This window comes from uncultured Mailhella sp., from assembly GCF_963931295.1.
In the GTDB taxonomy this organism is placed as follows: domain Bacteria; phylum Desulfobacterota; class Desulfovibrionia; order Desulfovibrionales; family Desulfovibrionaceae; genus Mailhella.
The window spans coordinates 1-54,914 of sequence record NZ_OZ007001.1; the positions used below are offsets into that span (position 1 = coordinate 1).

The following is a 54,914-nucleotide window of genomic DNA, read 5'->3' on the forward strand; positions in this document are numbered from 1 at the left end:
ACGGCGCCCCGCTCAAATCCCGTTCCGTGCTTTCCGTTCTGGTCTGGGTGTGGGCTGGAGCCTGTCATCTCATGTACGGAGCACTGCAGTGGTATTTTTCCCAGTTCTGGATAAGGACGGCGGAACAGGAGTTTCTGGAGCTCAAGGCGTCCACCTGGGGCATGACCCGCAAGACCGGCGCGCGGGCCGTGGGGCAGGTTTCCTTTTCCGGGGCCGGTCTCGTTCCCGCCGGCGCCGTGCTCAAAAGTGACGGCGGACTTCTCTTTACCGTGGACGCCGACGTGGTCGTGCCCGGTTCCGGCATGATCACGGCTTCGGAAAGCGGCAGTTCCGGCAATCTGGACGCGGGCGAAACGCTCACGCTGGTGCAGGCTGTGGCCGGTGTTTCCGGTTCGGCAACTGTGCTTTCTCTCAGCGGCGGCGTGGATGCCGAAACGGATGACGAACTCCGGGCCCGTCTTCTGGCCACCTTGCAGGCGCCGCCCATGGGCGGCACGGCGACTGACTATGTGACCTGGGCTCTGGAAGTGCCCGGCGTCACCCGTGCGTGGTGTTATCCGCTTTACCTGGGGCTCGGTACCGTGGGCCTGTCCTTTGTCTGCGACGGACAGGAAGAATCTCCGCTGCCGGATGAGGAAATGGTGCAGCGCGTGCAGGACTACATCGACGCACGCAGACCTGTGACGGCCGATTTTCTGGCCTTCGCGCCGCAGGCGCTGAAAGTGGATGTCTCCTTGAAGATTTCCCCCAATACGGAAGCCGTGCGCAGCGCCGTCAAACAGGAGCTTGCGGACCTCTTTGTCCGCGAAGGGGCGCCCGGCGTGACCATCCCCCTTTCGCACATCAATGAGGCCGTGAGCATTTCCGCCGGAGAAGAAGACCATGTGCTGGTGTCGCCCGCGGCAAACATTGTGCCGGACGAAAACGTCATGCCCATGCTCGGCAATGTATCCTTTGCGGGGGTGGACTGATGGCCGCCCATACCGCAGCTGACTACGCCGCCATGCTGAGAAAACTGCTGCCGCGTGGCGTCATCTGGACGGCGTCCCCGGAATCCAACCTTGCCCGTCTGCTTGCAGCCTTCGGTGCGGAACTGGCCAGACTGGAAGGCGATGCACAGCGCCTCCTCCGTGAGCTCGATCCGCAGCAGACTCTGGAAGCTCTGGAAGACTGGGAAGAGGAACTCGGTCTGCCGGATGAATGTTCACCGGAAGGCGCAGGCGTGGCGGCCAGGCGTGAAGCCGTGGTCAAAAAGCTTCAGCGCGGCGGCCTCATGAATGAGGCCTATTATGGGGAACTGGCCCACGCTCAGGGTTATGAAAATGCCGTTGTCTCCTGTGTACGCGAGTTTCGCGCGGGCGTATCGCGCATGGGAGACAGGCTGAACGATATCCTTTTTCATCATGTGTTTTTCGTCTCCGTGCCGTCTGGCGGTCGGATTCGGGCTTTCCGTATGGGAGAGTCCGTCATGGGCGAACGCCTGCGCGCATGGGGCGACAATTCCCTAGAATGTATTTTAAACCGGCAGAAGCCTGCCCACAGCAAGGTTTTTGTCACCTATCAAGGAGTGGAAGATGCAGAGAATTAAAGCTTCCGGTGTCGTGTCGGTCATGCCTCCTGCTCAGGAAAATTCCTATGACCCCGGCTACTTTTCCAACGGCAATCCCGCAACCGGCGAGCTGGCCACCATGATGACCGCTGAGTGGTGCAACGGCGTGCAGGAAGAACTCCTTGCGGTGATTCAAGACGCGAAGCTCACACCTTCAGGAACGGACTTGAAGCAGCTTCTGCAAGCACTGAAATATTTTTTCTCTACTTCTGAAGCTGAGAAGTGGCGCAAGGCCATGATTGGAAGCCTTGTGCCTATGGCTGTATCCTCGCTGCCCGGGGGATTCGGAATGCCGGACGGCTCTCTCTTTCTTTTTGAAGATTATCCCGAGCTCAAAGAGAAATACGACGCTGGCGGCTTCAACGGTATGTTGCTGGAGGCGAACGCTTCCGCAGAGGATAAAGCTGCCTGGGCCGGCAAATGGGTAAAACACTCGGAAGGTATTGGATTATATGCACCTAGGCTGAGTGGACTGTTTTTGCGGGGCGCGGGGACTATGGGTCGATATAATGCCCCAGGTCTGCCTAACGCCACGGGATATAGCAATGGCTCAACGGACAATCGTAAATCGACTTCCGCTACGGGTGTTTTTTACGACGCCTATCTCGTCGCCGATAATCTTGCTTATGCTACATATGACAATTTGCAAAACAAGCTATCGGTCCCCGGCATAGATCTATCCAAAGCAAATAGTATATTTGGAGCCTCGAACACGGTCATGCCCGCCAGCGTAGACATAACTGTGGGGCTATACCTCGGAAGATCGGCCTAGATATATCCCGCAGAGTATATCAGCAGACTCTGGCATGACAGTGCCATACCGTCCATAACAGCTATTCACATACGACGCGTCCATGCCAATAATTTTTCCACTTGCTGTCCCTGTAGCAGAATTAACTTGCAACGACCATCCCCATGTTCCCATCCCCTGAAATAGGGGAGTGGGCATGGAAGAAGGGTCCCAAAAACCAGCGACTTGTGAATTTCCGTAGATGTTCGGCATGCCCGCAGCATTGTACTTCCCTGGAATCTCCCCGTTCCGCAAAGGCCGGGCTTCCTTACTTTTTTCAAGAAGAACAAGTCTTTGCGGAACGCGGGGGAACCGGATTCTCAGATTGGAGCTTATCAACAGGATGCAGTGCAGACCGGTATCACAAAAATACACTCGCGTCTTCTAGGCAATCTTTCCTCTAGTGCTGGGCCATCAGGTGTGTATGGAAATGTATTGAATGGAAGAGAGTTTGATAGCACATCTAATGTACCATCAGAAACTTCTGGAAGTGGATATATTTTTTGGGAAAATTTGCAACGTACAGCATCAGAGACACGTCCAAGTAATGTGACTATATGTTATGGTATTTATCTAGGCAGGACGGCCTAGATAGATGCCCATGGGCACATCGGTGGATGCTGGCATAACGGTGTTGGATGCTCCGTATTCGCTATTTGACCGAGATGCATCAAGGATAATACTCCCTAAACAGCTTCCTCCTGCCCATGGCGCGCTATTGATGCTCTGGTTGATTTTATACTGTGTTGATGTGAGAGCACCACTTTCTGATGTCTCTAGCCATTCACCACCAAAATTGAAATCATCCGCAAGTTGTGCAGGCCGTTGGATTTTACCAGTGAGACCAGGCATTCCAGGAGTGTTATATTTACCGATTGTTCCCCCGTTCCGCAAAAGCCGAAAAGACTATAAATTTTTAAGTATTCCTGATAGTTGGTCGAAAAAACTCATCAGGAGTAGTAGCTATGATTAAAAATTTTCCCTGGAGGCGTAAACCGTGGAAGGTTGAATGGAAGAATCCGTGGACAAAAGCCCCTCGTACCCGATGGTTTGAATCTGAGGCGCAGGCGGTCGCGTTTGAGGAGGCGCAGCGGGCGATTTATGAGCGGGAAAAGGTGCTCATGACACGGGCGAGAAAACGCAGCAGGGCGAATGCGCCGGCAATCACCATAGCTGAGCTTTTCCGGGAGTTTCTGGCGCGTCCTGATATCAGGGAGTCCACAAGATCATCGAGCGGCTATCATATCAAGCCCATCTTGGAGCTTTTCAGCGCCCGAAGGGCGGCCAGCCTTACGCTCGATGACGTGCGCGTATTTTCGGAAATTCAGCGGGGGCGGAATGTCGGCCAGAGTACCATAAATCGCCGTCTGTCCGTCCTCCGGGCTGCCTGCAACTGGGCTGTGGCCAAAGGTTTTCTGAAGGAGTCTCCCATACGGAACATGAAGCTGCCGCACGCGCCTTCCCGGCGCATAGAGCCGCCCACAATACCGGAGATTGATCGTCTCCTGAAGCATGCACCTGAGCATATCCAGAGAATCATTCTTCTTGGGCTTTACACCGGGGCGCGTCCCGGCCCCTGTGAGCTTTTCCGGCTGCGGTGGGATGACATTCTGCTCGATGAGGGGGTTATCTATATGCCGTGCGCCTACAAATCAAAAACGATTTCCGCGCGCTATGTCCCTATTCATGAAGCCCTGCTTCCCAAGGTCAGGGAATGGCGGAAGCGGGACGGGAATGCCTGTTCAAGCGTCATTCACTACCGGGGCAAGCCGGTAAAGCGTATCAGCGAAACATGGCGAAGACTGAGGGAGAAGGCCGGCATTGCCCGAAAAATACGGCCGTATGACCTGCGCCACGCTTTCGCCACTCTGAGCATGGCGGAAAGCGGCGATATAAAAAGCATTGCCGAACTTATGGGACACAGCACCTACACCATGCTGCTGTCCGTCTATCAGCATGTGAGCAACGCTTTGAAAATCAAGGCAGTCAACGCCATACCGGCAGTGGCCAGCCTGAAAATCTGACCTTCCGGCAAAAAAGCCTGTCGGCACCACGGCATCCGCCGGAAGGTGGTCTTGCCGTGCGCCTGAAATCGTTTGCTCAGGAGTGCCCTAGGCTTTACGCTTGCGGTTTAGAGGGGAATACAGCCGAAACGTAGAAAAAAAGGAGAAGTGTCATGAAGCTGTATAGGTATGACCTGAAAACCGGCGAGCTCACCGGGGAAATGGAAGCCCAGAAACGGCCTAACGGGCAGGACATTGTTGACGTGATAGGGGCGACGGTTCAGCAGCCGCCGCAGACCGGAGAAAAGCAGGCCGCACGTTGGACGGGCGACGCCTGGGAACTGGTGGAGGATCACCGCCAGACCAGGGACAAGGGCGGCGTTATCGTGGAAGGCTCCGGAACGGCTTACTGGCTGCCCGGCGATACTTGGCAGACTCCGGCACGGTATCTCACCGAACTGGGGCCGCTGCCTGAAGGTGCGTTGCTGGAACGGCCGGCTAAGACGCCAGAGGATATTGAAAAGGAAGAGCTTGCCGCGGCACAGATGCAGGCAAACAGCATCATCAATGCTCGTATGCGCACGGCTACGCTCCAAACGTCTGCGTTTTCTGCGTCTGAGTTCGCAGTCATGGCTAAGGCTCATGTATTCGAGTCCTGGCAGGCCGGGCAGACCTATAACGCAGGATACCGTCTGGAACATGAAGGCGTGGTCTATGAAGTTGTGCAGGAGGTCACTGCCCAGGAACACCAGCCGCCGAACGCCGAGGGGATGCTTGCCGTGTACAGGCCTCTTTCTGTGGACGCGGGTACCGGCGACGAGCCGGACGGTACGAAGGAGAGCCCCTATACATATCTGCATGGCATGGACGTGAAGAATGGAAGCTACTACACCTTTGACGGCAAGCTCTGGCTGGCCAAGGCTGATATGCCCGCATGTGTATGGGATCCTGGTACCGAAGGCCTCTGGCAGTGGGAGGAGGTGACAGAGTAATGGAAAAGCTTATAGGGCAGGGCGTCCGTTTCGAGCGTATCCGCCGAATCACCGGCTACCTGGTGGGCGGACTGGAGCGCTTCAACGATGGTAAGCGGGCCGAAGAACGCGACCGCGTGAAGCACATGGATATGAAGCCGTTGAAACATCGTGCCGCTTGACGAAATCAGGAAAAATGCTCATTAAGAAGGGGAGGAAAGCGCGTCAACACTTTCCTCCCCAGTGATGGGCCAGCTTCCGCATTTAGTAGTTCTAAACGCTTTTTGCCAGCCCCCGGAAGTAGCAGCTTCCGGGGGCCAACTCGTTAAAGGTCTATTCGACGGATAACAAGGGCCGCGATGACCGCCGCCAGAATCTGGACAAGCAGGTCAATGAGAAGCTGCTCCATTTGAGCCTTCGCCTCCTTTGCGGAAGCAGGCCCATGCCCGGCACCATACGAAAGCACCTCATAAAAAGCAAGGCCCGGTTTATGCCGGGCCTTTTGCAGTTTTTAAAGTGAGAATTTCTCTTGTTTTTCGTACAAGAATCATTCTGACCAATTTTCCCAGACGGGAGACTATCCTTTTTTTTTCAATATTGAACGAATAAAGCCGAATACCACGGGAGAAATGGAAATAATAATTATACTATAAATAACGATACTGAAATTTTCTTGCACTATCGGAATATTCCCAAGGAAAAATCCCATAAAAACAAGGCCTGTTACCCACGCTGTAGCGCCAATAATGTTAAAGAAAAAAAATTGAGCAGGATTCATTAAGGCTATTCCTGCAACAAAAGGAGCAAAGGTGCGTATAACAGGAATAAACCTTGCAAGAATGATAGCTTTTCCTCCATGACGCTCATAAAATAGATGAGCTTTAATAAGATGCTTTTTATTGAGAAACCTTGTTTCTTTTTTGAAAATAGCAGGACCTGCATGACGTCCTATTTCATAATTTACGGCATCTCCAATGACTGCTGCACATAAAAGAACTGCTATACATAGAAAAACATTAATAAAGCCTGCTCCCGCAACGGTGCCGACCGCAAAGAGGAGAGAATCTCCCGGAAGAAATGGAGTAATTACCAGGCCTGTTTCACAGAAAACGATAATAAAAAGTATAACCAATAACCAATATCCATATGATTCAACAAGTGAAAAGAGATATGTATCTATATGTATGGCAAAAGAAAAAAAGCTTTCTATAATTGAAAGAATCATACAAGACTCCATTATGTGCCGACGGCTCATGCGCAGTCCGGCCCGTCGTCCTCTGGGGAAGGGGACTCCCACAACCGGAATCCGTGTCTTTTCAGACGCTGTTCTTCTTGGATTTCCCGGCAGAGTCTTCTGTGCTGTCTCCCAGAAGGAGCTTGGCCGTGAGGTTTCGGTTCAAGCGGCGCTCTTCATCCAGCTCGGAGCGCAGACGCTCGTTTTCTGCCTGCTGGGCATCAAGCATGGCTTGGACGGCATCAAGTTCCGCCTTCAGCGCGGCGTATTCTTCGGCGCTGTGCTGTTCTGCCTGATAGGGTTCTCCTTCACCGGTCTCCAGCCATTTGCGGGACACGTCCGGCCAGAGTTCGCAGATTCGTCCGGTAAGGGCCGCCAACGCCTTTCCACGGGGTGAGTGGAAGTAGCCGTTAAAAGTTGGCTGGGAGACACCGAAAAGAGCCGCAAGCTTCGTGCGGCTTGATTTTTTTTCTTTGATAAGAAAATCAATGCGTTCTGGCAGTGTTTTCATATTTCAAACAGAAATACCTATTGACTTCAATAGGAAATACCTATTACAAGTCAATCAATAGATGCACATCAAATAATCAGACCAAACAAGACAACCTTTTCCCTATCAGGTTAAGAAAGGGGAATCAAGAATGACTCGGTATGAACTTCTTAAACAATGGATGAAGGAACGTAATGTCTCTTTTGTCTGGCTGGCTGCACAGTTAGGTATCAAGGAAACTCCGTTGCGCCGTATGCTCATGCAGGACCGCATACCTACAAAACGCCATGCTCAACTGGTACGTATTGGAATTCCTGAAGATATGCTTCCTCCGGGTATAGACCTTACCAGTCGCAGACCTGTCATGGTTCCCATGCTCGATGCCGAGGGGCGGATATTGCAGGTGTTGCCCGAGGGGCACGACTCCACAATGGAATAAGGAGGGCAGGGTATGCAGTTTGAGCCGCTTTCTCTTGTGGTGCATAGGGCGGTGCTCAATGCGCCTTCCGGACTCAAGGCTTCGCAGATTGCGGAACAGGTGGGCCGTCCGTACCGGGTGATGATTGCCGAGCTTCTGCACGACGGCACGCGCAAGCCGGACATGGATCTGCTTGTGCCGTACCTCCATGCCACGGGCAGCGATGAGCCTTTAAAGCATCTTGCCAGAGTGACGGGTACGGTGTTCCTTCGCCTCCCCGATGCCGAGTCCGGCATGGAGCCGATAACGCAGGAAATGGCCGACAGCGTGAAGCGCTTCGGAGAAATGCTGTCCGTACTGGGCAAGTCCATAGAGGACGGCGTGATCACCCCCAGAGAGGCGCTTGCCATCAACAAGGAAGGGCATGAAGTCATTGCGGCGGTGCTGCGTGTGCTGAAGCGCACCGAAGCCGCGGCGGACTATTGAAAAAAACGGCCCGCCGTGTGCTTTCCGGCGGGCTGCGCTTTTTAAGGAGGCGTTATGGACAAGCAGATGGAAAACCGTGGGGAACTTCTTCAGGATGCGGTCATCAGCGTGCTGTTTGCCGTGCGTGACGCTGTGGAAGGAGCATCCCGGCTGGCCATGCTCAAGGAAAAGGAGTGCCTTACCCCGGCCGAAGTGGAAGAACTTTACAGCGTTCCCGCTTCCACGCTGGCCACGCGGCGATGCCGCGGCGGCGGCCCGGACTACACGCAGCTTGCCGACGACGGAGGCAAGATTCTGTACCGGCATGAGGATGTCAAGCACTGGCTGGCTAATCGTCATCGGAGGGGCTGAGATGGAGAGAAATCTTTTCGGCTGCGGCCCGCTCGTAATGGGGGGCCAGGTGGGCATAACGCTGGGTCATGAGAATGTTGGCATGGCCGAGCAGCTTCTGCACCGTGTAGAGCGGCACGCCCTGCATGACCAGCCAGGAAGCGAAGGTATGCCGCAGGGTATGGAAAACCACGCGCCGGTGATTCGGGGTGCCCTTGGGGTTCAGCCCCAGCCGTCTGACCGTGTCGGTGAAGACCGGGTGCGTTTCGCTCATGTGGCCGCCCTTGGTGCCGGGGAAAAGGAATTCCGTGGATACCCGGCCTTCCGTGCGGGCCTTCAGAATGTCCACGGCGGAGCTGTTCAGATAGATGATGCGGCGGCCTGTCTTGCCCATGACCTCGGCCGTGCCGTTCTGAAAGTCTATCTGGCCGGCGGTGAGTGTGAGAAGTTCGCCGAGCCTGGCGCCGGTAAGCAGGCTCAGGGCCGCCATGTCGTGCCAGGGCAGGCTGCGCTTCTTCAGGGCGTCCAGCAGAAGACGGGCTTCATCGTGAGAAAGGTAACGGATCCGCTTTTCGTAATTGGCGGGGAGAGATATATCCTGAACAGGGGAGGAGAGATTATGCAGTCGGGCCTTGCGCGTCACATTGAACATGATGCCTACCAGCGTAAGCATGTGCCGGACGGTTCCGGGATCGAGTCCTGCGGCCGTGCGGCTGCGGATGAACTCCGTGAGCAGCTCCGGAGTGATGGAATTCAGCCTGAGGCCGCCGAAGGCCGGGAACAGGTGCTGCCGGGCATAGCTCTGCGCCGTGCTTCGCGTGGCCTTGGAAAGCGGGTGCTGCGTCATGTACCAGTTCCAGGCGTCCGCAAAGAGCGGCGCCACGCGGGGAATGGCGGGGTTCAGCTGTGCCAGGGCGTTTCTTCTCATTTCTGCGGCCAGACGGGCGTTCATGCCCTCGCTGCGCCAGCCGCACTTCACCCAGCGGCTCACGCCGGCAACCTTGATGCGGTAGTAGAACACGATGTCCGGCTTGCCGTCGTGCCGGCGCTTGCTGCTTTCTCTGGTGTATATTCCCGGGAAACGAGTGGTGCTTGTCTTGACGGTCATAACGTTGTCCTCCTGCCGTTTTACGCGCTCTCAGGAAGCCCGGTTTTATCTCCCCGTTTATCTCCCCAACGGCGTAAAAATCTCCCCAAATGTCTCCCCAGCGGCGCAAACAGCTGTAAAAAGACGCAGAGCCTTTTGCGTAAAATAGCAGTAAAAATAATACGTTGCAATGAAAGACAGCAAAATGGAACTTTCCACCCTTCAAGTTTCACTGGAAGGAAAAGCTTGCCCCTCCTGCGGCCAGCTGTTACTATGCTTCCATCCCTCTTTTCCTCAACTCCCTCTCTGCCATGATTGTCAAAAATCCCGTAGAATCCATACTTGCTCTTGCCGCCAGCGTCTTTGACGCCTATTCCGTCGTTCTTTTTGAAGCCCCCCGCAATGGTCAGGGCGCGCAGATCATGGCGGCCTACAGTCAGGGCGATCACATCAATCAAAATGCGGTCATTCAGCCGGGAAAAGGACTCGCTGGCTGGATATTGCGGAACCGTTCCCCCATTGTCGTGGGCTCCATTGATGAAAATCAGGCCTATCTGGGCTACTACAAGGAAGACTGGGAGCCGGAAATCTGTTCCTTCCTCGGCTGTCCGTTGCCGGACGGCGGCATACTTTGCATAGACAGCTGTCAGCGACATGCCTTTTCCCCGGAAAAACAGAAGCTGATTGCCGTATTTGCCGACATGCTTTCTCAGGTGCAGAGCATGGAGAGCCGTTCAGACGGCGGCGTTTCTGCCGAATATCTCCATGCGCTTGATCACCTGGTCGAGCTGCGTCATAACTATCCTGGCTGGAAGAATTACCTGAACAAAATTTTTCCTGTGCTTCTGGATGCTACGGGTTTTACCTACGTCGCCTTTGCCTCTCGGGTGGATGGCAGCTCCACCTACATTATGGAAGGGGAATATCCGCCTCTGCTGCTTTCAGGACAGGAAAATAAGGAATTCTCCATTCACAACGATATCATAGGATGGGTGTTCCGCAACGAGGAGGCCGTGTACAGCGACGGCTTTTCCGGTTCCACGCCCGTATTCGGCAAACGCGAAGGCGTGCCTGCGTTCGGCTGCACAGTATGTATTCCCGTAACCGTGAGCAAGAGTACCTGCGGAGTGTTGTGTCTTGCCATGGAAGAGGCGCGCTCCATCTCAGAAGAACTTAAAATTTTCCTCAGGCTCGCCGCCGATGATCTGGCGCGGCTTTTGGAAGTTCTGTCGCTGCGTTACCGTCTTCGCATGGCGGAAAAGAACGCAAGCAGCAAATAGGATAGTTATGGACACCATGCAGCTTTCTGAACGTGCAGGGCGACTTCTTTCGGTTCTGGATGAAAGCGACGCCCTGTTTATGCGCAACTGGGATCGTCCTCGGACCATCCGGCACAAAGGCACGCGCGATCTCGTGACGGATACGGACGTGGCCATTGAGGCCTTTCTCAAGGAACATCTACGCGATGTCGTGCCCGGGGCCTCGTACATGGCGGAGGAAAGCGCGCTGTCGCTTTCTCCCGAGGGAACGTGCTGGATTATTGATCCCGTTGACGGAACAACGAATTTTGCGCATCACTTCGGCGATACGGCCACGTCCGTGGCGCTTTGGGAAAACGGTCGCGTCGTGCTCGGCGCGGTTTCAGCGCCGGTAAGGGGCGAGCGCTATGTCGCCGAACGCGGAAAGGGCGCGTGGCTGAACGGAAAGCGTCTGCATGTCAGCGACACGGCGTCGTGTGCCGACGCGCTCGTCGCCACGGGCTTTCCCTACAGCGTGCATGAAGATATGGATCAGGTGCTCCGGGACATGCGCATTCTGCTGGATTCCACGGTGGGGGTCAGGCGCTGCGGTTCTGCGGCCCTCGACATGTGCTTTGTTGCATGCGGCAGTTTTGACGCCTATTTTGAGGGCTGGATAAAGCCCTGGGACATCGCTGCGGGCTGGCTGCTGGTGGAAGAGGCCGGAGGCATGGTGACGGGCCGCGAAGGCAATCCCTATGTCTTCAACTCGCCCATACTGGCCAGCAACGGACTGGTGCATGGGGAAATGGTGGGGAATCTTTCTTTGGGCTGAAATCATCCGGCAAGAAACTGCCCGCCGTGTCTGGGGAATATCCATCCGGAACGCACGGCCCAGACAAGTTCCGGGGTCAGCATTTCCTGCTGATGCAGGGCCAGCCCTTCCAGTTCATACTGATCGACGAACATGACGTCGGCCGATCTGTCCGGCGTAGGAATGGCGGGACTCGGACCGGCCAGAAAGAAGGATGCGGAAAGACTGGTTCCGCGATTGTCGGTATAAGGCAGGGATCCAATGAGGCGCAGTCTTGTTCCGGCGACGCCGAGCTGTTCGGAAAGTTCTCTGGCTGCGGCGTCGAGGGGAGATTCTCCGGCAAAAACGCTCCCGATGGCGGAAACGTCCCACAAGCCGGCGTAAAGCGGAGCCGAGGCGGCGTGTTTTTGCAGATAGACCTGCCCCCGGGTATTTTTCAGACAGACAAGCACGATGCGCCGCAGAAGCCCCAGTCGGGAAGCCGTTTTCGGCGAGGTGAGCATCAAAGGTCTGCCGTAGCCTTCCAGAAGTTCGACAAGTTTCTGCAGGCGGGCGGCGGGAAGATCATAAGGGGCGTCGGGCAGGCGTTTCAAAAGAGGACGGAAAGGCATTGACGGTTTCTCGCAGGGAAAAGGTTCGCTGGCTTGAACTTGAGGATATGCCGGAAACGGCGGCGTTGGAAGCGTGTTGTTTTCCTTCCAGCTGGACGGCGGGACAGTTCGCCGAGGCATGGAAACAGCGCTGGTTTGCCGGATACGGCATTTTCCGGGACTCTCGACTGCTGGGATACATTGCGCTGTCGGTGCTGGCCGGGGAACTTGAGGTGCTGAACATTGCCGTGCGCCCGGAAGAGCGGGGCAAGGGATTCTCCCGACCTTTGATGTCCTTTGCTCTTCTGGATACGCTGAACGGGAAGCATCTGGCAAGAAGGGGCGAGACTCCGGAGGGCTGGGAAAGCGGCGTGCTTGAAGTGCGCGTCGGCAACGTTCCGGCAAGGACGCTGTACGTCGGACTGGGATTTGCGCCCGCAGGCATGCGCCGGCGCTACTATGCCGACGGCGAAGATGCGCTGGTCATGACGCTGACGGCAGAGAATTTCCGTAACAGTCTTCAGGAGAGAAGCGGACGATGAGAAGAAAGGACAGGGAAATCACGGAATTTGCACGGATCATTGAGGTCATGCGTCGGTGCAGAGTGTGTCATGTGGCTTTTTTTGATGAAGAATATCCGTATGTGGTGCCCCTGAATTTTGGGCTGAGGGAAGAGAACGGCCGGGTCGAGCTGTACTTTCACGGAGCTGTAACCGGACACAAGCACGACCTTCTGCAGAAAAACGGGCATGTGGCTTTTTCCATGGAAGTGGCGGGCGACATCGTCACGGGGCCGCAGGTGGGGGCGTGCGAGAGTACCATGGAGTTTGAAAGCGTGTGCGGCACGGGTGTGATGGAATACGTCTCGGAAGAGGAAAAGATTCCTGCTCTGCGCGCCATCCTCGAACAGTATCATGTTGAGGAGGGCGATTCGTATCATTTCCACGAGGAAATCGTGCCGTCTCTGGCCGTGTTGAAACTTTCCGTGCTTTCCATGACGGGAAAGAGACGTGTCGTGACTCGATGACGGCGCGACGGACGACTTCTCTAGACGCGCTGTCGAAAATCAACGGGCATATCCGTGACCGGTCCGTCCCCACGGGGAAGAAAGACTGAGAGTACGCCGTTGTGCAGCGATGTTTTGACCGGAGCGGAACAGGACTCGTCCACCACGATGTCAAGAGCAAAATCTACGTTGCCGAACTCCAGGGCGCGGACGTCCTTCTCTTCGGCAGGCACGGGACAACGCGAGCTTGCGGTGATGTGAAGCAGGTTTCCTTCAAGTATTACCTGAAGATTTTGTTCGTTCACGCCGGGCATGTTGGCCGTGATCTGGATGCCGTCCTCAAGAGCCACGACGTCCGTGGCGGGGCGCACCTGCGGATAGCGGTATTTTTGAATCATCGTGTCATGTCCTTCTTTTGAGTTCAATCTGGAGAATGCCGTTGCGGAGTGAAACTTCGGCCTGCGGCAGTACGGGTGTTCCCAGGACAACGGATCGCCGGAAGCGCCCGCTGTAGCGCTCCTCGTGGAGATAGTGCCCCTTGCGGCGCAGCACGCAGCCTTCCAAGATAAGGGAGTCATTGCCCAGAGTTATGTGAACAGCGTCCAGATTTATGCCCGGAAGCAGCGCCTGCACCAGCACCTTGTCCCGGCAGCAGTAGATGTTCACGGGCGGAAAGGGCGCCTGTTCCCGTCGGTCGTACAGCATGGCCGTGGTGTAGAACAGATGGCCGAAGACGGTAGGACCGTCGGCAAGAGGAAATTTTTTCATGCGAGGCACCTTGCTGTCGTCATGGACGTTATCGAAAATCCGGCCGGACGCCGGATCTGACGGAGAAGAGCGTCTGCGTCGGGACAGTAATATGTTTCTCGGCAGGCGCGCCGGCAACGTTTCCACGACGAAACGTCTTATGGTCGGACATGAGTTCTCTCCGTCAATGCGAATCAGGCCTTAGCGTACCGCATCGTCGCGTTCCGTCAATGGCATGATTGACACAAGCTTGAAGAGTGATAGCTTCGGAATATGAATATCATCCGCATAGATCTCCACACGCACAGCACGGCGTCCGACGGCACGGACAGTCCGACAGAGCTGATTCGGAAAGCCGTACAGGCAAAGCTTGCCGTGCTGGCGCTTACGGATCACGACACGCTTGACGGCCTTGCCGAAGCCGAACAGGAGGCGGCAAAGCATGAGATCATCTTTGTGCGCGGCTGTGAACTCAGCACGGCGACGGAATGGGGAGAGGCGCATTTTCTGGGGCTGTGGATTCCCCAGAACGGGGCGAAAACGGCTCCTTTGGAAACGGCGTTGACAAAAGTGCGCGAAAAACGCCGGGAGAGGAATCTGCGCATTGCAGAACGCCTGAGAGCGCTCGGCATTGACGTGACGTATGAAGAAGCCGCGGCGCTGGCCGGAGGCCGTGTGGTCGGACGACCTCATTTTGCCGAACTTCTCTGTCGGCTGGGCGTAGTAGAGGATCGAAAGGAGGCATTTCGGCGCTATCTGGGCAGAAACGGCGAGGCTTTCGTGCCCCGTGAACTGATGAGCCCGGAAACGGCCGTCGCCCTGCTGAAGTCTGCCGGAGCTCTGGTGTCCATGGCGCATCCGCGTCTGCTTCGCGCTCCGGCAGAAGAGCTGGAACGCCTGGTGGTTCGACTCAAAGATGTCGGCCTGGACGCGCTCGAAGCGTATCACAGTGAACACGATGCCGGAGACGTGCGTCTTTGCGTGGACATCGCCGCCCGGCATGAGCTTCAGCTCACCGGAGGTTCCGATTATCACGGGGAGGCCAAGCCGAAAATTGATCTCGGCAGTGGAAGAGGCAATCTTCGCGTCGGCATGAGCGTGTACGAAGAGCTTATGGCCTATCGGCTGAAAACGGGCATGGCTCAGGCCTGACGTGACGGCGTTTTTTAATCATGCACAGGCTGGGCGACTCCCCCTTTTTGAATGGCAATTTCGACAACTCTTCGTCGGAATCTGCCTCATTTAGGTCTGGATGTGCGGTCTTGCTGACGGCAGAAAACGTCGGACACAGTGCCATGATGACTTGTTCTGGCCTGAGGCGACGCAAATCGTGCATCTGAAAAATGAAAGAGAAAACGTTCGGACGGCCGAGGCATGCGCGTTCCCCTCAATTATGATAATTATTAATTAAAGGATGGCTGAGCGTTCCGCACAACCTTTCGGCGACTATCCCATGCAGAGGGGAGGAGAGCGATGCCTCGTCATCAGGACGTATTCCGCTCTGGCTGCTGCCAACGCCATTGCTGCGGCCGGACTAAATTTTTGCGCGGGCGATTCCCGCACACAAAAAAGGGGAGGATGATTCCTCCCCTCAATAGTTATTCTTCCCAGGCCTTTCCCAGATCTTCGGCAATGACTGTGGGCTGAATGGCTTCCGCCCTGGCTTCTTCCAGCGTAGCTTCTCCGCTCAGAACAAGAATGAAGTCGATGCCTGCATTTTCTGCCAGCTTCTTGTCCGTGCTGAGGCGGTCGCCTGCCATGACCATGTCTTCCCGCCGGTATTTTTTCAGAAGAGGCTGCAGCACCGTGGGGTCGGGCTTGCCGAAAATATGCTGAGGCTCGCGGCCTGTCGCTACCTTGTAAAGCGCAAGCATGCTGCCCACGTCGGGCAGAGGGCCCTCCGGAGAGGGGCAGACCTTGTCGGGATGAGTGGCCAGAAAGAGCACTTCCGGATGATTTTCCAGAAGCAGGGCGGAGCGGGACAGCTTTTCGTAGGTCAGCTCCGTATCATAGGCCAGTATGACGGCCTGCGCGCCTTCTTCCTGCTGCTTCAGTTCCGGCATGCGGGAAGCAAGATCGCGGCAGAAGTCACGGTTGCCCACAATATACGCCGTATGTATGTTGTTTTCCTTCAGAAAATCCACCAGCGGCGTGGTGGGGGAAAGTATGAGATCGAGCGTAGCGGGAATGCCCATGCCGTTCAGCTTCTTTACGTATGTGTCCGGAGCCTTGGACGTGTTGTTGCTCAGAAAATGAAAATCCAGCTTTCCCCAGTTGTTCTTGATGAAATCCACTGCTCCGGGAATGGGAATATTCCCGAGATAGACGGTGCCGTCCATGTCCAGAACGACGCAGCGCTTTTCCGATATCTTCATAATGTCTTGTACTCCTGCGAAAATATTGTCGCTGCCTCACGATATACTTTTTCCAGACCTCACGGCAAGGGAAAACACGTTGCGGAATTCATTTTTCAACCCTTTGGGCTCATTGACTTTTTTATACGTCTTGACGCCGTTGATTTAAGAGGTTAAATCAGAAATAATTTTCGTATTATGGTAATTTGTCTCGGATCTTTTTTCGGAAATGAAAATTTTTCTCAGGCAAAAGGGCAAGGGAGGCTGTGTGAAACACACGACTGTAGTCATCATCGGCGGCGGCGCTACGGGCATAGGCATTCTGCGAGACCTCAGTATGCGCGGAGTCAAGGCAGTGCTGCTGGAACAGGGCGGTATTGCTTCTGGTGCAAGTTCCCGCTTCCACGGCCTGCTGCACAGCGGCGGCCGTTATGCGGTAAAGGACAATGAGGCGGCCAAGGAATGCATTGAAGAAAACATGATTCTGCGCCGCATCGGTCGCGAATGCGTGGAAGAGTCCGAAGGTTTCTTCGTCCTCAGCCAGCAGGATGATCCCGCGTATGAAAAGCCCTGGGTCGAAGCCTGCGCCAAGGCCGGCATCAAGGCCGACCCCGTGGACGTCAAGGAAGCGCTCAGACTCGAACCGAATCTCGATCCCGGCATCAAGGCCGTGTACCGCGTGCCCGATTCCAGCGTGGACGGATTCCGCCTGGTGTGGCACAACGCCATGTCCGCCAGACGCTACGGCGGCGAAATGCTGACACATCATGAGGTCTTCGCCATTGACCAGGAAGGCGGCAAAGTGAAGGGCGTGCGCGCCAGAAACCTCGTCACCGGCGAAGAGATCTGCATTTCCTGCGACATCGTGGTCAACGCCGCCGGCTCCTGGGCTGGCAAGATCGCGGAACTCGTGGGACTGGAAGTAGGCGTGCAGCCCGACCGCGGCACGCTGGTGGCGTTCAACCACCGCTTTACGTCCCGCGTGGTCAACCGTCTGCATATGAGCTCCGACGGCGACATCTTCGTGCCGCACGGTTCCATCACCATTCTCGGCACGACGTCATTCCATGCCGATCGCCCCGATGCTCATGAAGCTCCCACCGCCGACGTGCTCAAGCTCCTTGACATCGGCGAAGTGCTCATTCCCAATCTGCGCAGCTATCGCATTCTGCGAGCCTTTGCCGGAACGCGTCCTCTCTACGTAGCCAAGGGCAGCGCGGAAGGTCGCGCCGCAAGCCGCGGCTTCCATATTTCCGATCATTCGGAAGATGGACTGGACGGCATGTTCTCCATCTTCGGCGGCAAGTTCACCACGTATCGTCTGATGGCCGAAAAGCTCTGCGATCTGGTCTGCGCCAAGCTCGGCGTGAATGCCGAGTGCCGCACCGCCATCGAGCCTCTTATCGCCGATCCTTCTCCCGCCATGCTGAACAAGGCCGCCAAGTACTTCCCCGTTCACAGCGTCCCGCTGGTGGCGAACCGTCTGGGCGACGCCTTCCCCATTGTTGTGGAAAAGGCCGCCGCCATGAAGAGCAATCCCTTGCTCTGCGAATGCGAAATGGTCACCCGTGCGGAAATCGAATACGTGGCGTCAGATCCTTCCAGTCAGTCCATGACGGACGTGCGTCTGCGCACCCGTCTGGGCATGGGCACCTGCCAGGGCACGTACTGCTCGCTGCGCACCATCGGAGCGCTGACCGAATGTCGGGTTCCTTTCCCGCTGTCGCCTTCCGACAACCTGCGCGAATTCCTCCAGGAGCGCTGGAAGGGCCTCCGGCCTGCCCTTTGGGGACTGCAGGCCAGAGAAATGGAACTCGGGCGCGCCGTGTACGCCGCCACGCTGAACATCGACGGAGCGAAAGATGAACAGAAAATCTGACATTGTTGTAGTCGGTTCCGGCATTGCCGGCATGACCGCGGCCCTTACCGCGGCTCAGAGCGGCAAGAGCGTGACGTTGCTCACCTACGGTGCAGGAACCCTGGCCATAAGCAGCGGATGCATTGATGTCCTCGGCTATCAGAACGGTGTGCGCGTGACCGATCCCTTTGAAGCCATGGCCTCGCTGCCTGCCGAGCATCCGTACAGTCTGATCGGCGGAGCCGAGACGGTGCGCGAAGCGCTCGACTGGCTGAAGGGCGTGTGCCGGAAGGGCGGCATCGACATGGCTCATGCGGCGGAGGAGGGCAATCATCGCCTCGTTACCGTCATGGGAACCCTGAAGCCCAGCTACCTCTGCCCCGACAGCTTCAATCCCGACTGCCTCAAGGACGTGCATCGCGCCGCCGTGGTGACGGTGGAAAACATGAAGGACGTGCATCCCGGCCTGATTATCGAGCAGCTCCATCGATATAAGGAATTCGCCGGTAAGGAATTCATGGAAGCCGTGCTTCCCTGTCCCATCGAGCATGCGCACCGCAACATCACGCCTCTCGACATCGCCCGTCATGTGGAAACGCCGGAAGGCATGAAATGGCTCGAAAAAAGTCTGGCTCCGTATGCCAAGCTGTATCCTGTGCTGCTGCTGCCTCCGATTTGCGGCATGAAGCACAGTCAGCAGATATGGAATCAGCTCTGCTCGGCCCTGAAGGTCAAAATTGTGGAAATGGTGTCCATTCCTCCCGGCGTGGCCGGACTCCGCATGCGCGAGGTGTTCAAAAAAGCGCTGAATGCAGCCGGCGTCTATATGGTGGAGAGCGCCGAAGTCGTTCGGGCCGAAGTGGAGGAGGGCGTCTGCAAGGCGGTGTACTCTCTGACGGCCAATGGAGAATGCGGCTGGGATGCCGACGAATTCATCATCGCCACGGGCGGTCTTTTGAGCGGCGGCATTGAAACGGCTCCGGGCAAGGCCTGGGAAAGCATTTTCCGTCTGCCTCTGGAGGCCCCGGCCGACACCGAGGCCTGGTCGTCTCCCGATATCTTTGGTTCAAGCTTTTTCGCCAGCATGGGCGTCAAGGTCAACAGCGATCTGAAACCCCTGGATGCCGAAGGCAATGTGGCGCTTTCCAATGTGCGCTTTGCCGGACGCGTTCTGGGCGGCTATGATTTTGCCGCTGAAAAATGCGGTCAGGGTGTGGCGCTCGCCACAGGCAGGTACGCTGGTATGCTGGCAGGAAAGGAGTAGGACATGAAGCGCCATATCAATCCCGATAAATGCGTTGCCTGCTCCACCTGTGTGGTGCAGTGCCCTGTTGCCGAAGTGACGTCGAAGTTTCTTGGTCCCCGCATGCTGGGACCGGCTTCGGAACGCTTCCGTATGTTGAACAATGGTGAAGATGATTCGCTCAGTTACTGCGCGAACTGCAAGAACTGCGATATTTCCTGTCCGCAGGGCGTGGAGGTTTCCAATATCAATATGCTTGCCCGCGCGGAATACTGCAGGGAACATCGTCCCTCGTTCCGCGACTGGATTCTGGCTCACGGTGAGCTGGAAGCCAAACTCGTCAGCTATTTTCCCACGTTTCTTGTGAACTTCGGCATGGCCAACCCCATCAGCAAGCAGATTCTCGACATGGTCGGCGTAAGCAAAAAGGCCGATCTGCCTAAATTTGCGTCCAAGCAGTTCCCGGCCATGTTCAAGGAATACAAGCAGCCCGACAACCTCACCAAGCGTGTGGTATTCTATCCGGGATGCTTCATCAAGGCCTATGCTCCTCAGACGGGCATGGATCTTGTTTGGCTTCTCAATCAGGCTGGCTACCGTGTTGAGTCTCCAGAAGTGTTCTGCTGCTGCGGAACGCCTCTGTACACCAACGGTTTTGAGGCCGACGCCAGAAAAAACGCCATCAAGAACCTTGAGGAACTCGCGGCCTGGCGCAAGGCCGGCATTCCCGTGCTGTCTCTCTGCCCGAGCTGTCAGCTTATGTTCAAGTCCGAAATTCCTGCATTCTTCCCGGATCTTGCCGAAAAGATGGAATCCACGGCGCTCGACGACGCCATGGAATTCATTCTTGGCTGCATCGAACGCGGAGAGCTGGACCTTTCGGGAGCGGACACCACGCCGCTTGACGTCATCTATCATGCTCCCTGTCACCTGCGGGCGCAAGGCATCGGCTTCCCGGGGCTCGACATTCTGCGTCTGCTTCCCGGCGTTCATGCCGTCAACGCTGATGCAGGCTGCTGCGGCATCTCCGGCAGCTATGGTTTCAAAAAGGAAAAGTACGACATCGGCATGGCCATCGGCTCCAAACTTTTTGAAACCATCAAGGACAGCGGCATTCGCCAGGTCGCAACGGAATGTGGCACCTGCAAAGTGCAGATCATACATGGCACGGGCAATCCCTGCGACCATCCATTGACCATCCTGCGCCGTCGACTGGAAAAAAAAGTCAAGTAATGATTAAAAAATGACGATCAAAATCCGTCCTTCGCGACCCGAGGGACGGATTTTTTATTTTCGGGCCGCAAATAGCCTCCTGCGCGTTTTTTAATTTTTTCATGCCTGAAATGTCAGGCTCAAACTTTTTTTTAAAGATTTTTCACAGCAAAAATCTCCAATTGCAGATATATTTACGATAATCGTTCAAAATTTTGTATTTAGTATAGTCTTTTCGCTCAGCATGGTTGTATGGAAAGGGCCTTATCGTGATGTGTCCAGCTTGAGGTGGACTTTCTGCCATCCTTAATAAATCCAACTTTCGCGCTTGAGTCTTCCTTCGATATATCCATTTCAAAACTTCAATCAGCGCACCGTTAAAATTCCAAAAAACATCTGAGGGAATAACGTCAAAATCAGAAGAGAAGGGGAGGGCAGTAGGAATTTTCCATTCCTGGTGAGGAAGGGCAACGAGAGCTGAGGAGTCCATGACTTTTCTACAGGCTTTCCAGCATGGAAGTGACAGGCGACCTCGTCATGGGATTGCAGGCAGGGGCGATACTCTAGAAGGGAGTCCTTGAACTTTAGCCTGACGGAAAAGGCTAGGTCGTCGAGCGATTTTTTACGGAGCTACAACTGGGGGCTGGAGAGCTATTTCAAAACAGGGAGACGAGCTGTACGGTCCACCATGGGCGGTCGATCTGGTGGTGCGTTGCCTTTGGGGGTCGGGCAAAATGCCTTTATCGGGAATCTAAGCGTCGGTACACTTTGAAATCACTTCCGAATGGGAGCATTCAAGGCTAGGCAACAGACTTTCTGGTTGAAGAATCAGGCTTCGGGGAAAGGCGAGAAGAGGGGCCCTTTTGGTTTGATATTTTTTGTGCGTTGATATATTTATATTTTGTGTTTGAAAAGTTTACATAATTTACATTATGAGACAAATAAAATAATTAATTATCCGCATTGAGATAATTCCTATTAGGAAACATTCTCATTTTTCTATAGGAACTCTTTAAAAAGAAAGTCTTCATAGGAGCCCATTTCCGCCTCGAAAATAAAAAAAACGACTTCCAATTATCAGGAAAGCCGGTTTTTACTCCCTAAGCTCGTTGTTTGTTGGACCTGAGTTCGACATCGAAAATTTGGACTTTAGTTTCCGATTCTGCCTGCCTTGCTTTGACCTGATAAGCTTTTGACTCAGACCTGTTGTCCTAATCTCTCGTCGTTCACAATGCGCAGCACCCTCCAGCCGTAGGATGTAGGTCTCCGCCAGCAGATCTTCATTTTCTCCCTCCGCCTTCGCTGTAGAGCCTCCCTGCCCGGCACTCCCCTACTCTCTCGGAAAATTCCTGCTGTGAATTCCGCTGCCTTTGTCTGACGGCTTTCAATCGACGCCGTCGGACTGTCCGTGCGGTGTGTGGAGAAATCTGTGCGGATGGTATTCATTAAATTTCAAAGATCCCGCACAGGCTTCACCATTTTTGATTTTGGAAACCTATCCGGGGCGGTGGTAAGCCGGATGTCGAGATGATACAGATTCTAACCAGCCTCGATTTATAACATTTTTCACTTTACGACCGCTCTATTGATTACTGGACGAACCAGAATAGTTCCGCGGAGATATTTGCCCGTGATCCAAGCGGCGTCCACAGCCCGGCACCGACGGACGGCATTTTCTCGTCTGGAGCGAACCATCCGCTGCATTCTGAAAAAGGGAGCCTGCGACGAGAAACGCCCCGCTTCCAGATCAATAACTTTGAAATCCTCGCGAACAATCTTGGCTTTCACTTGTACTATCGACGTATGTTTAATTTTAAAGTGATACTTCAGATGAATTCCTAAAATAAACGTATCCTTATGTAATTACTTATCATTATGATCATTATAAAAATCTTTCGTTGCAGAGACTGCCGAGGGAATGACTCTCATGATGAGACTCCCCCGTTCCAGACACCTTCAAACAGACTCCTGTATCTTCGTCAAAATTCATGAACTGCGTATGCCTTCAAAAAATCATGCCGCCCTGCCCTCTTTGCTCGATTAAAAAATGAACGCCCTGCATTTCCACAGGGCGTTCAGCATAAAAGGATGATGCCGTTTTGCTAGGCTTCGTAAGGATACTTCTTATAGCGGAATTCACCACCGCGAGGTCCAGGGTACTGGCCCTCCTCGTGCAGCTTCCTGACGGCAGCGGACTTATCCGTCCACGTCGTATGCAGAAGGTGATGAGACTTTTCGCTCAGAGGCTTGTTCAGAAACTTCTTGTAAAGTTCCTGAACTTGTACGTTGTCCTGAGAGGCGCGATGAACAAAGGACTTGTCTTCGCGGTACACGCTTGCAATACGATCCTGCATATAGTCTTTGATGCTGCGCACACCGGCAATGGCACGACCGGTCCAATGAGCGCCAATAGCCAAACCGCCGGTGAGGATGCAACAGCCACGCAGGAAACCACGGCGGGTAATGCTCTTAATAGACATGGTATCTCCTTATGCCTGCTGATTTTCTTCAAGACGCTGTCTGTAGCTGGCAAAAAGCTGACCGGTCTTGCGTTCAAACACATCCCACACAGTAGGCATGATGGGCTGACCGCCGCCACAGACACATCCGCCGGGGCAGGCCATGAATTCAATAAACTGATAGGGGCATTCACCCGCACGAACCTTATTGAGCACGGCGGGGAAATTCTTGGCGCCATGAACCACGGCCACCTTGATTTCCGTGCCTGCGATATTGATGGTCGCTTCACGGAATCCCTGCATGCCACGCACGGGATAGAAGTCCATCTTGCCGGGCTTTTCGCCGGTCACGGCCTGATAGGCAAAGCGCAGAGCCGCTTCCATGACGCCGCCGGTCACACCGAAGATGGTAGCGCCGCCGGTGGATTCACCCATAAGGGAGTCCACGCCGCTTTCCGGCAGATGCGCAAGATCAATGCCCGCCTTCTTTATCATATAGGCGAGTTCGCGGGTATTGATGGTGGCATCGATGTCTCGGGTGCCGCTGGAGTTCAGCTCAGGACGCAGACCTTCATACTTCTTAGCCACGCAGGGCATGATGGATACCGTATAGATCTTTTCCTTGTCATAGCCTTTCTGCTCGGCGCCGTACGTCTTGGACAACGCGCCGTTCATGCCGACCGGAGACTTGCAGGAGGAAAAATGCGGAAGAAGATCGGGATAATAGGTTTCGCAGTATTTCTGCCAGCCAGGGCAGCAGGACGTGAACTGAGGCAGATCCTTCTGAGCCTTGAGACGTTCCACGAATTCGGAAGCCTCTTCCCAGATGGTGACGTCGGCAGTGAATTCGGTGTCCCAGCAGTGGGCAAAGCCAAGCATCTTGAGGGCGGTAAGCATGCGACCGGTGGTCACGGACCCCACAGGCATGCCGAACGCTTCGCCGAGCGCATAGCGCACGGCAGGCGCGGGCATGGCGATGCACTTCACGCTCTTGTCGGCAAGCTTCTTTTCCAGTTCGGGCACCCAGGTCTGTTCTTCATAAATAGCGCCTTGGGGGCAATGAACAAGGCACTGGCCGCAGTTGATGCAAACTTCGGGATGAGGAATGCTATGCACCTTGCCGGACGCGCCGTAAATGGCGTCCACAGGGCAGTAGCGCTGGCAGGAATCGCAGCCGATGCACTTTTTAGGATCGATCTGCACAAAAGAAAGCTGGTCCGGGTTGCTCCCAACCGCGGGGACATGCGCTTCGTACTGCACATGCTCCATAGTAATACGAGCCATTCAACTCTCCACAGGTAAAATGTTCGGCCATGAATCCCCCGCATGACATGCGGACAGGTCGGGATACATTGCGTTGTAATACCCTACCCCATTAAACGGCTCTTGTAAATAATCCGACTGATTTTTCCTTTTGTCAGTGCAGCTTTCTTGATGATTTCACACAATATTTTTCCGATGTCTGAGGATTTTCTCCTCCGTCCGGGCAAGCTTCGGGAAGGATTCTCCACTGTTTCGACATCGGCGTCGACACATATTCTTCAAATGAGCAACAGTATATTGTTTTTACTCCGGGCAAGGAGACAATTGTTCAAAAGGAGTTATCCACAATATTTCCACATCTCACAGCAGAATAAAAAAAGGCGTCGCAAAAACACGACGCCTTGCATGAATCGGAAGTCAAAAATTTTTACTTAGCGGGCACTACTGCGCCTTCATACTTGTCGTTCATGAACTTCTTGATGTCGTCGCTCTTCAGAACTTCCGCCAGATCCTTCAGCTCAGGACGCTGCTCGTCGCCTTCGCGCACGGCCAGGATGTTGGCGTAGGTGGTGGCGGCAATGGAATCCGCCGTTTCCGCAGCCAGAGCGTCCTTCACCTTGAGGCCGCCGAGAATCGCATAGTTGCCGTTGATGGTGGCAAAGTCAACGTCGGGCAGAGAACGCACCAGCTGAGCGGCTTCGAGTTCCTCGATTTTCAGCTTTTTGGGATTCTCCACAATATCGCGACGGGTGGCGGTCAGTCCTGCGCCATCCTTCAGCTTGATGAGACCATTGGACTGCAGAAGCAGCAGCGCGCGGGCTTCGTTGGTGGTGTCGTTGGGCACGGCCACCACGGCGCCTTTCTTGAGATCCTTCAACGACTTGGTTCGTCCGGCGTAAATGCCGAAGGGCTCATAATGCACGGAGGCAATGGAAACCAGCTTTGTGCCCTTTTCCTTATTGAAGTCGGAAAGGTAGGGCTGATGCTGGAAGTAGTTTGCATCGAGCTCTCCGGCGTCGAGAGCCATGTTGGGCTGCACGTAGTCGGCATACTCGACAATCTTAAGTTCGTGTCCTCTGGCCTTCATCAGCGGAACGGCGGCCTTGAGGATTTCGGCATGAGGGGTGGGAGACGCGCCGACCTTGACCTCGGCGGCTTCGGCCTGAATAAACGCTCCCGCGAAGGCGATGGAAAGCAGCGCTGAACAAAGAACGGGGCAGAGTTTCATGAGTACCTCTCTGAGTTCCGGTGCGGATGCACCAATTAGGATAAGCGCTTGTCAGAGCGCTTTGTCGCCCAGTTGCCCAGCATCTGGAACAACTGAACGATAACGATGAGAAGAATGATGGTGGCGAACATGATGTCCGTCTGATAGCGGTTGTAGCCGTACATGATGGCGAGCTTGCCGAGACCGCCGCCGCCGACCGCGCCGGACATGGCCGAATAGCCCAGAATGGTGATGGCCGCCACGGCGCTGCCGTTGAGCAGGGAAGGCAGAGCTTCCGGCAGCAGCACCTTCACGATGATCTGCCAGGTGGACGCTCCCATGGACTGCGCGGCTTCCACCACGCCGCCGTCGACTTCAAGCAACGAGGCCTCGATGAGCCTTGCGACAAAGGGAGCCGCCGCAATGACCAGGGGAACCACGGTGGCGTTGTTGCCGATGGTGGTTCCCACGAGGAAGCGGGTGAACGGAATGACGGCGATCATCAGAATAAGGAAGGGGAAGGAACGGGTCAGGTTCACCACCATGTCGAGCACGGCGTAGAACACGGGGCGCGGAGCTATGCCGTCCTTGCGGCAAATGACCAGGAGCACGCCCATGACCATGCCGAACACATAGGAAAGCGCCGTGGACACAACGGTCATATACAGGGTGTCGAGCACGCCTTCCCACAGCATTTCCACAAGCTGCGCGTCAAACATGATTCATGTCCTCCAGTTCAAGGCCACGGGAAGCGGCAAAAGCGCGGATTCGTTCACAGGCAATTTCATCGTCGGGGAGCTGCATCACCATCTGCCCGCAGACGACGCCGTCTATTTCGCGCAGATCGGAGTACAGAATACTGAGCGGTTTGCCGCAGTCGAGGATCATGTTGCCGATGACGGGCTCAAGAGTCGTACTGCCGTTGAACACGATGCGCACAACTCTTTCCTGCGGCAGTTTTTCCGGTTTGATGGCTTCAGGAATGACCATGGTCCGGGCGGCTTCCGTGCGAGGGTGATAAAAGACTTCTTCCACCGGACCGGTTTCCGCAATCTTGCCGCCGGCAATGATGGCGACATGGCTGCATATTTTTTCGATCACGCTCATTTCGTGCGTGATGATGACGGCCGTGATGCCCAGACGCTGATTGATATCCTTAATAAGAGAAAGAATGGATTCCGTCGTGCTGGGATCAAGGGCGGACGTGGCTTCGTCGCACAACAGCACCTTGGGATCGGATGCCAGCGCTCTGGCAATGGCCACGCGCTGTTTCTGTCCTCCGGAAAGCTGCGAGGGGTAAGAATTCGCTCTGTCGGCCAGTCCCACAAGTTCCAGGAGTTCCGCGGCTCGGCGACGAGCCTTGTCCTTGGGCGTGCCCACGAGTTCCATGGGGAAGCAGACGTTTTCCGCAGCCGTACGCTGCATGAGCAGGTTGAACTGCTGGAAGATCATGCCCATGGAACGGCGGGCCTGACGCAGTTCTCTGTCGTCGAGGCGGCAGAGGTCCTTTCCTTCAAAGATGACCTGTCCGCCCGTCGGGCGCTCAAGCATATTGATGCAGCGCACCAGCGTAGACTTGCCTGCTCCGCTTCTGCCTATGATTCCGAAAATATCACCTTGATTGATGTCAAGGTTAATGCCCTGCAGGGCATAGACTTCAGAATTCTTGCTCTGGAATTTTTTTTCCAGGTTGCAGATTCTGATGATGGGCTCCGCCATGATTCACTCCACCCGCGCTTGCGGGAAAAAATATGTCCTTCGCATAGAAAGACGTATGAGCTTAGCCTGTTTTTCTTCTTTTGTGAATAGAAATATCTCGCCCTCCCTGACGCCTCTGTACTTTCTTTCTGTTCGTGGTTAAAATATCGAACATCGCCGAGGCCGTTTCTCTGAAAGCGGACTCATCTGAATTGGAGTATGTAATGGCATCCGTCAAAAAAACCAATGCCGCCCGCACGCTGGACAAACTTGGCATTCCCTACGAACTGAACAGTTACCCTGTTGATGTTGATGATCTGTCGGCAACGCATGTCGCCGAGAGCATGGGAGTTGATCCCTCCTGCGTTTTTAAAACGCTGGTCACGCGCGGACATCCGAACGGCATTGCTCTGGCCGTGCTTCCCGGCAATGCGGAACTGGATCTCAAGAAGCTGGCCGCCGTCTTTCACGATAAAAGCGCGGAAATGGTGCCGCTCAAGGAAGTGCTTCCCCTGACGGGATATATTCGCGGGGGCTGCTCTCCCGTGGGCACCAAGAAGGCCTACCCAGTGTGCATCGACGAATCGGCCGTACTGTTTGATAAAATCTACGTATCCGCCGGACAGCGGGGACTGCAGTTCGTCATTGCCCCGGACGATCTGGCCAAAGCCGTGGATGCGGTGTTTGCCGACATCGTTATGAGTTGACGTCATGCATCTCGTTCTGCTTAATGAAATAGCCGACGCACTGGAACGCTCTCTTCCTCCGCGCGAAGCCCTGCAGCTGACGCTCCAGATCATGTCCAGGCATCTGGCCATGAAGCGGGCCGCCATCTGCCTGACGGAGCCGGACAACAGTGAGGTGCGCATTTATGCGTCTCTGGGATTTTCGGCGGCCGAGCAGGCCCGCGGTCACTACGCCATAGGCGAAGGCATCACGGGCCGGGTCATTGCCAGCGGTCGCCCGGAAATCGTTCCCGACGTAGCCGACGACGCCCGCTTTCTGAACAGAACAAGAGCACGGAATCTGCGCAAGGAGCACACGGCCTTCATCTGCGTGCCCATCCGTCTGGACGATCAGGTGGTGGGGGCGCTGGCCGTGGACAGACGCGTGGGCGCGCGGGAAACGCTGGACGATCAGAGCCGCATGCTGACCATCATTGCCGGACTGCTTTCCCACACGGCGGGGCAATGCCGGGCGCAGCTGACGTCGCCGGCGAAGAAAAAGACGTCCGAGCCTTCCGACGGACGCATTCAGGGTTTCATCGGACAGTCGGAAAGCATGAATCTCGTATTTACCCGCATCCGCCAGGCGGCGCCCTCTTCGGCCACTGTTCTTTTGCGCGGCGAAAGCGGCACCGGCAAGGAACTTGCCGCCCATGCCATTCACGAAGCCAGCGGGCGAAGCAAGAATCCCTTCATTTCACTGAACTGCGCGGCGCTTCCGGACAGTCTGGTGGAAAGCGAGCTGTTCGGCCACGAACGCGGCGCGTTTACCGGCGCAACGGGCGTCCGCAAGGGACGTTTTGAACTGGCCGACACCGGCACCCTGTTTCTCGACGAAGTGGGCGAACTCAGTCTGGCCATGCAGGCAAAGCTTCTGCGCGTCATTCAGGAACGCAGTTTCGAGCGTCTTGGGGGCATGGAGAGCATTCAGGTGGATGTGCGCCTCATTGCGGCGACCAACCGCGACCTCGAACAGATGGTCAAGGACGGCACCTTCCGCAAGGATCTCTATTACCGCCTCAATGTTTTTCCCATTCAGCTGCCGCCGCTCAGGGACAGGCAGGAGGACATTCTGTCTCTTGCGGCGTATTTCGTGAAAAAATACAGCGAAGCCAACGGAAAAACCGGGGTGCGTCTTTCGCTTTCCGCCATGGAGATGCTGCAGCGTTACCGCTGGCCGGGCAACATCCGCGAGCTGGAAAACGTCATTGAGCGCGCCGTACTTCTGGTCAGCGAGGAAGGACTCATTCTGCCGCTGCATCTTCCGCCCAACCTTCACAGCGCGGGATGCCCCTACAGCGAAAAGGACGGCAGCGACGCGCCTCCGGCCATGGGCTCGCTGCAACAGCGTCTGGATGAAATGGAGCGGGCCTACATCATTGAGGCGCTCTCGCATTTTCACGGCCATCTCGGTCAGGCGGCCCGGGCTCTCGGGCTGACGGAAAGAATGATGGCCCTGCGCATGAAGAAATACGGAATTACCTACAAGGCCTTCCGCACGTCAAGCTGATCGACGCCGACGTGACGGACGATAGTTGTTTTCCCGGACAGGACGACAGGGAAAGCGTCTCTTCGGAAGATGCTTTCCGAACTACGTCTGCCGAGGATGAACGATGGCGTCTGCATCAAACGGCTTTCGCGTTTGACCTGCCAAAAAAAATCCAATAAAATCCCAGTGTCTTCCCCACCCGCGTGGGGGTGTTTCCATTTCGGTGAATGATCTGCGTGAAGGCATGGCGTCTTCCCCACCCGCGTGGGGGTGTTTCTAGGAGCAGAGAAGCCGCCAAGATATTCAGGAAGTCTTCCCCACCCGCGTGGGGGTGTTTCTGGTACTCCTTCTTTTTCTGGTGGTTCTGGTATGTCTTCCCCACCCGCGTGGGGGTGTTTCTTCTTTTGGACGGATTACAGGAGACGAAGTCGGGTCTTCCCCACCCGCGTGGGGGTGTTTCCAATGCAGTGCTCCTCGAAGAAGCGACGCCAACGTCTTCCCCACCCGCGTGGGGGTGTTTCTATCTAATAGGACATTTGCACTTTTTATAATGTGTCTTCCCCACCCGCGTGGGGGTGTTTCTGGTATCCGATGGAAAGTCGCTGATGCAAAAGCGTCTTCCCCACCCGCGTGGGGGTGTTTCTCGGAAAAACCCAAGTCCCACGCCGTCACTACAGTCTTCCCCACCCGCGTGGGGGTGTTTCTACCTAAACGCCTGCAACGGCGCAGCGCAAGACGTCTTCCCCACCCGCGTGGGGGTGTTTCCCTTATACAAGGATTCTCCGAAGTATCGAGGAGTCTTCCCCACCCGCGTGGGGGTGTTTCTTGATTTTAGAGATTTTGTAGAAAATATTCCTGGTCTTCCCCACCCGCGTGGGGGTGTTTCTCCCGCACGGCCTACCAGCTGGCCGAAGCTGTTGTCTTCCCCACCCGCGTGGGGGTGTTTCCATCACTATCCCGAAGTCGCGAAACACAAGCACGTCTTCCCCACCCGCGTGGGGGTGTTTCTCCTCAGCTCGGCCCCCAGGTGACTATCCCGGTGTCTTCCCCACCCGCGTGGGGGTGTTTCCGCGGAGCTCACTTTCGTTCACCTTCGCGCCGGGTCTTCCCCACCCGCGTGGGGGTGTTTCCGCAATTTTGACCACGTCGATTGCTGTGGGATGGTCTTCCCCACCCGCGTGGGGGTGTTTCTTGCTACGGGCATGAAAAGCCGTCTCGATCAGTGTCTTCCCCACCCGCGTGGGGGTGTTTCCGAAAGCGGAGGTTTTCGCCTCGATACGATCGTGTCTTCCCCACCCGCGTGGGGGTGTTTCTGCAACCGCGGGCGGTGAGATGTACCGCGGGGCGTCTTCCCCACCCGCGTGGGGGTGTTTCCCTTCTTGAGGCCATGTCGTTCCATGACTTCAAGTCTTCCCCACCCGCGTGGGGGTGTTTCTCAGGAACATCATTCAGGAGATGTGTATGACTAGTCTTCCCCACCCGCGTGGGGGTGTTTCCCTTCTTGAGGCCATGTCGTTCCATGACTTCAAGTCTTCCCCACCCGCGTGGGGGTGTTTCTTGCAAAGGTGAAGCTCACATGCTCAAGCACAGGTCTTCCCCACCCGCGTGGGGGTGTTTCCGACGGATCGTATTATCTGGCCCTTTTTACGGCGTCTTCCCCACCCGCGTGGGGGTGTTTCCGACGACCTTGCGGGCAAGTATGAAGCGGGGACGTCTTCCCCACCCGCGTGGGGGTGTTTCCACGTTGATACCCTTGGGCGTGCCGATGAAGAGGTCTTCCCCACCCGCGTGGGGGTGTTTCTCGCCTTTTTCGGCCGTCGGCGCTTGTCCCCCGGTCTTTCCCACCACTGGAGGCGCTTCTACATTCCTTCTTCCTCTTTTTCCGCAAGTCCACATCCGTTTTCCCGGCTGGCGGGCAAGCCATCCCTCTCATCACATTGATGTCCCCATAAAAACTTCAATCGACACTTGAAGTTTTTACAAAATGCATCCCCTTTTTTCATCACGCCCCCCCCTTCTCCGCCGATTCATGCTCCGGCGGCCCCTTGACTGCTGAGCCGTCTCCAGCTCAATATCTGGGCCACAGGCATCGCCGAATCCGACGTCATCCACGGCGTCGCATTCATCAAGCTCCCCCTTCACTTCGTCCTTTCCCCTTTCTCAAAATCCGGGCGTGACCGCAAAGGCGAAAGGCCCGCCGTGACTTCCGTCATGTCGTTTCAGTCTCTGCTTCTCCGCACCGATGTGATGCGTCCGGAAAACCGTAAGACGCCCTGCCTTTTCCCGTGCGCCATGTCGAAACATTCGCTTTTGTACTCCGAAGCCGCCTTGCATGCGCACGCATCTCCGAGCTGCGCTCCCGTTTTCCAGACACCGGGCAACAAAAAAGGGCGAAGCCTTTGTCAGACTCCGCCCCCTATCGTTCAGGCCGAATATTTACAGCTGGCCTTTTTTCTTCAGAGCTGCATACCAGAGAGGATTATGATGCTCCACATGCTTTTCGGGCACAAACCCCGTGAACATGGAACGCAGCGCGGGGCCTTCGCCCGGAGCCAGCGCAGCCATGTAGATATGCACGGGCAGAAGAATGGCCATGATGCCGGCACAGCAGAAATGTATGAAAATGCTCCACTGCAGCACGGTTTCCGAAACGGCATAAGCAACATTGCCGGAGAAGAATCCCATGATGACGCCGGTTGCGGCAAGGCCCACGCTGGCGATGACCGCCACCACGGCCACCATGCGCTGACCGGCATTGTAGAAGCCCTGCGGCGGCAACGCAGGATCAATGCCCATCTTCATGGTCATCTTCGGACCGAGCACCAGCCACAGACCTTTCTTCATGCACCAGGCAATATCGCTTTTCATCTGGAACGTCGTGACCTCCCGCAGGAAAGTCAGCACCTCACGACGGGAGAACAGCAGGATATAGCACGCGTACACGATGACCCACACGGAGCCGACGATGAGATGGGCCACAAGCAGCCCTCTTCCGCCGAACATGCCGTGCCAGAAATCGATCCACCACTGACCGATGGGCTGCATGTCGCCGACAAGCAGCGCGAAACCGGAAAAAAGCAGGAATATCCAGCAGACGGCATTAAACCAGTGCATGAATATTGCGGAACGGGAATGTCGCCGGATCATGCATTATCCTCCTTATCATGCTTGTCGTCATCAGAGGCGGCGAGCTTCTTTTCCGCCGCAATTTCCGCGTCTTCCTTTTCCGAAGACTTGACGAGCTGACGCACGAAGGTGCCCGTCAGCGCGGCGAGAACCAGACCGCCCACCCAGGTGACGCCCTTGGCCAACGGAGGAATCGCGCTCACCGGATGGCTCACCGTGCTGGCCTCGGGCAGCTGCTCGGGAGTGGTACTGTCAAGATAGGTCAGCGTAGGCTTGGCTCCGCTGCCGAGCGGAACAACATGCACGGCCTTGCGGGAGGCAAGCACCTTCGCCACTTCGGAAGAAGGATCGTCGGCGTCGCCGAAGATGCGGCAGTGCATGGGACACACGGCCACACAGGCCGGAATCTGTCCGGGAGTGCTGCCGTGGCAGTAGTCGCACTTGTCGGCCGTGCCGGTCACCGGATGACGGAATCTCGCGTGATACGGGCACGCTTCAATGCAGCTTCCGCAGCCGATGCAGCGGGAACGGTCGATTTCCACGGTGCCGTCCTTGGCCTTCCAGGTGGCGCCGGTGGGACAGGCGCGCACGCAGGAGGGATCGTCGCAATGCATGCAGGCACCGGGCTGAAACTTGAAGCCGCAGGGAGAATTTTCGCTGTTCGTTTCGCGCACCCAGTTGCGCGAAAGTCCGTAGGGAACATGGTTGCGCTGCTGGCATGCTATGATGCATGCCTTGCAGTCCATACACTTTTCAGAATCAATGACCATGACATATCGAGCCATGACTCACCTCTCATATTTTTCTCAGACGGCAGCCCGTGCAGTTGTGCTGCGCGGAAATGCGGTCCCAGTAATTCGGGAGGATATCGCAGATGGATTCGCTCTGGTTTTCCTTCAGCGGCGTGGTCCGGCAGCAGTTGGCCGGAGTGAATACCGCGCCCGGAAGAACGTTTTCCGTAATATCGACCCAGCACTCAATGCCGCCCATGGTGGTTTCCAGCATCACGCGGTCGCGCTGCTTGAGTCCCAATTCCGCCGCCGTCTTGGGGTTGACCTGCACAAAGCGGCCGTTGGAGAACTGAGCCATGGATCTGGCGAAGTTGGTCAGGGTCTGCTGCCAGTGCCAGAGCTGCTTGCCCTGCGTCAGTATGAGCGGGAAGTCTTTCTTGCCGTCCTTGCCGTGAGGATGTCCCTTCGGATAGTCCCAGCGATTGATGCCGCCGAACACTCTGTCCATAACGGTCATCTTGCCTGTAGGCGTCAGCAGCTTGCCTTCCGTGAACACCGTGCCCTTGCGCTCTTCTTCGCCTTCGGCGAAAAGCGGCCACGTCACCGTGGAGGAATGACGCATGCGTTCCATGGTCAGGCCCTTCCAGGAAGGAACCTCGGCCTGCAACATGCGGCAGATCTCTTCCGGATCCTTGAAATCGGGATAGCGTTCCGGATCGAGCTTGCGGCCGATGTCGCGATAGAACTGCCAGGCGGGCACACAGGAACCGGGAGCCTGCACGATTTTTTCGCGCCAGGCCACCTGATTTTCGTTGCCGTAGCCGCAGCCCTGGCTTTCCGGTCCGAACGTGGCGGGAATGAACAGCGTGGACACTTCCGACTCTTCATCGAGGAAGAAGCCCATATGTACCACAAAGGGCACCTTCTGGATGGCCTTGCGCACGCCGAGGGCATCGGGATTGCGGCGGTAGCTGGAGTTCAGGAAAAGGATGTCGAGATTCTTCTTTTCCATGGCCAGACGCAGACGGCGGAAGTTCATCTTCGGCGTATTGTTTTCGCCGAAGAAGTGATCCACGAGTTCTTCGCCGCCGCCGGGCTTGCCGCTCTGGAAGGTAAGCATGCCCTTGCCTTCGCCGATGAGGTTGTCACGCAGTGCCTGAAGAAGAATGATAGAGCGATCCGTGACAATGCCGTTGGTCTGCCGCGAAAGCGAACCGCCCAGCCATACGATGGTCTTGCTGCTTGCGGCGAGCACGTCGTAGAAGGCCGCAATGTCCTTCTGCGGAAGACCGGTGATGGATTCCACGTAGTCGAGCGTGAACTTTTCCGTCTGGGGAGCGAGATTTTCAAAGTCCTCGATCTGGAAGCGGGCGCGTTCTTCGTCATAGGCCCCCTTTTCCAGAATGTATCGGATGGCTCCGAGCGCGAGAATGCCGTCGGTGCCGGGCTCCGGACGCAGCTGCGTATGACACCAGATGCTCGTGCGGGTTCTGCGCGGATCGATGTAGATGATCTTGGTCTCTGCCTCGCGCGCCGCCTTGAGCCAGCGCGTGTAGGGCGGATACAGATCGTTGACGTTGGCGCCCCACAGCACCAGCGTTTCGGCCTTGGGCAGTTCGTCCACCTGCGTGGAGCCGCTGTTCACGCCGAGCATGAGACCGAGCATGTTCGAGGCCGTGGAAACGCAGGTTTCTCCCGGAGGCATGGCCTGAACGCTGCCCACCGTGCGCAGCGTCATGAGCGCCGCAATTTCCGATTCCAGGCAGTCCCACAAAGGCATGGTCAGGGCCACGCGGTTGCCGGCCTTGGCTCCGTACTTGTCGCGCACGGCCTTCATGCGCTCCACCACCATGTCCACGGCTTCCTGATAGGAAATTCTGCGCCAGCTGCCGTCAGGCTCATGATACATGGGTTCCGTGATGCGGAAGGGGCTGTTCATCAGTTCCAGAATGGACATGCCCTTCGGGCACATGGCGCCGCCCGTCCAGTGATTGCTGCTGTCGCCGGTAACGCTGAGAATTTTGCCGTCCTGCACGCGCGCCTTATAGGTGCAGCGCACCTGACAGAAGGGACAATAGCCCTTGACTTCCGTTATCGCTCCGCCTTTCGGAGGGATATAACCGATGGCTCCGGCCTTGTCGGGATTGGCAATGGCGGCCCCTCCCGCAAGCAGAGCTGCGCTCAGCTTAAGAAAATTTCTTCGTGAATACCTGTCGGGCATGATAAACCTGCCTGTTGAACTTGTTGAGCAGAAAGATTTCCGCCAGAGAGTAGGCCTGTAGGACCCCGCGCGACTCGACAGAGGAACGCTGCGAAAAAATTTTTCGGAACCGGCATTCCTGGCGTCTGTCAAAAAAGAGCCCACGCGGTGCGGCATTGAAACAGGCTGCTTCGACGCCGCAATTTCGACGACGAGCCTCCCGTTGTGCCGGAATGTTCGGGCCTCATAGGGAAAGAAAAGCCAGACAAGGAGTCTGGCCCTTCTGCTGAAGCATGCATCACGGCGTGATGCATGCTTCAGCGGGACATGAAAAAGGCACGGGAATCGCAGAATTCCCGTGCCGGACCGATGTTATTTGAACACGTCCATGCCCTTCAGATGTTCATCGTACATCTTGCCGTACCAGCGGCTGATGAAGTGAACAGTGGAGCGGCACGCCTTGCCAACGACAAGGTCAATGTTCTTGCCCTCGGCGCGAGTAGCGAGGTTGCCAGTCTTGGCCTTAGCGGTCTCGACATGCCAAGCCTTCACAGTCTTGCCGTCAAATTCATCGATAACGATCTTGAACTGGTTGTTAGGACCAACAAACACGTTGTTGGCTCCGCCGTCGAGCACGATCGGTTCCTTATTGGCGATCATGACTTCGTGCGGATAGGTGCAGGTAGCTCAGGTCTCGGGACGCGCCAGGAACCGCGGGTCATCAGGCCAGTCGGAACCATTCTGCACGTCGACGACATCAGAGTACGCAACCAGATCAACCTTACCGTCCTTGAACGGGTTGCCGGGGCGAATGTTCAGATGGACAAGAGTCTTGCCGTCTTTGGAAACGACATAGCACTTGTCGCGCTCAACCATGGACTGCATGAGCCACTTGGCGTTCTTGGAGTCGATGTAGAGCTTCTTGGTGGTGACGTTTCCGGCCTTGTCGGTGATGGAAACGTTCACGCTGTCCTTGCCGATGTTCTTCACAGCCACAGTGGCGTCGCCGACCTTGAAGGTGGCATTGTTGGCATAGGAGCCGACAACAGGCTTGGAAGGCGACATATAAAGATCGGTGCAGCTGTCGGTGGCAAGTTCACGAACGTGAACATTGTCATTGGCGTCGATCTTGTCCACGACGACATAGGTGCGGCCCACGCTGGAAACGTTGCTGCCGTAGTCGAAGCGGGAGAGATTATTCTTTTCGTCAGGAACGGTGTGTCCCACAGGCTGCTTGGAACCATGCACCAGAGCGCCGTCGGCGGCGTCATTGCCGATGCTGGTGCCGACCTTCACGGGGAAGGTGGAACCGTAGTAGTTGCCGGTGGTCTTCACGATCTTGAAAACGGCTTCCTTGCCGTCGGCCAGACCGTAGGTTTCCCAACCTTCCACGGAGGAAAGTTCCCAGCCGCGGGACTTGTCCGAGTTGCTGGTGATAATGTCGCCCTTCTTCATGACGACGTCGCGGATCACGTCGCGGATGTAGCGATCCACGATGACGCGATAGGACTTGCCGGCCATGGTGGTGGGCTCGTTATCGAAGGGATACCAGTTGCTCGAGCGGGCAGTGGTGTACAGACCTTCGGAAGGGATGATGATCTTACCGTCTTTGATGTAGCTCTGACGAATGACAATACCGTCGTTGATGGTGCGTTCGAGGCCGAGCATGGTCTTCTCGTGACGGTTGTTCACAAGACCGATCAGCTTGGCCACAACGGCGGCATTGGAGGCAGGAGATTTCATGGCAGCGCTGCCTTCGACAGGCGCCACTCCGGCCAGAGCTACTCCGTTCAGGCTGGCGGCAAGCAGCAGAGCAAGAGACAGCTTGCCGAGGCCCTTGAGAGCACTCATGTTCATAGGAACTCCTTGGATGATTAATTCCGGCCCGTCAGAACATGGCGGCCAGAGCGTTCTGCGCCGCCCCGGCCACTGTCTGACGGAATTCAAGATTTCCCAGTGAAATCCCGGAATTATAAATACAACTCAGGCGTTGAAAACGCGTGAAGAGTTAGCAGTTGCAATCGAAGCTGGCAACGCCTTCGATTTCAAAATGTTCGTTGATCTGCTTGATCTTGGTATCGGTGACGCCTTCCACTTCCTTCAGCTCGTCGTAGCTGGTAAAGTCGCCGACGTTCTCGCGATACTCTACGATCTTTTTCGCAAGATCAGGACCGATGTTGGGATCAGCGGCAAGTTCTTCCTCGGTGGCGCTGTTCAGGTTGGCCTTTTCGGCAGCGAAGGCAGGACCGGCGAAGCAGAGGGCCGCAACGGCAAAGCATGCAAGAATACGCTTGATATCCATAACAGTTTCTCCTGAAAAATAAGGTGGAAAACGTTGTTCCGATCTAATAATCGTTTGAGATTCGCCTGTCAAGTTTCTATTGAAAAGGAAAAAATTTCCCCCCTGCTTTATATCTGATTTTCTCAGATTGTGAAATTTTTATTATAATTATTATAAAAAATGCATCCCAAAGGTGACCCCCCGGATCAGGCGGGAGCGTGCTCCGTCGTTCGGAAGGTGAAATCCGCCGGACGAATATGCACCCAGACATCCGCATTCGGTTTCAGCGCAAGGCTTTTGACGCACTCGGAAGAAAGGATGGCGCAGAACTGATGCTCGTTATTTTTCAAACAAATCATGACTCTGGCCTCGTCTCCGCAGCTGAGAACGTCCGTGACGGTTCCGGCGAAGCAGTTGTCCGCCTCCACCGCTTCTTTCAGCACCTGCACCTGCAGGGAACGGACCACGATGCTCGCCTCGCTCTGCTCCGCGAGCTCAAGCCTCGCAAAGGTTCTTGAGGAACACTGAACAAAAAAGGAGGTCCCGGCCGCAGTCACGCACAACAGGCACGAGAACTCTCCCCGTCTCATGAGCGTGAGCGTTCCGGTCACCACATTGTGCCGACCCGTGCGGCTTGCGTACTCCCACTGACGGAATATTTCCCGCAGCCGCTCCAGCTCGCCCGCCTTCGGCCGACCGCCGTTTCTTCTGCCGAGAAAGAACTCCACCGTGGGAAGGGGAACGCCGTGTCGAAGAAGTTCCTGTTCCCGAAAATTCCGCAGATCCGTCGGCCGGAAATCCGGGAGTCCGGCCTCAGCCGCACGCAGCGAAAAAATGCGCCGCACATAGGCCGGATCGAGACGGCAGAGCCCGCCTTTCGCGCGCACGTTGTACGGGGCGTCGCGCAGTTCCAGCATGCGGTTCAGGGCGGTTCGCGGCAGGGGCAGTTCCCGGGCCCAGCGCCCCCTAACGCGCAGCACGCTCCGCTCGGCGTCGATGTCCGTAGCATCGTTGAGCGCCAGCGCCTCGCCCAGTCTCAGCGCCGCAAAGCGCATGACAAGACATACCAGCAGCACGCGGGAACGCGAACACTGCTGCGCGGGCGAAGCCGCCTTTTCATGCCAGTGATAAAACGCCTGGAGCACCTCTCGCAGTGTTTTATCGTCCAGTTCGTGCTTCTCGGAAAACACCTCTTCCTCCGTATGTTCCATACGCTGACCTCCCGGCGGGACACTGCCCGAAGATATCGCGATTTTTCAGAAAAAAGGACTTTCTTGCGGCGGCAGGGAATAAGTCTATGGTGAAATGCGGTCGTATCGCGCGCTTTCGGCGTGCGGAAAGAGGAACATGGCTTGCCGGAATATCCTATCCCGATTATATACCGGCAGATGCGTACCGCGGGATGCGCCTGCATTTCGGGGAGCCGACAGCACCCTCATGCATAAAAAAGTTCCCGCCAACCGCAACAATCACGGATTTCTCATGAATATAGGAAATCATACCTTCAATGAATTCAAGAGCATGGCAGAACGTTTCCATGGCTACGCCGCTCCCGGCCTTCTGCTCGGCGGCTACATGGTAGCGCTTGCGCAGCGGCATCTGCCGGAAGGAACGCTGTTCGAGGCCGTTTCCGAAACCCGCAAATGCCTGCCGGACGCCGTGCAGCTGCTCTCATTGTGCAGCATGGGCAACAACTGGGTCAAGGTGCGCGACATAGGAAGATACGCCGTCACCCTGTACGACAAATATACCGGCAAGGGCGTGCGCGTCAGCGTGGACGTAAAAAAACTCGAAGCCTGGCCCGAATACTACGACTGGCTCATGAAGCGCAAGCCCAAGCGCGAGCAGAACGAAGCAGAACTTTTGCGTGAGATTGAAGAAGCCGGCGACAGCATCTGCAAGGTGGAGGAAGTGGCCGTCCACGCCGATCTTCTCGGCCATGCTCACTCTGGAGCCGTGGCCGTGTGCCCGGTATGCGGCGAAGGCTATCCTTTAAAGGATGGTCCCATCTGCCGCGCCTGTCAGGGCGAACGCTACTACGCGACGGCAAACGCCGTCGCAGCACCGAAATCCCGCCCTGCGGCTCCGGGCATACGGGTGGTGTCCGCCGAGGAAGCAGTGGGCAAGGTGCTGGCGCACGACATGACGCGTATCGTTCCCGGCGAATTCAAGGGCTCGGCCTTCACCGCCGGTCAGACCGTGAGCCCCGGCGACCTCTGCCGACTCCAGCAGATAGGCCGCTTTGACGTGGCCGTGATCGACGATCAGGCTTCCATGGAAGGCGAAGCCCCGGCACATGAAAACGAAGCTGCGGAAAGTTTTGCCCGACGCATGGCCGGTCCCGGCGTGCGCTACTCGCTTCCTCCCCGCGAGGGAAAGATAGACTTTGTGGCCGACTGTTCCGGTCTTCTTTCCGTGGACGTGAAAAAGCTTGAGCGCTTCAATCTCGTGCCGGACGTCATGTGCGCCTCCCGTCAGGACGCCACACTTGTGCAGGAAGGGAAGAAAGTGGCCGGAACCCGCGCCATTCCGCTGTTTCTCGACCGCGCCCTGCTCGGCCAGGCTCTGACCGTGCTCGGCGACGAGCCGCTTTTCACGGTGACGCCTCTGCGTCGCGCCCGCATGGGCGTGCTGGTGACGGGCACGGAAGTGTTCAACGGGCTCATCGAAGACAAATTCATTCCGGTCATGAAGGAAAAAGCCAGACAGTACGACTGCGACATTCTGCGCACTGCCATCGTGCCCGACGACAGACAGAAGATTGCGTCCGAAGTGCAGCGCATGAAGGATGCCGGCATTGACCTGCTGGTCACGACGGGCGGCATGTCGGTGGATCCCGGCGACGTGACGCGTCCCGCGCTTCTTGACGCGGGCCTGACGGACATGCTCTACGGCATGCCCGTGCTGCCCGGAGCCATGGCCATGGTGGGACGCATGGAATCTGCATCCGGCGACATTCAGGTCATGGGGGTTCCGGCCTGCGCGCTGTTCTTCAAGAACACCGTGTTCGATCTGCTGCTTCCCCGTCTGCTGGCTGGTCGCCGCATCACCCGAGGCGAACTTGCGCGCCTTGGCGAGGGCGGCTACTGCATGGCCTGTTCCATCTGCACCTACCCCAAATGCGGATTCGGAAAGTAGCATGACGGGGCTCGTGCTGGCCGGAGGCCTTTCCTCCCGTTTCGGAAACGACAAATCCCGCGTCGTCTTACACGACGACGCGGGAGACATGGCAGACTTCAGTCTCCGTCTGCTTTCCTCGCTGAAAGAGGTGCGTGAGCTTGCCGTGTCCTGCCGTGCGGATCAGGTGGAAGATATGAAGGGCAAGCGCGCGACGCTGGTTCCCGATGAAGAAGACGGCCCGCCCACGCCGCTGAAAGGGCTGGTGGCCGCGCTTCGCAGACTGCCCGCTCCGGTGCTGGCCATTCCGTGCGATCTTCCGCTCATGACGCCGGACATTCTCGAACTGCTCATCCGGGCACGAGCCCGCGCCCTGGCGGAAAAAACGCCGCAGAGCCCGGCTCTTCTGCGCACGACCTTCATCGACAGGGACGGATTTCTGGAATCTCTCATCGGCATTTACGAAGCGGAGAGTCTTCCCTTTCTGGAAAAGGCCCTGCATCAGGGGCGCTGGAGCATATGGTCCGCCCTGCCTCGGGAAGGCAACTGTCTGGTGCCCCGTCCCGACTCCCCGGCATTTCTCAACATGAACACGCAGGAAGAATTTCAATGGGCCGTCGGCTATCTCACAACCCGACGCTGATGATTGCTTCTCTGCCGATCACCCTTTATAAACGCTCCGTCCGACCTTGGGCGGAGCGTTTTTTTTCACGGAGCGCCTGCATCCACCTCAGCGCCCTTTTCGCCGCCTCGTCCCTTTTTCCCAAAAAGCTCCCGCATCGCCGAGGCTTTTTTGCCGATGAAAAACGTCGCCTCAGCTTTCGGAGAATAATTCTTCAACCATCGCTTGAAAGAGCGACTCGCCCCGCCGCTTCCTCACGCTTGTTGACCGGCGTCGCTTGTCCGCCATCCTCCCCTTTTTAAATAAAAACATCCCGGAAGAACGCCGAAGCCAATTTCCGGGATGTTCATTACTTATCCGTCAGGCCAGAATGAGCTGTTCCCTGCCCTCGCGAAGAGGCAACACCCTTCCTATGCAATAGGCTGGTTCCCCAAGCGCCGCCAGTCTCTCGCAGGCTTCCTGCCTTCGTTCCGCAGGCACGGCGAGCAGAAGTCCGCCCGAGGTCTGCGCGTCGAAGGCCAGCGTGGCGCGAAGCTCGTCCGCGCTTTCCGAAACCAGCGTATGACAGGCGCAGTAATCCCGGTTGCGATACGTTCCCGCGGGAATCAGACCGCAGGAAGCAAAATCCTCCACCTGTTCGATGAACGGAAGCGCCGCCGTGTCGATTTCCACGGAAACGCCCGAGCCCTTGGCCATTTCCAGAACATGACCGCCGACGCCGAAACCGGTGACATCCGTGGCGGCCCTGAGTCCCATGTCGCGGATCAGCGAAGAAGCGTTTGCGTTCAATCTGGTTGTCCAGCGGTACATGTCGCGCTCCGCCTCGTCGCTGCCGGGCCACTTGGCCTTCACAGCCGTGGCCAGCACGCCCGTGCCCAGCGGCTTGGTGAGAATAAGAGCGTCTCCGGGCACAAGACCGTCGTTGCGCGCCACATGTGCAGGATCAATCACCCCCGTGACGGACAGGCCGAACTTGATCCATTCATCATCCAGCGTATGCCCTCCGGCCAGCACGGCCCCGGCTTCGCCCACCTTTTCCATGGCACCGGAAAGAATGTCCGCCAGCACCGAAAGCGGCGTGTCCGATTCCGCCGAGGGAGAAGGAAAGGCCGCGATGTTCATCACCGACCACGGCCATCCGCCCATGGCGTAGACGTCGGAAAGAGCGTTGGCGGCCGCCGTCTGTCCGAAAAGGCGCGCATTGTTGCCTATGGGACCGAGAATGTCCACGGTCTGCACCAGGGCGAGCCCCGCAGGCGGAGCCTTCACCAGGACGGCGTCCTCATTGTTGGAAAAGCCGTGCAGCACGCGCCCTTCCCTGTCCGGCGGCGGCGTGATGTCGGAAAGAATCTGCTCCAGCAACTCCGGAGCCGTCTTCGCCGCTCAACCGGCGCCCTTGGTTTTATCCATCAGACAGAATGTCGACATACAATCTCCAGGCACGTCGCGTGCCTACCTGTTTTTCATGTTCAGCGCCCGCATCGCGCCTTCCGCCGCAAAGGGCATGAAGGCCGAGATGGACGTCGCAGGCGTCGGGTTCGTCAGCTCTCCCGTAAAACGCGCCCCCTGCGCCGCCAGCACGCATGCCTCTTTCAGCGGGAATCCGGCCGCGGCAAACGCCGTAAGCAGCCCCGTGACGAGATCGCCCGTGCCGCCCACCGGTTCCATAAACGGCAGACAGGGCTCCGTCACCCGGCCTGTCTCCCGTCCTTCCTCCATGATAAGGTCTGATGATCCTTTGACAAGAAGAAGGCGCGCGCTGTCGCCGTGCTCCCAGGCAAGCCTTGCCAGATCCTCGGCCCGATTGTCTTCCGAAAGAAGAAAGCCGCGCGTATAAAAAGGATGCGGCGCTTTTTCATCCGCCAGAAAAGCCAGTTCGCCCGCATCCGGCGTGAACACGTCGTAGCGCGAGGCATAGCCGCTCATCTTGGCGGCGTACATGAAGCCCGCATCGGCAACAAGCGCCGGCATGGGGCCCCGGCGCGCCTCCAGCGCCATGAGAATTCTGTTGTGCCCGTCCACGCTGGGAAAAAGATAGTGAAACGTCAGGCCGGAAAGATTCGCTTCCTCCTCTCCGAGCCACGACGCCAGCCAGGCATAGAGCGCCGAGCTTCCTTTCGACGAGCCGCAGTCTCCCGCAAGAAGAATCTGCGGACGGGGCGCGCCGAGTTTCTCCGTTACCAGCAATGCCGCAGCCGCGAGCGCGGGCGTGCCCCGCTGCACGGGCACGGAAGGCACGGCGGCCTCTTTCCCCAGAACACGGACATCCTCGGGTTCAAGCCTGTCGCCGTTCACCTTCCAGGAGCCCAGGCACAGGGGAAAATCGTCATCCGGCACGGTACCGCATATCAGCCAGCTCATGCTCCACCTTCCTGCCGCCACAGACGACGGGCCTCAAGAAATGCCTTCTGGAGCGCGTAGGAGCACAGGGTGTGCCCCTGCACGCGGGGTTCCTCTGCGCCCGCAATGCTTTCGCCGACCAGAAGCGACGCAAGATACGGCACATCCGGGCAGCCGCCGCCGGACACGTTGACGATGTGCCCGGACGAACGCTCCACGGTAATCTTCACGTTGGCGGCCTGCACCATGAACCAGTCGCCGAAATCCTTCGTGCGAAACAACGATACGGGTTCGAGCATCGGTCCGCTTACCGGAACCACGCTCATGGGCGACAGCCGCTCCTTTTCCAGTACCCGTCGGACGGCGGATTCCATCATGAGCGGAAACGTCACCACCATGTCGCAACCGGTGCGCAGTTCCGGCGGAGGCCCCTTGACCTCCACCGGAAAACCGGCCGACTGAAGACAGCGTTCCGCCCGAATGACCTCGCCGGTATGCTGGAAGACCAGAAAACCCTTTTCCACGGAAGAGGCGTTTTCCGATTCCCTTCCGCCGCGTCGCTTCAGCCAGCCGGTCAGTCGCTCAAGCATTACTTGCGAAGCTCCAGCCGGACGACGCCGTCGCCCTCTTCTCTGACTTCAATGTTCCAGCCGCTGCGTCTGGCCGCCCGGCTGACGTTTTCCTGACTCGTCGAGTTGTCCACGAGCACGTCGATGGGATCGGATCCGGAAAGATGCGGATACACCATGAGCACAGGCTGGGGGCAGGAAAGTCCGCGCGTATCAATAAGCATAGGAAATCTCCTTTATGACTCAGGCTTTTCTCGAAAACGCAAAACCGATGACCAGGCACACGGCAAGGCCGATGAGCGTGCCCTGCACGCCGTATGCGCCGATGCCCGCAGCGGAGCTCGCCGTGCCGAGGTTGTGCGCCATGGCGGCCCCGGCCAGCATGCCGAGGACGAAGATGGCGGCGTCGCTGTCGCCTTCGCCGGCCATGAAGAGCTGTCTGCCGGGGCATCCGCCGGCGAGCGCGAAGGCCAGACCGGCCGTGACCATGCCGAGGAAGTTCCACAGGCCGTCGGTATGCGCCACGGGCTGATTGGCGAATCCGGCATGGAAGCCGCCCGTCAGCAGATTGGCGATAATGGCCGCGGCAAACATGGCCGCCACGCCGAAGAACAGATGTCCGTACCGGAAGAGAATAAGATCACGGAACGCGCCCATGGTGCAGAAGCGGCTGCGCTGGGCAAGCGCGCCGATGACGATCGCCACGCCGAGGGACAGAAGGAACGGAGCATGGGAAGCGCCGGGGCCGCTCACGGAATAGAAAAGAGGTCCGCTCTGCGCCTGTCCGGGAACCTGCGGGAAGGCAAGATACAGCCCCAGAAGTCCCAGCATGAGCAGGGGGAAGAACCAGCCTGCGGCGGCGTTCTGCTTGACGCTGCTGCCGAGAGAATAGCCGCGCTTGAAGAACAGCGTGCCCAGGCCTATGCCGCAGACAAGCCCGGCAAGACCGAACAGCGCGTTGCCGTCGCCGCCGGCAAGGCGGAGAATGGTGCGCCACGGACAGCCGAGAAAGACCAGTGCGCCGACGGCCGCAACCATGCCGAGAATGAATCGGACGATGGGCGCGGAGCCGCCGCGGGGCCGGAACTCGCCGACCATGAGCGACATGCCCATGGAACCGAGCACGAAGCCGATGATTTCAGGCCGGATGTACTGCACTATGGCGGCGCGATGCAGACCGAGACCGCCCGCAATGTCGCGTTCAAAGCAGGCCACGCATATGCCCATGTTGGCGGGATTGCCGAATTTTTGCAGCAGAATGGCTGCAACGCCGATAAACGCGCCGACGAAGATGATGCCGGCGGTGCCGGCAAAGGGATTCTTGCCGTTCATGAAAAGGCTCCTCCATGGAAGTGTGTCACCATTGCCACGCCGTTTTTTGGCGACATGACCGAGTGAGAACCGTGTACCCCGCACAGTTGCCGCGGAAGGAAGAGCCCGGATTCAGACGAAAGAGGATTATTGCGCGCGTCCGAAGAGTCTCAGGGGAACTTCCAGTTCCGCTGAACACGCGCGTCAGGTACCGCCGGGGAACTGACGTTCCACGGAAAAAACGATCGTCCTCGACCTTGTGTACCTGAAAGCAGACATGGCATCCCCTGACGTGATTTGCCTGTGAATATAACCCCGGTTTTCGTCCGCTTGCAAGAAAAATATGCCTTGCACCCGAACAGAGGGCAGAGCAAACCGCGAGCCTTCTGCAACAAGACGATATCATTTCCCAATCCGGGCCTCTTTTCCGCAGCGCATCCCTCTCTCAGAAGCTATGACGCCCAGAAATACAAAAGAAAAAAGAGGCCTTCCGCAGACAAAACGCCCTGTACCTTGGGCATAGTCGGGCGCTTCCATGCGCGGCAGTCGGAGCAGGATGTCTTTTTCAGAACATATGCCTGTTTTTGTCAGGCGTTGCAGACATTCCCTGTTGCAGGGAACGACGACCGGTGATACCTTTTTGCAATTCATCACGAGGTTTTTATGGCCGGATCTCTTGCGGCAGCTTCGGCGCGGGCTGCCTTTCGCTCTACGCTGCCCATTCTCATCGGCTTCGGCTTCTGCGGCTTCTCCTACGGACTGTACATGCATTCGCTGGGCTTTGAACCGGTTTTCCCCATTCTCATGGCGCTCACCATTTTTGCCGGCTCTCTGGAATTCATCATGGCCAGCATGATTACCGGCCCGTTTGCGCCCGTCACTGCCTTTGTCGTGGGGCTTGTGGTCAATGCGCGGCATCTTTTTTACGGCATCGCCATGCTCGACCGCTACCGCGACGCCGGAGCGATGAAGCCCTATCTCATCTACGGGCTGATTGACGAAACATTTTCCATTCTCGGCATGGGGCGCGTTCCCGAAGGCGCAGACAAACGCTGGTACTATTTCTTCGTCACGCTGTTCAACGAAGCCTACTGGGTGCTCGCCACCGCCGTGGGCGCCATATTCGGCGCCGACATGCCCTTCGACACCCGCGGCATAGAATTTGTTCTGCCCGCCCTTTTTCTGGCCATCTTCGTCAGCAGCTGGCAGCAGGAGAGGCAGCACGCGGCTTCTCTCGGCGGACTCGGCGTCACGCTGGGCTGCCTTCTGGCCTTCGGCGCGGCCTATTTTCTTCTGGCCGCCATGCTCTTCATCATTGTTCTGCTTCTTCTGTTCCGCAAAAAACTTTCTACCATGACAGGAGCACGGCCATGACCACGCTTCAGGCTGCCGTCATGATCGGTCTGGCCGTGCTGGCCACCCAGATCACCCGCTGGACGCCGTTTCTCTTATTCCGAAAAAGAACGCCGGCCGTCATCGCCTATCTCGGTTCGGTGCTGCCTTCGGCCATCTGGGGCATGCTGGTGGTGTACTGCTTCCGCAACGGTACGCTGGTGCCGGGCAGCAACGGCGTTCCCGAAATCATCGCCTCTCTCGTCACCGTCGCCCTGCAGTTCTGGAAACGCAACATGGCCGTTACCATCGCAGGCGGCACGCTCTGCTACATGGCCATGATTCAGCTTTTTTTCTGAACCTCCGCCCCGCGATCCGAAACGCCCTGCCGGACGCCGCGCCGCACTGCGCGTCCGCATCATGCTGCACTCCAACGCGGCCTCCCGGAATCCAAATTCTTTCTGCATTGTTCGATCAAGGAGAACTTTCGTGACCAGACGACGCCTGCTTTGTTTCGGCGATTCCAACACCTACGGATGGCAAGCCGCACTTTCCGGCCCCACGCTGCGCTATCCGGCAAACGTACGCTGGACCGGACGTCTTGCCGCTCTTCTCGGCCGGGACTGGGAAGTGCTGGAAGAAGGTCTCGGCGGCAGAACGTTGCGGGACAAAGCAACCGTCGGCAGCGGGGTGTCCGTGCCCGGCGCGGGACTCAGCGCGCTGGACTACCTTCCCGCCTGTCTGCTTTCTCATCTGCCGCTGGACATCGTCGTCATCATGCTCGGCAGCAACGACATGAAATCCGTGCTTCAGCGCTCGGAACAGGACATTGCCGAAGGCATGGCGGCGCTCGTGGACGTGACAAGACTTTTCCCCTGGAACGAACTTCTGGATTATCCTCATCCGCAGGTGCTCGTCATGTCCCCTCCGCTCATCGGAGAGCGCAAAATGCAGCTTGCCGGAGCCCGCTACGTTGACGCGCCCCGCAAATCGCGCCGGCTTGCCGAACTTTACCGGAGCGTGGCCGAAACGCATGACGCCTTTTTTCTGGACGCCGCCGCAGCCATCGGCGGAGAGCCCTGGGGCGAGGCCCACGGCGTGGACGGCATGCACCTCAGCGAAGAAGATCACGCCGCGCTCGCAAACGCGGTGTTTGAAAAGGTGCGCTCCATGATTCTCTGACGCCGCCTTCGCCCCTTCATGGCAAAATCGCTTGGCAATGCTATAATATTTTGTTTTTATTTATTTTTATTAATATATTTCGTGCTGCGTTACAAAAAAATACGCCCTGCAACAGTTTGAAACGTGACAAGGCCTTCCCTCTTTTCTATATACTGAACTCGTACTTCCCCTGAACCTTTCTTTCATTCAGCATAAAGGAACACGCCATGATCAAGAAGACTCTTTCCATCTCCCTGCTCTCTGCCGCCGTTCTTGCTTCCATACCCATGGTCGCCATGGCCTATCACGACGGCCCCGGACGTCATCACGGCTACTATCAGAACAACGACGATCGCGGCATGCCCGCTCTGAGCGAGGAACAGCGCGCCCAGATGGACAAGCTCTGCGAAGAGCATCGCAACGCCGTTCGTCCCATCTACGATCAGCTGACCCAGAAGGGCCTCGAGCTTCGCGCGCTTTCCCCCAACCCCAACGTCAAGCCTGAAGAACTGAAGGCCATCATTGCAGACATTTCCAAGCTGCACGAGCAACTGCGCTCCATCAATGAAGACTTCTATTCCAAGATGGCCGACGCCGGTCTGCCCTGCTTCGGGGCCTATCGTCACGGCGGCTACCATCATGGAGGAAACGGCTGGTGCGGCATGCCCCGCCACGGTCAGAACTACGGCTGCTGGCGCTGATTTTGCCGGCCGCTTCAACGCCCCGGAAATCTTTCCGGCGGCGTCAAACGACAAGTTCCGTCTTGCCGTCATGGTCCCTTCATCATATGCTGAAGGGACCTTTTTTCATGGAAAACCGCAGCGCAGCGGCTTCCGTTTTCTTTTCCGCATGGAGCATTCCTATGAAACTGAAAGAACTTATTACCCGGGCCAGAACCTGCCGCCGCTTCAAGGGCGATCACCGCATCTCTTCCGAAACGCTGGCCGAACTCGTGGATCACGCCCGTCTCTCCGCCTCCGCCCGCAACAAGCAGGTGCTTCGCTTCGTCACCATCAGCGACAAGGACACCTGCGAAGCCATGAACGCCCTTGTGGTGCTCGGCGGTGCCCTCACCCCGGAACAGCGCGCCACGGACAAGCAGCATCCCGGCGGATTCATCGTCATTGCGGGCCCGGAAAACATGGACGACTTTGCCACCATCGACATCGGCATTGCGGCCCAGAGCATCAATCTGGCCGCCTGCGAGGCCGGTCTGGCCTGCTGCATGATAGGTGCCGTCAAAAAGAATGAAGCCGCCGCTCTCGTCGGTCTGCCGGACGATCTGAAGGTCAAGCTGGTGCTCGCCGTCGGAGAACCCGATGAAGAACGCCGTCTCGTGGAACGCAGAGCCGACGGCAGTCTTTCCTACTACCGCGACGAAAACGACGTACACTGCGTGCCGAAAATCACTCTCGACGAAGCCATCATCATTAAAAAATAGCGCCCGAACACAGCGCCGCGCATGGGAACGCAGGCCCGGCTCCGGGCCTGCGCGCCCGAAGTTCTCATGGCATTTCTTCAAAAAACGTGTTACCTCTTCTCGTGGTGACACGTTATTTTCTTTTGTGCCACCGAGCATACTTTCGGAGTCCCTCATGAAACCAGTCCTTTCCCTTGCCGCCGCCGTCATGCTCGCGATTCTTCCCCTGACCTCGCAGGCCAGAGTCGTCACCGACATGCGAGGCGTCGCCGTCTCCGTTCCCGACGATCCCCAGGCCGTCGCCACCATCGACGACGGCTTCATCGAAGAAGTCATGACGCATCTTGGCGTCATCAGCAAAGTCAAGGTCATCGGCTCGTGGTCCATGAAGCGGGACTACCGCTACGTCATTCCCTCCCGTTTCGGCGAAAGCCGCGAATATCGCGGATGGCACACCATGAAGTATCTGCACCCGTGGCTGAACGATCTGCCCTGCGTCAACGCTCCGCAGGGCAACGTCATCAGCTTTGAAACGCTGGCTTCCGCCGCGCCGGACGTGGTGATTCTGCGCGTGGGCGACACGCCGGTCGGCACGGACAAGGACAAGGTGAAAAGAACCGTGGACACCATTGAGGCGCTCGGTCTTCCGCTCGTGGTGCTGTATTCCCCCACCTGGTTCCGCTCTTCCGACCTTTCCAGCATGAAGACGGAAGCCGGCATCATCGGCGAACTGTTCGGCAAAAGGGAACAGGCCGAACGTCTGGCCGACTCTCTGGCAAAGACCGAAACCATGATACGCAAACGTACGAAAGACATTCCAGAAAGCGAGCGCCCGTCCGTTCTTCTCCTCGGACTGCGTCCCGACGTAAGAAAAAAAGGCGGCGCAGGTTCGGTGCAGGGCGTGGACACGCCGGAATCCTACATCATCGAGCAGGTGGCGCATGCCCAAAACGCCTATCGGGGCAAGGGTACCTCCGTGTCCATGAGCGCGGAACAAATTTACGCCTGCGAGCCGGACGTCGTCATTCTGCCCACGGCCAACGGCTACCATCCGCCCCAAGAGCTCTACGACGCCCCCTATTATGAAAATCTTCAGGAGCTGCAGGCGGTGAAGCATCGCAAAGTCTATGCTCTCCCCTGGTCGCCCATGAACGCATCCCGCCGCGTGGAATATCCGCTCGACATGCTCATCATCGCCAAGGCCGCCTATCCCGAACTCTTTGCGGACATCAGCGTGTACGACTTCGCGCTCCGCTTCTATCAGGACGTGTACGGCGTGGATGAAAAAACCGCCAGAGGTCTGCGCAGCACACAGCTGCTCGACTGGATGGATGAAGCCGACTTCTGACGTCTTTAAAGTTCTCCTTTAACTCCGGATGAGGAAAACGCGTCCCGCACCTTCCGGCAGGACGCCCGAACTTGCTCCTGCCGCATCGTGCGAGGCAAAAATGACATCCTTTCGCGCTCCTCTGGTCATGCTGCTTTCTCTCGCCCTGGGCGCAGCTCTGATACTGGCCATGCTCTCCGGCGACTACGATCTCACGGCCGGCAACGTGGCGGACGTTCTTGCCGCGCATCTCGGTCTTGGCGACGGTTCGGCCTCGAAAATGCACGACGTCATCGTGTGGCGCATCCGTCTCCCACGGCTGCTGCTTGCCGTCATGACGGGCATGGCCATGGCCGTTTCCGGCACGGTGTATCAGGGGTGCTTCCGCAATCCGCTGGTGGAGCCGTACATTCTCGGAGTGTCGGCCGGAGCCTCCTGCGGCGCGGCGCTGGCCATCGTCTTTCCCATGATGTTTCCCAACGGACAGACGGCCGCTTTTCTCGGCGGCATGGCCGCCGTGACGCTCTCTTTTCTTCTGGCCCGCAACCGCGGCGAAACCCCGCCCGTCACGCTGGTGCTCTCCGGCATCATTGTGGGGTCGCTCTTCTCCGCAGTGCTCGGCATCATGAAGTACCTCGCTTCCGACGTGGAGCTTCGGGAAATCACCTTCTGGATGATGGGCGGATTCTATTACGCCAACTGGCGCGACGTGACCGTCACGGCCTGCGCAGTGCTGCCCTGCCTTATTGTCATCGCCGCTCTGGCGTGGAAGCTCAATCTGCTTTCGCTGGGAGACGAGGAAGCCCGCAGCCTCGGCATTCATCCCGACCGGGTGCGCGTCGTCTTCCTTGTGCTGGCCACGCTGGCCGCATCGGTATGCGTTTCCGCCGTGGGCATCATCGCCTGGGTGGGCCTCATGATGCCGCACGCCGCGCGCATGATGTTCGGCCCGGACAACCGCTGGGTCATTCCCGGCTCGGCCCTGCTCGGCGCGCTGTACATGCTGCTGTGCGACACGCTGGCCCGCACGCTGACGGGAACGGAAATTCCCATCGCCATCATCACGTCCATCGTCGGAGCGCCCTACCTTCTGTGGCTGCTCCGCGCCAAGGGGAGGGAACTCTATGGCGCGTAAGCTCTCCGCCGCCTGCGCCGCCGGGCGGGGCGTCTCCTCCCATGCCGAAGACTTCCTCCTGTTCCATCGCGGAGCGCAGCAGGGATTTTTTCACCGGCTCAAACATCTTTTCCAGACGGAAGAGCCTGCCGTACAGGCTGCGTCCGCCGCATCGGACGAAGACTGCGCGCTCGACATCCGCAATCTTTCCTTTGCCTACGCCGGAGCTCCCGTGCTTCACGACGTCAGTCTTCGCGTCCGTCCCGGGCAGATATGCGGACTGCTTGGCCCCAACGGCAGCGGCAAGTCCACGCTTTTCCGCTGCTGCATGGGCTTTCTTCATCCCCAGGAGGGACAGGTCCACGTCAAGGGCGTGAACATTGCGCATATGAGCCCTGCAAAGCTCGCGCGTCACGTGGCCTACGTTCCGCAGGAGCACAGACTGCCCTTTCCCTTTCTCGTGCGCGACATGGTGCTCATGGGCCGTTCGCCCCACATGAACGGCTGGTTCCGCCTAAGCGAAGAAGACCGGAACATTGCCGAAGACGTCATGCGCCGCATCGGCATCGAGCCCCTGGCCGAGGCCGCCTGCAATCAGCTTTCCGGCGGACAGCGCCAGCTCGTGCTCATAGCCCGCGCCATGGCGCAGAAAACGCCGCTCATCCTTCTGGATGAACCCACCAGCGCTCTGGACTTCAGCAATCAGCTTGCGGTATGGAAAGTGCTGCGCGAAGTGGCCGACGAAGGCGTGGCCATTCTGGTCTGCTGTCACGACCCGAACCACATTCTCTGGTTCTGCGACACGGCCGCCGTGCTGACGCGCGGCCGCATCTTCTCTCAGGGGCCCGTGCATGAGGCCGTGACCGAAACGGTGCTCCAGCACATTTACGGCCCGCAATGCGTGCGCATTTCCGCAGGCGCCGTGGACATGGTGTGCCCGCGCCGCTCATGACGCCCGCCCCCACGCTGAAAAGACAAGGAGACATCATGTACGCTTCAGGCATTACTCAGGAACTCATAGACAAGGCCGTGGCCTTTCACGGTCACACCTGCCCCGGCATCAGCCTCGGCATCCGGGTTGCCGCTTGGGCCATGCAGCATTTCGGCACCGCGGCCGACGAGGAAATCGTGACCGTCACGGAAACGGACATGTGCGCGGTGGACGCCATTCAGGCGCTGGTAGGATGCACGTTCGGCAAGGGCAATCTCATCTTCCGCGACAGGGGCAAGGTGGCCTTCACCTTCTTTCGCCGCAGCGACAACAAGAGCGCGCGCCTTGTCCAGATTCTGCGCAACGACGCCATTTCCCGCCGTTCGCAGGAAATACGCAACGCGCTGAGCGCCGAAAATCTTTCGGAAGAAGACCGCACCCGGCTGGAGCTTGAACGGGAGCAGCTGCGGCAAAAAAGCATGGAGCAGATTCTCTCCCTGCCCTTCGAGGAACTTTTCTCCGTGGGAGAAGCCCGCTGCGACATGCCGCACACGGCACGACGCCTGCCGACCATTGTCTGCGAATCCTGCGGCGAAGGCGTCATGGCCTCGCGCATCAGGGAAATCAACGGACGAAAGCTCTGCATCGACTGCGCTGAGCAGGAAGAGAGGGGCGATCTGCATCAGGGCTTCGGACAGACGTGTTGTCGATAACGCTTTTTCTGAGAAAACGGGCGGCACCGCGCGTGCCGCTCCAGCACGCAAACGTTCAGCCATCACAAACAGAGCACTCCGCCGTGCCGGACCCCGGTCGGTCGACATCGACCGCCAGCATCCGCGAGTCTTCGGCTCGGTCCGGAAAGCGCGCTTTGGCCAATCCGCCTCTAGTTTTTTGAGGAAGCTCCGAGCTTCTTTTCCAGCGCGCGTGCCACGGGAACATCCGCAGGAAGCAGGCCCGGAAGCTCGGCAAGTTCCTGCACGGGAACCCAGCGCATGTCGTCATGTACCGTGAGTGCAATCTCGCCTTGCCAGGAAAGCACCCGATACACGCTGAGATGCACGATGCCGAAGTCGTAATCGTGACTGTTCTCCGCAAGATATTCCCCGATCTTCGCTTCGATGCGCAGCTCTTCCCTAAGCTCGCGGGCCAGACACTGCTCCGGCGTTTCTCCGGCCTCCAGCTTGCCGCCGGGAAACTCCCAGCTTCCGGGGCAGCTCATGAAGGGCGCGCGCCGCATGACAAGAATACGGCCGTTTTCAAAAAACACCCCTCCCATGACTTCCTTGATGACTTTTTCCATATGTTCTCCTTGCAGCAATATTCCGACGCGTCTCTCCCTCGCCTAGCTACGTCTTACCGGACGCCAGCGGACGCCTGCATGCTTCTCTCCCGTCTGCGAATCGTCAGAAGGTAGCACACGCTGATGTACACAGCGCAGATGGTGCAGGTGACAGGTTCACAGAGCCACACGCCCATATATCCCATGGCCGGCACCACAAACAGCGCAAACAGCACATTGCCCGACAGCTCAAGCGCGCCCTCTCCCAGGCTGAACAGCCGACCGCCCATGCCCTGCAACGCGCATCGCAGCACAATAAGCACGGCTATGCCGGTATAGAACGGCGCGTCCACGCGAAGATACAGGCTTCCCGCCCGGATGACCTCGGCGCTGTCGCTTCCCGTAACAAGATGCACCAGCGGTTCCGCCAGAAACCACACCACCACGTTCACGCCCGCCACCCAGGCCAGCGCCAGAAGCACGGCATGACGCACGCCGGTTTTCGCCCGCTTCCACTGTCCTGCGCCGATGTTCTGGCTTGCAAAAGTGGAAGCCGCCACGCCGAGCGTTCCGAGCGCCAGCATGAATACGCTGTGAAAACGCCTTGCCGCCGCATATCCGGCCACTGTGGCCGTTCCAAGATCATTGATGGCCGACTGGAGGATCATAATGCCTATGTCCACAAAGCACATCATGAATCCCATGGAAAGTCCGGTTCCCAGCATCTCGCCG

General features: G+C 57.3%; 59 protein-coding genes and 1 CRISPR repeat array (1 of these 60 running past the window's edge). Of the genes, 31 read left to right on the plus strand and 28 right to left on the minus strand.

The features are described 5' to 3' along the window. The 7 genes from ABGT79_RS00005 to nrdD form a co-directional block, all read left to right on the plus strand. A partial coding sequence (locus ABGT79_RS00005) for a baseplate J/gp47 family protein (RefSeq protein WP_346664431.1) occupies positions 1–971 on the plus strand: 971 nt, incomplete at its 5' end. Beyond that, a complete protein-coding gene (locus ABGT79_RS00010) occupies positions 971–1,588 on the plus strand; it encodes a putative phage tail protein (RefSeq protein ID WP_346664432.1) in 618 nt (205 codons plus the stop codon). The genes ABGT79_RS00005 and ABGT79_RS00010, both read left to right, overlap by 1 nt. Then, the gene (locus ABGT79_RS00015; RefSeq protein ID WP_346664433.1) at positions 1,575–2,381 is read left to right on the plus strand and encodes a hypothetical protein; all 807 of its coding nucleotides are present in this window, start codon (positions 1,575–1,577) and stop codon (positions 2,379–2,381) included. The genes ABGT79_RS00010 and ABGT79_RS00015 overlap by 14 nt, the downstream gene beginning before the upstream one ends. Before the next feature lie 619 nt (positions 2,382–3,000). Next, complete coding sequence (locus tag ABGT79_RS00020; protein WP_346664434.1) at positions 3,001–3,372, plus strand: hypothetical protein; 372 nt, start codon at positions 3,001–3,003, stop codon at positions 3,370–3,372. 466 nt (positions 3,373–3,838) lie between these two features. Next, positions 3,839–4,423, plus strand: coding sequence for a site-specific integrase (locus ABGT79_RS00025; protein WP_346664435.1), 585 nt, complete (start codon positions 3,839–3,841; stop codon positions 4,421–4,423). A gap of 152 nt (positions 4,424–4,575) precedes the next feature. Continuing rightward, positions 4,576–5,394 carry a hypothetical protein gene (locus ABGT79_RS00030; protein WP_346664436.1) on the plus strand — a complete coding sequence of 273 codons (819 nt, stop codon included), beginning with the start codon at positions 4,576–4,578 and terminating at the stop codon, positions 5,392–5,394. Further along, positions 5,394–5,555: an anaerobic ribonucleoside-triphosphate reductase gene (gene nrdD, locus ABGT79_RS00035; protein WP_346664437.1), complete on the plus strand. Its 162-nt coding sequence runs from the start codon at positions 5,394–5,396 to the stop codon at positions 5,553–5,555. The genes ABGT79_RS00030 and nrdD overlap by 1 nt, the downstream gene beginning before the upstream one ends. Before the next feature lie 395 nt (positions 5,556–5,950). On the opposite strand, the gene ABGT79_RS00040 is transcribed toward nrdD, so the two are convergent. Both ABGT79_RS00040 and ABGT79_RS00045 read right to left on the minus strand, forming a co-directional pair. Next, positions 5,951–6,598, minus strand: coding sequence for a VTT domain-containing protein (locus ABGT79_RS00040; RefSeq protein ID WP_077072278.1), 648 nt, complete (start codon positions 6,596–6,598; stop codon positions 5,951–5,953). A gap of 91 nt (positions 6,599–6,689) precedes the next feature. Continuing rightward, positions 6,690–7,118 (minus strand): hypothetical protein, encoded by a 429-nt coding sequence (locus ABGT79_RS00045; protein WP_346664438.1) that lies wholly within the window; start codon positions 7,116–7,118, stop codon positions 6,690–6,692. A gap of 160 nt (positions 7,119–7,278) precedes the next feature. Between ABGT79_RS00045 and ABGT79_RS00050 the strand changes: the two genes are divergently transcribed. Genes ABGT79_RS00050 through ABGT79_RS00060 form a run of 3 tightly spaced genes read left to right on the plus strand, consistent with a single transcriptional unit; the run spans position 7,279 to position 8,352 of the window. After that, a complete protein-coding gene (locus tag ABGT79_RS00050) occupies positions 7,279–7,536 on the plus strand; it encodes a hypothetical protein (RefSeq protein ID WP_346664439.1) in 258 nt (85 codons plus the stop codon). Between the two features lie 12 nt (positions 7,537–7,548). Then, a complete protein-coding gene (locus ABGT79_RS00055) occupies positions 7,549–8,001 on the plus strand; it encodes a phage regulatory CII family protein (RefSeq protein ID WP_346664440.1) in 453 nt (150 codons plus the stop codon). Between the two features lie 54 nt (positions 8,002–8,055). Then, on the plus strand, positions 8,056–8,352 hold the full coding sequence (locus tag ABGT79_RS00060) for a hypothetical protein (RefSeq protein ID WP_346664441.1): 297 nt from the start codon (positions 8,056–8,058) through the stop codon (positions 8,350–8,352). Here the strand turns inward: ABGT79_RS00060 and ABGT79_RS00065 are convergent. Beyond that, positions 8,330–9,439: a tyrosine-type recombinase/integrase gene (locus tag ABGT79_RS00065; RefSeq protein ID WP_346664442.1), complete on the minus strand. Its 1,110-nt coding sequence runs from the start codon at positions 9,437–9,439 to the stop codon at positions 8,330–8,332. The two genes, ABGT79_RS00060 and ABGT79_RS00065, sit on opposite strands and share 23 nt — an antisense overlap. A 290-nt stretch (positions 9,440–9,729) precedes the next feature. Here ABGT79_RS00065 and ABGT79_RS00070 point away from each other — a divergent pair, with 290 nt between their 5' ends. Together ABGT79_RS00070 and ABGT79_RS00075 are read left to right on the plus strand one after the other, a co-directional pair. Further along, positions 9,730–10,698, plus strand: a complete 969-nt coding sequence (locus ABGT79_RS00070; RefSeq protein WP_346664443.1) for a GAF domain-containing protein — start codon at positions 9,730–9,732, stop codon at positions 10,696–10,698. Positions 10,699–10,705: 7 nt separating this feature from the next. Continuing rightward, positions 10,706–11,491, plus strand: coding sequence for an inositol monophosphatase family protein (locus ABGT79_RS00075; RefSeq protein WP_346664444.1), 786 nt, complete (start codon positions 10,706–10,708; stop codon positions 11,489–11,491). A 2-nt stretch (positions 11,492–11,493) separates the two neighbouring features. Here ABGT79_RS00075 and ABGT79_RS00080 read toward each other — a convergent pair whose 3' ends face one another. Beyond that, on the minus strand, positions 11,494–12,081 hold the full coding sequence (locus tag ABGT79_RS00080; protein ID WP_346664445.1) for an NUDIX domain-containing protein: 588 nt from the start codon (positions 12,079–12,081) through the stop codon (positions 11,494–11,496). On the opposite strand from ABGT79_RS00080, the gene ABGT79_RS00085 reads away from it, so the two are divergent. Together ABGT79_RS00085 and ABGT79_RS00090 are read left to right on the plus strand one after the other, a co-directional pair. Next, the gene (locus ABGT79_RS00085; RefSeq protein WP_346664446.1) at positions 12,081–12,602 is read left to right on the plus strand and encodes a GNAT family N-acetyltransferase; all 522 of its coding nucleotides are present in this window, start codon (positions 12,081–12,083) and stop codon (positions 12,600–12,602) included. The two genes, ABGT79_RS00080 and ABGT79_RS00085, sit on opposite strands and share 1 nt — an antisense overlap. Next, positions 12,599–13,087 (plus strand): pyridoxamine 5'-phosphate oxidase family protein, encoded by a 489-nt coding sequence (locus tag ABGT79_RS00090; RefSeq protein WP_346664447.1) that lies wholly within the window; start codon positions 12,599–12,601, stop codon positions 13,085–13,087. Before ABGT79_RS00085 ends, ABGT79_RS00090 begins: the two co-directional genes overlap by 4 nt. A gap of 20 nt (positions 13,088–13,107) precedes the next feature. Here the strand turns inward: ABGT79_RS00090 and ABGT79_RS00095 are convergent, their stop codons facing one another. Together ABGT79_RS00095 and ABGT79_RS00100 are read right to left on the minus strand one after the other, a co-directional pair. Next, the gene (locus tag ABGT79_RS00095) at positions 13,108–13,464 is read right to left on the minus strand and encodes an Hsp20 family protein (RefSeq protein WP_346664448.1); all 357 of its coding nucleotides are present in this window, start codon (positions 13,462–13,464) and stop codon (positions 13,108–13,110) included. Positions 13,465–13,468: 4 nt separating this feature from the next. After that, positions 13,469–13,834 (minus strand): Hsp20/alpha crystallin family protein, encoded by a 366-nt coding sequence (locus ABGT79_RS00100; RefSeq protein ID WP_346664449.1) that lies wholly within the window; start codon positions 13,832–13,834, stop codon positions 13,469–13,471. 252 nt (positions 13,835–14,086) lie between these two features. Here ABGT79_RS00100 and ABGT79_RS00105 point away from each other — a divergent pair, with 252 nt between their 5' ends. Beyond that, a complete protein-coding gene (locus ABGT79_RS00105) occupies positions 14,087–14,965 on the plus strand; it encodes a PHP domain-containing protein (protein ID WP_346664450.1) in 879 nt (292 codons plus the stop codon). A 446-nt stretch (positions 14,966–15,411) separates the two neighbouring features. Here ABGT79_RS00105 and ABGT79_RS00110 read toward each other — a convergent pair whose 3' ends face one another. After that, a complete protein-coding gene (locus tag ABGT79_RS00110; protein WP_346664451.1) occupies positions 15,412–16,188 on the minus strand; it encodes an HAD-IIA family hydrolase in 777 nt (258 codons plus the stop codon). A gap of 247 nt (positions 16,189–16,435) precedes the next feature. On the opposite strand from ABGT79_RS00110, the gene glpA reads away from it, so the two are divergent. Genes glpA through ABGT79_RS00125 form a run of 3 tightly spaced genes read left to right on the plus strand, consistent with a single transcriptional unit; the run spans position 16,436 to position 20,501 of the window. Continuing rightward, entirely contained in the window at positions 16,436–18,046 is a 1,611-nt protein-coding gene (glpA, locus tag ABGT79_RS00115; protein WP_346664452.1) for an anaerobic glycerol-3-phosphate dehydrogenase subunit GlpA, read from the plus strand. After that, a complete protein-coding gene (gene glpB, locus ABGT79_RS00120) occupies positions 18,030–19,289 on the plus strand; it encodes an anaerobic glycerol-3-phosphate dehydrogenase subunit GlpB (RefSeq protein ID WP_346664453.1) in 1,260 nt (419 codons plus the stop codon). The genes glpA and glpB overlap by 17 nt, the downstream gene beginning before the upstream one ends. Positions 19,290–19,292: 3 nt before the next feature. Next, entirely contained in the window at positions 19,293–20,501 is a 1,209-nt protein-coding gene (locus tag ABGT79_RS00125) for an anaerobic glycerol-3-phosphate dehydrogenase subunit C (RefSeq protein ID WP_346664454.1), read from the plus strand. 142 nt (positions 20,502–20,643) lie between these two features. Here ABGT79_RS00125 and ABGT79_RS00130 read toward each other — a convergent pair whose 3' ends face one another. From ABGT79_RS00130 to ABGT79_RS00155, 6 genes are all read right to left on the minus strand, one after another. Next, the gene (locus ABGT79_RS00130) at positions 20,644–20,970 is read right to left on the minus strand and encodes a hypothetical protein (protein ID WP_346664455.1); all 327 of its coding nucleotides are present in this window, start codon (positions 20,968–20,970) and stop codon (positions 20,644–20,646) included. 1,612 nt (positions 20,971–22,582) lie between these two features. After that, positions 22,583–22,960: an iron hydrogenase small subunit gene (locus tag ABGT79_RS00135; RefSeq protein WP_346664456.1), complete on the minus strand. Its 378-nt coding sequence runs from the start codon at positions 22,958–22,960 to the stop codon at positions 22,583–22,585. 9 nt (positions 22,961–22,969) lie between these two features. Continuing rightward, on the minus strand, positions 22,970–24,223 hold the full coding sequence (locus ABGT79_RS00140) for a [FeFe] hydrogenase, group A (protein ID WP_346664457.1): 1,254 nt from the start codon (positions 24,221–24,223) through the stop codon (positions 22,970–22,972). 406 nt (positions 24,224–24,629) lie between these two features. Beyond that, positions 24,630–25,430 carry a MetQ/NlpA family ABC transporter substrate-binding protein gene (locus ABGT79_RS00145; RefSeq protein WP_346664458.1) on the minus strand — a complete coding sequence of 267 codons (801 nt, stop codon included), beginning with the start codon at positions 25,428–25,430 and terminating at the stop codon, positions 24,630–24,632. Between the two features lie 35 nt (positions 25,431–25,465). Beyond that, the gene (locus ABGT79_RS00150; protein ID WP_346664459.1) at positions 25,466–26,128 is read right to left on the minus strand and encodes a methionine ABC transporter permease; all 663 of its coding nucleotides are present in this window, start codon (positions 26,126–26,128) and stop codon (positions 25,466–25,468) included. Then, positions 26,121–27,128 carry an ATP-binding cassette domain-containing protein gene (locus tag ABGT79_RS00155; RefSeq protein WP_346664460.1) on the minus strand — a complete coding sequence of 336 codons (1,008 nt, stop codon included), beginning with the start codon at positions 27,126–27,128 and terminating at the stop codon, positions 26,121–26,123. Before ABGT79_RS00155 ends, ABGT79_RS00150 begins: the two co-directional genes overlap by 8 nt. A 203-nt stretch (positions 27,129–27,331) precedes the next feature. Here ABGT79_RS00155 and ybaK point away from each other — a divergent pair, with 203 nt between their 5' ends. Together ybaK and ABGT79_RS00165 are read left to right on the plus strand one after the other, a co-directional pair. Further along, positions 27,332–27,814 carry a Cys-tRNA(Pro) deacylase gene (gene ybaK / locus ABGT79_RS00160; RefSeq protein ID WP_346664461.1) on the plus strand — a complete coding sequence of 161 codons (483 nt, stop codon included), beginning with the start codon at positions 27,332–27,334 and terminating at the stop codon, positions 27,812–27,814. Between the two features lie 4 nt (positions 27,815–27,818). Then, the gene (locus tag ABGT79_RS00165) at positions 27,819–29,342 is read left to right on the plus strand and encodes a sigma 54-interacting transcriptional regulator (RefSeq protein ID WP_346664462.1); all 1,524 of its coding nucleotides are present in this window, start codon (positions 27,819–27,821) and stop codon (positions 29,340–29,342) included. Positions 29,343–29,509: 167 nt separating this feature from the next. Further along, positions 29,510–31,122: a CRISPR direct-repeat array (repeat unit 28 nt; unit sequence GTCTTCCCCACCCGCGTGGGGGTGTTTC). A gap of 635 nt (positions 31,123–31,757) precedes the next feature. Here the strand turns inward: ABGT79_RS00165 and ABGT79_RS00170 are convergent. From ABGT79_RS00170 to ABGT79_RS00200, 7 genes are all read right to left on the minus strand, one after another. Next, positions 31,758–32,468: a cytochrome b/b6 domain-containing protein gene (locus tag ABGT79_RS00170; protein WP_346664463.1), complete on the minus strand. Its 711-nt coding sequence runs from the start codon at positions 32,466–32,468 to the stop codon at positions 31,758–31,760. Further along, positions 32,465–33,217 (minus strand): 4Fe-4S dicluster domain-containing protein, encoded by a 753-nt coding sequence (locus ABGT79_RS00175; protein ID WP_346664464.1) that lies wholly within the window; start codon positions 33,215–33,217, stop codon positions 32,465–32,467. The genes ABGT79_RS00170 and ABGT79_RS00175 overlap by 4 nt, the downstream gene beginning before the upstream one ends. 25 nt (positions 33,218–33,242) lie before the next feature. Next, positions 33,243–35,399, minus strand: a complete 2,157-nt coding sequence (locus ABGT79_RS00180) for a molybdopterin-dependent oxidoreductase (RefSeq protein WP_346664465.1) — start codon at positions 35,397–35,399, stop codon at positions 33,243–33,245. 351 nt (positions 35,400–35,750) lie between these two features. Beyond that, positions 35,751–36,038: a transcription factor gene (locus ABGT79_RS00185; RefSeq protein WP_294489408.1), complete on the minus strand. Its 288-nt coding sequence runs from the start codon at positions 36,036–36,038 to the stop codon at positions 35,751–35,753. Positions 36,039–36,065: 27 nt separating this feature from the next. Further along, the gene (locus ABGT79_RS00190; protein WP_346664466.1) at positions 36,066–37,235 is read right to left on the minus strand and encodes a hypothetical protein; all 1,170 of its coding nucleotides are present in this window, start codon (positions 37,233–37,235) and stop codon (positions 36,066–36,068) included. 151 nt (positions 37,236–37,386) lie between these two features. Next, positions 37,387–37,680 (minus strand): helix-hairpin-helix domain-containing protein, encoded by a 294-nt coding sequence (locus tag ABGT79_RS00195; RefSeq protein ID WP_294489402.1) that lies wholly within the window; start codon positions 37,678–37,680, stop codon positions 37,387–37,389. A gap of 185 nt (positions 37,681–37,865) precedes the next feature. Beyond that, positions 37,866–38,870: a site-specific integrase gene (locus ABGT79_RS00200; protein ID WP_346664467.1), complete on the minus strand. Its 1,005-nt coding sequence runs from the start codon at positions 38,868–38,870 to the stop codon at positions 37,866–37,868. Positions 38,871–39,141: 271 nt separating this feature from the next. On the opposite strand from ABGT79_RS00200, the gene ABGT79_RS00205 reads away from it, so the two are divergent. Next, entirely contained in the window at positions 39,142–40,797 is a 1,656-nt protein-coding gene (locus ABGT79_RS00205) for an FmdE family protein (RefSeq protein WP_346666635.1), read from the plus strand. Between the two features lies 1 nt (position 40,798). Further along, a complete protein-coding gene (locus ABGT79_RS00210; RefSeq protein WP_346664468.1) occupies positions 40,799–41,419 on the plus strand; it encodes a molybdenum cofactor guanylyltransferase in 621 nt (206 codons plus the stop codon). Positions 41,420–41,484: 65 nt separating this feature from the next. Here ABGT79_RS00210 and ABGT79_RS00215 read toward each other — a convergent pair whose 3' ends face one another. The 6 genes from ABGT79_RS00215 to yedE form a co-directional block, all read right to left on the minus strand. Next, entirely contained in the window at positions 41,485–41,616 is a 132-nt protein-coding gene (locus ABGT79_RS00215) for a hypothetical protein (RefSeq protein ID WP_346664469.1), read from the minus strand. A 142-nt stretch (positions 41,617–41,758) separates the two neighbouring features. Further along, on the minus strand, positions 41,759–42,826 hold the full coding sequence (selD, locus tag ABGT79_RS00220; protein ID WP_346664470.1) for a selenide, water dikinase SelD: 1,068 nt from the start codon (positions 42,824–42,826) through the stop codon (positions 41,759–41,761). 24 nt (positions 42,827–42,850) lie between these two features. Continuing rightward, entirely contained in the window at positions 42,851–43,759 is a 909-nt protein-coding gene (locus ABGT79_RS00225; RefSeq protein WP_346664471.1) for a sugar kinase, read from the minus strand. Beyond that, the gene (locus ABGT79_RS00230) at positions 43,756–44,328 is read right to left on the minus strand and encodes a DUF3343 domain-containing protein (RefSeq protein ID WP_346664472.1); all 573 of its coding nucleotides are present in this window, start codon (positions 44,326–44,328) and stop codon (positions 43,756–43,758) included. Before ABGT79_RS00230 ends, ABGT79_RS00225 begins: the two co-directional genes overlap by 4 nt. Then, a complete protein-coding gene (locus tag ABGT79_RS00235) occupies positions 44,328–44,531 on the minus strand; it encodes a sulfurtransferase TusA family protein (RefSeq protein WP_346664473.1) in 204 nt (67 codons plus the stop codon). Before ABGT79_RS00235 ends, ABGT79_RS00230 begins: the two co-directional genes overlap by 1 nt. 19 nt (positions 44,532–44,550) lie before the next feature. Further along, complete coding sequence (gene yedE / locus ABGT79_RS00240) at positions 44,551–45,639, minus strand: YedE family putative selenium transporter (protein ID WP_346664474.1); 1,089 nt, start codon at positions 45,637–45,639, stop codon at positions 44,551–44,553. A gap of 642 nt (positions 45,640–46,281) precedes the next feature. On the opposite strand from yedE, the gene ABGT79_RS00245 reads away from it, so the two are divergent. The 9 genes from ABGT79_RS00245 to ABGT79_RS00285 all read left to right on the plus strand — a co-directional run bounded on the left by ABGT79_RS00245 (position 46,282) and on the right by ABGT79_RS00285 (position 53,616). Beyond that, positions 46,282–46,992, plus strand: coding sequence for an AzlC family ABC transporter permease (locus ABGT79_RS00245; RefSeq protein ID WP_346664475.1), 711 nt, complete (start codon positions 46,282–46,284; stop codon positions 46,990–46,992). Further along, on the plus strand, positions 46,989–47,309 hold the full coding sequence (locus tag ABGT79_RS00250; RefSeq protein ID WP_294489376.1) for a branched-chain amino acid transporter permease: 321 nt from the start codon (positions 46,989–46,991) through the stop codon (positions 47,307–47,309). Before ABGT79_RS00245 ends, ABGT79_RS00250 begins: the two co-directional genes overlap by 4 nt. Before the next feature lie 130 nt (positions 47,310–47,439). After that, entirely contained in the window at positions 47,440–48,132 is a 693-nt protein-coding gene (locus tag ABGT79_RS00255; protein ID WP_346664476.1) for a GDSL-type esterase/lipase family protein, read from the plus strand. Positions 48,133–48,338: 206 nt separating this feature from the next. Then, positions 48,339–48,812 (plus strand): periplasmic heavy metal sensor, encoded by a 474-nt coding sequence (locus ABGT79_RS00260; protein ID WP_346664477.1) that lies wholly within the window; start codon positions 48,339–48,341, stop codon positions 48,810–48,812. 161 nt (positions 48,813–48,973) lie between these two features. Further along, a complete protein-coding gene (locus ABGT79_RS00265) occupies positions 48,974–49,552 on the plus strand; it encodes a nitroreductase family protein (protein ID WP_346664478.1) in 579 nt (192 codons plus the stop codon). A gap of 154 nt (positions 49,553–49,706) precedes the next feature. After that, positions 49,707–50,879, plus strand: a complete 1,173-nt coding sequence (locus ABGT79_RS00270; protein WP_346664479.1) for an ABC transporter substrate-binding protein — start codon at positions 49,707–49,709, stop codon at positions 50,877–50,879. A 100-nt stretch (positions 50,880–50,979) separates the two neighbouring features. Beyond that, complete coding sequence (locus ABGT79_RS00275; protein ID WP_346664480.1) at positions 50,980–51,993, plus strand: iron ABC transporter permease; 1,014 nt, start codon at positions 50,980–50,982, stop codon at positions 51,991–51,993. After that, complete coding sequence (locus ABGT79_RS00280) at positions 51,983–52,924, plus strand: ABC transporter ATP-binding protein (protein WP_346664481.1); 942 nt, start codon at positions 51,983–51,985, stop codon at positions 52,922–52,924. The genes ABGT79_RS00275 and ABGT79_RS00280 overlap by 11 nt, the downstream gene beginning before the upstream one ends. 35 nt (positions 52,925–52,959) lie before the next feature. Further along, positions 52,960–53,616 (plus strand): FmdE family protein, encoded by a 657-nt coding sequence (locus ABGT79_RS00285; protein WP_346664482.1) that lies wholly within the window; start codon positions 52,960–52,962, stop codon positions 53,614–53,616. A gap of 170 nt (positions 53,617–53,786) precedes the next feature. Here the strand turns inward: ABGT79_RS00285 and ABGT79_RS00290 are convergent, their stop codons facing one another. Both ABGT79_RS00290 and ABGT79_RS00295 read right to left on the minus strand, forming a co-directional pair. Continuing rightward, positions 53,787–54,203 carry a (deoxy)nucleoside triphosphate pyrophosphohydrolase gene (locus tag ABGT79_RS00290; protein WP_346664483.1) on the minus strand — a complete coding sequence of 139 codons (417 nt, stop codon included), beginning with the start codon at positions 54,201–54,203 and terminating at the stop codon, positions 53,787–53,789. 53 nt (positions 54,204–54,256) lie between these two features. Further along, a protein-coding gene (locus ABGT79_RS00295) for an MATE family efflux transporter (RefSeq protein WP_346664484.1) crosses the window boundary here: on the minus strand, positions 54,257–54,914 show its end. It continues 728 nt past the right edge of the window; the window shows 658 of its 1,386 coding nt (coding positions 729–1,386); the start codon falls outside the window, past its right edge; the stop codon is at positions 54,257–54,259.

Excerpts from the sequence above, each read along its gene's own strand:
- ABGT79_RS00075 (WP_346664444.1), top strand. The coding sequence starts at position 10,706 with ATGGACACCATGCAGCTTTCTGAACGTGCAGGGCGACTTCTTTCGGTT.
- ABGT79_RS00010 (WP_346664432.1), top strand. The coding sequence starts at position 971 with ATGGCCGCCCATACCGCAGCTGACTACGCCGCCATGCTGAGAAAACTG.
- ABGT79_RS00205 (WP_346666635.1), top strand. The coding sequence starts at position 39,142 with ATGAATATAGGAAATCATACCTTCAATGAATTCAAGAGCATGGCAGAA.
- ABGT79_RS00130 (WP_346664455.1), bottom strand. The coding sequence starts at position 20,970 with ATGGACTCCTCAGCTCTCGTTGCCCTTCCTCACCAGGAATGGAAAATT.
- ABGT79_RS00165 (WP_346664462.1), top strand. The coding sequence starts at position 27,819 with ATGCATCTCGTTCTGCTTAATGAAATAGCCGACGCACTGGAACGCTCT.
- ABGT79_RS00195 (WP_294489402.1), bottom strand. The coding sequence starts at position 37,680 with ATGGATATCAAGCGTATTCTTGCATGCTTTGCCGTTGCGGCCCTCTGC.
- ABGT79_RS00055 (WP_346664440.1), top strand. The coding sequence starts at position 7,549 with ATGCAGTTTGAGCCGCTTTCTCTTGTGGTGCATAGGGCGGTGCTCAAT.
- ABGT79_RS00280 (WP_346664481.1), top strand. The coding sequence starts at position 51,983 with ATGGCGCGTAAGCTCTCCGCCGCCTGCGCCGCCGGGCGGGGCGTCTCC.
- ABGT79_RS00170 (WP_346664463.1), bottom strand. The coding sequence starts at position 32,468 with ATGATCCGGCGACATTCCCGTTCCGCAATATTCATGCACTGGTTTAAT.
- ABGT79_RS00060 (WP_346664441.1), top strand. The coding sequence starts at position 8,056 with ATGGACAAGCAGATGGAAAACCGTGGGGAACTTCTTCAGGATGCGGTC.
- ABGT79_RS00155 (WP_346664460.1), bottom strand. The coding sequence starts at position 27,128 with ATGGCGGAGCCCATCATCAGAATCTGCAACCTGGAAAAAAAATTCCAG.
- ABGT79_RS00185 (WP_294489408.1), bottom strand. The coding sequence starts at position 36,038 with ATGATCGCCAATAAGGAACCGATCGTGCTCGACGGCGGAGCCAACAAC.
- ABGT79_RS00065 (WP_346664442.1), bottom strand. The coding sequence starts at position 9,439 with ATGACCGTCAAGACAAGCACCACTCGTTTCCCGGGAATATACACCAGA.
- ABGT79_RS00040 (WP_077072278.1), bottom strand. The coding sequence starts at position 6,598 with ATGATTCTTTCAATTATAGAAAGCTTTTTTTCTTTTGCCATACATATA.
- ABGT79_RS00225 (WP_346664471.1), bottom strand. The coding sequence starts at position 43,759 with ATGAGCTGGCTGATATGCGGTACCGTGCCGGATGACGATTTTCCCCTG.
- ABGT79_RS00260 (WP_346664477.1), top strand. The coding sequence starts at position 48,339 with ATGATCAAGAAGACTCTTTCCATCTCCCTGCTCTCTGCCGCCGTTCTT.
- ABGT79_RS00135 (WP_346664456.1), bottom strand. The coding sequence starts at position 22,960 with ATGTCTATTAAGAGCATTACCCGCCGTGGTTTCCTGCGTGGCTGTTGC.
- ABGT79_RS00090 (WP_346664447.1), top strand. The coding sequence starts at position 12,599 with ATGAGAAGAAAGGACAGGGAAATCACGGAATTTGCACGGATCATTGAG.
- ABGT79_RS00180 (WP_346664465.1), bottom strand. The coding sequence starts at position 35,399 with ATGCCCGACAGGTATTCACGAAGAAATTTTCTTAAGCTGAGCGCAGCT.
- yedE (WP_346664474.1), bottom strand. The coding sequence starts at position 45,639 with ATGAACGGCAAGAATCCCTTTGCCGGCACCGCCGGCATCATCTTCGTC.
- ABGT79_RS00050 (WP_346664439.1), top strand. The coding sequence starts at position 7,279 with ATGAAGGAACGTAATGTCTCTTTTGTCTGGCTGGCTGCACAGTTAGGT.
- ABGT79_RS00125 (WP_346664454.1), top strand. The coding sequence starts at position 19,293 with ATGAAGCGCCATATCAATCCCGATAAATGCGTTGCCTGCTCCACCTGT.
- ABGT79_RS00250 (WP_294489376.1), top strand. The coding sequence starts at position 46,989 with ATGACCACGCTTCAGGCTGCCGTCATGATCGGTCTGGCCGTGCTGGCC.
- ABGT79_RS00020 (WP_346664434.1), top strand. The coding sequence starts at position 3,001 with ATGGGCACATCGGTGGATGCTGGCATAACGGTGTTGGATGCTCCGTAT.
- ABGT79_RS00110 (WP_346664451.1), bottom strand. The coding sequence starts at position 16,188 with ATGAAGATATCGGAAAAGCGCTGCGTCGTTCTGGACATGGACGGCACC.
- ABGT79_RS00245 (WP_346664475.1), top strand. The coding sequence starts at position 46,282 with ATGGCCGGATCTCTTGCGGCAGCTTCGGCGCGGGCTGCCTTTCGCTCT.
- ABGT79_RS00150 (WP_346664459.1), bottom strand. The coding sequence starts at position 26,128 with ATGTTTGACGCGCAGCTTGTGGAAATGCTGTGGGAAGGCGTGCTCGAC.
- ABGT79_RS00140 (WP_346664457.1), bottom strand. The coding sequence starts at position 24,223 with ATGGCTCGTATTACTATGGAGCATGTGCAGTACGAAGCGCATGTCCCC.
- ybaK (WP_346664461.1), top strand. The coding sequence starts at position 27,332 with ATGGCATCCGTCAAAAAAACCAATGCCGCCCGCACGCTGGACAAACTT.
- ABGT79_RS00285 (WP_346664482.1), top strand. The coding sequence starts at position 52,960 with ATGTACGCTTCAGGCATTACTCAGGAACTCATAGACAAGGCCGTGGCC.
- ABGT79_RS00045 (WP_346664438.1), bottom strand. The coding sequence starts at position 7,118 with ATGAAAACACTGCCAGAACGCATTGATTTTCTTATCAAAGAAAAAAAA.
- ABGT79_RS00210 (WP_346664468.1), top strand. The coding sequence starts at position 40,799 with ATGACGGGGCTCGTGCTGGCCGGAGGCCTTTCCTCCCGTTTCGGAAAC.
- ABGT79_RS00015 (WP_346664433.1), top strand. The coding sequence starts at position 1,575 with ATGCAGAGAATTAAAGCTTCCGGTGTCGTGTCGGTCATGCCTCCTGCT.
- ABGT79_RS00290 (WP_346664483.1), bottom strand. The coding sequence starts at position 54,203 with ATGGAAAAAGTCATCAAGGAAGTCATGGGAGGGGTGTTTTTTGAAAAC.
- ABGT79_RS00190 (WP_346664466.1), bottom strand. The coding sequence starts at position 37,235 with ATGAACATGAGTGCTCTCAAGGGCCTCGGCAAGCTGTCTCTTGCTCTG.
- ABGT79_RS00105 (WP_346664450.1), top strand. The coding sequence starts at position 14,087 with ATGAATATCATCCGCATAGATCTCCACACGCACAGCACGGCGTCCGAC.
- ABGT79_RS00175 (WP_346664464.1), bottom strand. The coding sequence starts at position 33,217 with ATGGTCATTGATTCTGAAAAGTGTATGGACTGCAAGGCATGCATCATA.
- ABGT79_RS00200 (WP_346664467.1), bottom strand. The coding sequence starts at position 38,870 with ATGGAACATACGGAGGAAGAGGTGTTTTCCGAGAAGCACGAACTGGAC.
- ABGT79_RS00230 (WP_346664472.1), bottom strand. The coding sequence starts at position 44,328 with ATGCTTGAGCGACTGACCGGCTGGCTGAAGCGACGCGGCGGAAGGGAA.
- ABGT79_RS00275 (WP_346664480.1), top strand. The coding sequence starts at position 50,980 with ATGACATCCTTTCGCGCTCCTCTGGTCATGCTGCTTTCTCTCGCCCTG.
- ABGT79_RS00270 (WP_346664479.1), top strand. The coding sequence starts at position 49,707 with ATGAAACCAGTCCTTTCCCTTGCCGCCGCCGTCATGCTCGCGATTCTT.
- nrdD (WP_346664437.1), top strand. The coding sequence starts at position 5,394 with ATGGAAAAGCTTATAGGGCAGGGCGTCCGTTTCGAGCGTATCCGCCGA.
- ABGT79_RS00100 (WP_346664449.1), bottom strand. The coding sequence starts at position 13,834 with ATGAAAAAATTTCCTCTTGCCGACGGTCCTACCGTCTTCGGCCATCTG.
- ABGT79_RS00145 (WP_346664458.1), bottom strand. The coding sequence starts at position 25,430 with ATGAAACTCTGCCCCGTTCTTTGTTCAGCGCTGCTTTCCATCGCCTTC.
- glpB (WP_346664453.1), top strand. The coding sequence starts at position 18,030 with ATGAACAGAAAATCTGACATTGTTGTAGTCGGTTCCGGCATTGCCGGC.
- ABGT79_RS00095 (WP_346664448.1), bottom strand. The coding sequence starts at position 13,464 with ATGATTCAAAAATACCGCTATCCGCAGGTGCGCCCCGCCACGGACGTC.
- ABGT79_RS00235 (WP_346664473.1), bottom strand. The coding sequence starts at position 44,531 with ATGCTTATTGATACGCGCGGACTTTCCTGCCCCCAGCCTGTGCTCATG.
- ABGT79_RS00265 (WP_346664478.1), top strand. The coding sequence starts at position 48,974 with ATGAAACTGAAAGAACTTATTACCCGGGCCAGAACCTGCCGCCGCTTC.
- ABGT79_RS00030 (WP_346664436.1), top strand. The coding sequence starts at position 4,576 with ATGAAGCTGTATAGGTATGACCTGAAAACCGGCGAGCTCACCGGGGAA.
- ABGT79_RS00025 (WP_346664435.1), top strand. The coding sequence starts at position 3,839 with ATGAAGCTGCCGCACGCGCCTTCCCGGCGCATAGAGCCGCCCACAATA.
- ABGT79_RS00070 (WP_346664443.1), top strand. The coding sequence starts at position 9,730 with ATGATTGTCAAAAATCCCGTAGAATCCATACTTGCTCTTGCCGCCAGC.
- ABGT79_RS00080 (WP_346664445.1), bottom strand. The coding sequence starts at position 12,081 with ATGCCTTTCCGTCCTCTTTTGAAACGCCTGCCCGACGCCCCTTATGAT.